Annotated in this window: 53 protein-coding genes and 1 pseudogene (2 of these 54 only partly in view); 24 read left to right on the forward strand and 30 right to left on the reverse strand. The window is 70.1% G+C overall.

Going from position 1 to position 57,671, the window contains the following annotated elements:
• The 3 genes from FM051_RS16785 to FM051_RS51775 form a co-directional block, all read left to right on the forward strand.
• Positions 1-386 carry the 3' portion of a poly-gamma-glutamate biosynthesis protein PgsC/CapC gene (locus FM051_RS16785; RefSeq protein WP_158843916.1) on the forward strand. 100 nt of this gene lie to the left of the window's left edge, so only the last 386 of its 486 coding nucleotides appear in the window; the start codon falls outside the window, past its left edge; the stop codon is at positions 384-386.
• 20 nt (positions 387-406) lie between these two features.
• The gene (locus tag FM051_RS16790; protein WP_158843918.1) at positions 407-1,435 is read left to right on the forward strand and encodes an NlpC/P60 family protein; all 1,029 of its coding nucleotides are present in this window, start codon (positions 407-409) and stop codon (positions 1,433-1,435) included.
• Between the two features lie 295 nt (positions 1,436-1,730).
• A complete protein-coding gene (locus FM051_RS51775; protein ID WP_158843920.1) occupies positions 1,731-2,951 on the forward strand; it encodes a pectate lyase in 1,221 nt (406 codons plus the stop codon).
• Between the two features lie 80 nt (positions 2,952-3,031).
• Here the strand turns inward: FM051_RS51775 and FM051_RS16800 are convergent, their stop codons facing one another.
• Entirely contained in the window at positions 3,032-3,709 is a 678-nt protein-coding gene (locus FM051_RS16800; protein WP_158843922.1) for a class I SAM-dependent methyltransferase, read from the reverse strand.
• Positions 3,706-4,854, reverse strand: coding sequence for a substrate-binding domain-containing protein (locus tag FM051_RS16805; protein ID WP_158843924.1), 1,149 nt, complete (start codon positions 4,852-4,854; stop codon positions 3,706-3,708). The genes FM051_RS16800 and FM051_RS16805 overlap by 4 nt, the downstream gene beginning before the upstream one ends.
• An 80-nt stretch (positions 4,855-4,934) precedes the next feature.
• Between FM051_RS16805 and FM051_RS16810 the strand changes: the two genes are divergently transcribed.
• Positions 4,935-5,666 (forward strand): ABC transporter ATP-binding protein, encoded by a 732-nt coding sequence (locus FM051_RS16810; protein WP_158843926.1) that lies wholly within the window; start codon positions 4,935-4,937, stop codon positions 5,664-5,666.
• Positions 5,663-6,460 carry an ABC transporter permease gene (locus FM051_RS16815; protein ID WP_202918871.1) on the forward strand — a complete coding sequence of 266 codons (798 nt, stop codon included), beginning with the start codon at positions 5,663-5,665 and terminating at the stop codon, positions 6,458-6,460. The genes FM051_RS16810 and FM051_RS16815 overlap by 4 nt, the downstream gene beginning before the upstream one ends.
• An 89-nt stretch (positions 6,461-6,549) precedes the next feature.
• On the opposite strand, the pseudogene FM051_RS51780 reads toward FM051_RS16815, so the two are convergent.
• The 7 genes and pseudogenes from FM051_RS51780 to FM051_RS16850 form a co-directional block, all read right to left on the reverse strand.
• Positions 6,550-6,750, reverse strand: a pseudogene (locus FM051_RS51780) (sigma factor); the annotation flags it as partial.
• A gap of 166 nt (positions 6,751-6,916) precedes the next feature.
• Complete coding sequence (locus FM051_RS16825; RefSeq protein WP_158843928.1) at positions 6,917-8,386, reverse strand: glycoside hydrolase family 10 protein; 1,470 nt, start codon at positions 8,384-8,386, stop codon at positions 6,917-6,919.
• A 70-nt stretch (positions 8,387-8,456) separates the two neighbouring features.
• Entirely contained in the window at positions 8,457-10,004 is a 1,548-nt protein-coding gene (locus FM051_RS16830; RefSeq protein WP_158843930.1) for a glycoside hydrolase family 43 protein, read from the reverse strand.
• Between the two features lie 12 nt (positions 10,005-10,016).
• A complete protein-coding gene (locus FM051_RS16835; protein WP_158843932.1) occupies positions 10,017-12,416 on the reverse strand; it encodes a beta-glucosidase family protein in 2,400 nt (799 codons plus the stop codon).
• A 47-nt stretch (positions 12,417-12,463) separates the two neighbouring features.
• A complete protein-coding gene (locus FM051_RS16840) occupies positions 12,464-13,345 on the reverse strand; it encodes a carbohydrate ABC transporter permease (RefSeq protein WP_158843934.1) in 882 nt (293 codons plus the stop codon).
• Positions 13,342-14,295, reverse strand: coding sequence for a carbohydrate ABC transporter permease (locus tag FM051_RS16845; RefSeq protein ID WP_158843936.1), 954 nt, complete (start codon positions 14,293-14,295; stop codon positions 13,342-13,344). The genes FM051_RS16840 and FM051_RS16845 overlap by 4 nt, the downstream gene beginning before the upstream one ends.
• A 7-nt stretch (positions 14,296-14,302) precedes the next feature.
• Positions 14,303-15,577 carry an ABC transporter substrate-binding protein gene (locus FM051_RS16850; protein ID WP_158843938.1) on the reverse strand — a complete coding sequence of 425 codons (1,275 nt, stop codon included), beginning with the start codon at positions 15,575-15,577 and terminating at the stop codon, positions 14,303-14,305.
• A gap of 211 nt (positions 15,578-15,788) precedes the next feature.
• On the opposite strand from FM051_RS16850, the gene FM051_RS16855 reads away from it, so the two are divergent.
• Positions 15,789-16,826, forward strand: coding sequence for a LacI family DNA-binding transcriptional regulator (locus tag FM051_RS16855; protein ID WP_158843939.1), 1,038 nt, complete (start codon positions 15,789-15,791; stop codon positions 16,824-16,826).
• Between the two features lie 103 nt (positions 16,827-16,929).
• On the opposite strand, the gene FM051_RS16860 is transcribed toward FM051_RS16855, so the two are convergent.
• The 6 genes from FM051_RS16860 to FM051_RS16885 all read right to left on the reverse strand — a co-directional run bounded on the left by FM051_RS16860 (position 16,930) and on the right by FM051_RS16885 (position 22,027).
• Positions 16,930-18,036, reverse strand: a complete 1,107-nt coding sequence (locus FM051_RS16860) for a CU044_5270 family protein (protein ID WP_158843940.1) — start codon at positions 18,034-18,036, stop codon at positions 16,930-16,932.
• A complete protein-coding gene (locus FM051_RS16865) occupies positions 18,029-18,622 on the reverse strand; it encodes an RNA polymerase sigma factor (RefSeq protein ID WP_158843941.1) in 594 nt (197 codons plus the stop codon). Before FM051_RS16865 ends, FM051_RS16860 begins: the two co-directional genes overlap by 8 nt.
• Positions 18,623-18,725: 103 nt before the next feature.
• On the reverse strand, positions 18,726-19,337 hold the full coding sequence (locus FM051_RS16870; protein ID WP_158843942.1) for a TetR/AcrR family transcriptional regulator: 612 nt from the start codon (positions 19,335-19,337) through the stop codon (positions 18,726-18,728).
• A gap of 50 nt (positions 19,338-19,387) precedes the next feature.
• A complete protein-coding gene (locus FM051_RS16875; RefSeq protein WP_158843943.1) occupies positions 19,388-20,011 on the reverse strand; it encodes an SUKH-4 family immunity protein in 624 nt (207 codons plus the stop codon).
• Positions 20,012-20,070: 59 nt separating this feature from the next.
• A complete protein-coding gene (locus FM051_RS16880; RefSeq protein ID WP_158843944.1) occupies positions 20,071-20,382 on the reverse strand; it encodes a YiaA/YiaB family inner membrane protein in 312 nt (103 codons plus the stop codon).
• A 124-nt stretch (positions 20,383-20,506) separates the two neighbouring features.
• The gene (locus FM051_RS16885) at positions 20,507-22,027 is read right to left on the reverse strand and encodes a right-handed parallel beta-helix repeat-containing protein (RefSeq protein ID WP_238412452.1); all 1,521 of its coding nucleotides are present in this window, start codon (positions 22,025-22,027) and stop codon (positions 20,507-20,509) included.
• A gap of 409 nt (positions 22,028-22,436) precedes the next feature.
• Here FM051_RS16885 and FM051_RS16890 point away from each other — a divergent pair, with 409 nt between their 5' ends.
• Genes FM051_RS16890 through FM051_RS16910 form a run of 5 tightly spaced genes read left to right on the forward strand, consistent with a single transcriptional unit; the run spans position 22,437 to position 30,085 of the window.
• Entirely contained in the window at positions 22,437-23,960 is a 1,524-nt protein-coding gene (locus FM051_RS16890) for a S1 family peptidase (RefSeq protein WP_158843948.1), read from the forward strand.
• Entirely contained in the window at positions 23,957-26,206 is a 2,250-nt protein-coding gene (locus FM051_RS16895; RefSeq protein WP_158843950.1) for a serine/threonine-protein kinase, read from the forward strand. Before FM051_RS16890 ends, FM051_RS16895 begins: the two co-directional genes overlap by 4 nt.
• Positions 26,203-27,633 (forward strand): VWA domain-containing protein, encoded by a 1,431-nt coding sequence (locus FM051_RS16900; RefSeq protein WP_158843952.1) that lies wholly within the window; start codon positions 26,203-26,205, stop codon positions 27,631-27,633. The genes FM051_RS16895 and FM051_RS16900 overlap by 4 nt, the downstream gene beginning before the upstream one ends.
• On the forward strand, positions 27,630-28,787 hold the full coding sequence (locus FM051_RS16905) for a hypothetical protein (protein ID WP_158843954.1): 1,158 nt from the start codon (positions 27,630-27,632) through the stop codon (positions 28,785-28,787). The genes FM051_RS16900 and FM051_RS16905 overlap by 4 nt, the downstream gene beginning before the upstream one ends.
• Positions 28,784-30,085: an ABC transporter substrate-binding protein gene (locus tag FM051_RS16910; RefSeq protein ID WP_158843956.1), complete on the forward strand. Its 1,302-nt coding sequence runs from the start codon at positions 28,784-28,786 to the stop codon at positions 30,083-30,085. The genes FM051_RS16905 and FM051_RS16910 overlap by 4 nt, the downstream gene beginning before the upstream one ends.
• A 65-nt stretch (positions 30,086-30,150) precedes the next feature.
• Here the strand turns inward: FM051_RS16910 and FM051_RS16915 are convergent, their stop codons facing one another.
• The 3 genes from FM051_RS16915 to FM051_RS16925 form a co-directional block, all read right to left on the reverse strand.
• On the reverse strand, positions 30,151-31,737 hold the full coding sequence (locus tag FM051_RS16915; protein ID WP_158843958.1) for a vWA domain-containing protein: 1,587 nt from the start codon (positions 31,735-31,737) through the stop codon (positions 30,151-30,153).
• A 118-nt stretch (positions 31,738-31,855) separates the two neighbouring features.
• Positions 31,856-32,239, reverse strand: coding sequence for a hypothetical protein (locus FM051_RS16920; RefSeq protein ID WP_238412453.1), 384 nt, complete (start codon positions 32,237-32,239; stop codon positions 31,856-31,858).
• Between the two features lie 32 nt (positions 32,240-32,271).
• Positions 32,272-32,430 (reverse strand): hypothetical protein, encoded by a 159-nt coding sequence (locus FM051_RS16925; RefSeq protein ID WP_238412442.1) that lies wholly within the window; start codon positions 32,428-32,430, stop codon positions 32,272-32,274.
• A gap of 192 nt (positions 32,431-32,622) precedes the next feature.
• On the opposite strand from FM051_RS16925, the gene FM051_RS16930 reads away from it, so the two are divergent.
• Positions 32,623-33,450, forward strand: coding sequence for a DUF5995 family protein (locus FM051_RS16930; RefSeq protein ID WP_158843962.1), 828 nt, complete (start codon positions 32,623-32,625; stop codon positions 33,448-33,450).
• 12 nt (positions 33,451-33,462) lie between these two features.
• On the opposite strand, the gene FM051_RS16935 is transcribed toward FM051_RS16930, so the two are convergent.
• Genes FM051_RS16935 through FM051_RS16945 form a run of 3 tightly spaced genes read right to left on the reverse strand, consistent with a single transcriptional unit; the run spans position 33,463 to position 36,091 of the window.
• Positions 33,463-34,584 (reverse strand): aromatic ring-hydroxylating oxygenase subunit alpha, encoded by a 1,122-nt coding sequence (locus FM051_RS16935; RefSeq protein ID WP_158843964.1) that lies wholly within the window; start codon positions 34,582-34,584, stop codon positions 33,463-33,465.
• Positions 34,581-35,750, reverse strand: coding sequence for an NAD(P)/FAD-dependent oxidoreductase (locus FM051_RS16940; protein ID WP_158843967.1), 1,170 nt, complete (start codon positions 35,748-35,750; stop codon positions 34,581-34,583). Before FM051_RS16940 ends, FM051_RS16935 begins: the two co-directional genes overlap by 4 nt.
• Entirely contained in the window at positions 35,750-36,091 is a 342-nt protein-coding gene (locus FM051_RS16945) for a bifunctional 3-phenylpropionate/cinnamic acid dioxygenase ferredoxin subunit (RefSeq protein WP_158843969.1), read from the reverse strand. The genes FM051_RS16940 and FM051_RS16945 overlap by 1 nt, the downstream gene beginning before the upstream one ends.
• A gap of 120 nt (positions 36,092-36,211) precedes the next feature.
• Here FM051_RS16945 and FM051_RS16950 point away from each other — a divergent pair, with 120 nt between their 5' ends.
• Positions 36,212-36,982, forward strand: coding sequence for an IclR family transcriptional regulator (locus tag FM051_RS16950; RefSeq protein WP_158843971.1), 771 nt, complete (start codon positions 36,212-36,214; stop codon positions 36,980-36,982).
• A gap of 21 nt (positions 36,983-37,003) precedes the next feature.
• Here FM051_RS16950 and FM051_RS16955 read toward each other — a convergent pair whose 3' ends face one another.
• The 7 genes from FM051_RS16955 to purU are packed head-to-tail and all read right to left on the reverse strand — an operon-like array spanning position 37,004 to position 43,152.
• Positions 37,004-37,600 (reverse strand): MBL fold metallo-hydrolase, encoded by a 597-nt coding sequence (locus FM051_RS16955; protein WP_158843973.1) that lies wholly within the window; start codon positions 37,598-37,600, stop codon positions 37,004-37,006.
• A 14-nt stretch (positions 37,601-37,614) separates the two neighbouring features.
• Entirely contained in the window at positions 37,615-38,700 is a 1,086-nt protein-coding gene (locus tag FM051_RS16960) for an S-(hydroxymethyl)mycothiol dehydrogenase (protein WP_158843975.1), read from the reverse strand.
• A 12-nt stretch (positions 38,701-38,712) separates the two neighbouring features.
• Complete coding sequence (locus FM051_RS16965) at positions 38,713-39,804, reverse strand: zinc ribbon domain-containing protein (RefSeq protein ID WP_202918874.1); 1,092 nt, start codon at positions 39,802-39,804, stop codon at positions 38,713-38,715.
• Positions 39,789-40,130, reverse strand: a complete 342-nt coding sequence (locus FM051_RS50535) for a hypothetical protein (protein ID WP_202918875.1) — start codon at positions 40,128-40,130, stop codon at positions 39,789-39,791. Before FM051_RS50535 ends, FM051_RS16965 begins: the two co-directional genes overlap by 16 nt.
• On the reverse strand, positions 40,127-40,738 hold the full coding sequence (locus FM051_RS16970; RefSeq protein ID WP_158843977.1) for an IS607 family transposase: 612 nt from the start codon (positions 40,736-40,738) through the stop codon (positions 40,127-40,129). The genes FM051_RS50535 and FM051_RS16970 overlap by 4 nt, the downstream gene beginning before the upstream one ends.
• Positions 40,739-40,782: 44 nt before the next feature.
• Positions 40,783-42,273 (reverse strand): aldehyde dehydrogenase family protein, encoded by a 1,491-nt coding sequence (locus tag FM051_RS16975; RefSeq protein WP_158843979.1) that lies wholly within the window; start codon positions 42,271-42,273, stop codon positions 40,783-40,785.
• A 21-nt stretch (positions 42,274-42,294) separates the two neighbouring features.
• Positions 42,295-43,152 carry a formyltetrahydrofolate deformylase gene (gene purU / locus FM051_RS16980; protein WP_158843981.1) on the reverse strand — a complete coding sequence of 286 codons (858 nt, stop codon included), beginning with the start codon at positions 43,150-43,152 and terminating at the stop codon, positions 42,295-42,297.
• Positions 43,153-43,324: 172 nt separating this feature from the next.
• On the opposite strand from purU, the gene betA reads away from it, so the two are divergent.
• From betA to FM051_RS17005, 5 genes are all read left to right on the forward strand, one after another.
• Positions 43,325-44,989 (forward strand): choline dehydrogenase, encoded by a 1,665-nt coding sequence (gene betA, locus FM051_RS16985; RefSeq protein ID WP_158843983.1) that lies wholly within the window; start codon positions 43,325-43,327, stop codon positions 44,987-44,989.
• A gap of 6 nt (positions 44,990-44,995) precedes the next feature.
• Positions 44,996-45,784: an IclR family transcriptional regulator gene (locus tag FM051_RS16990; RefSeq protein WP_158843985.1), complete on the forward strand. Its 789-nt coding sequence runs from the start codon at positions 44,996-44,998 to the stop codon at positions 45,782-45,784.
• A gap of 137 nt (positions 45,785-45,921) precedes the next feature.
• A complete protein-coding gene (locus FM051_RS16995; protein ID WP_158843987.1) occupies positions 45,922-46,989 on the forward strand; it encodes a quaternary amine ABC transporter ATP-binding protein in 1,068 nt (355 codons plus the stop codon).
• Positions 46,986-48,950 (forward strand): ABC transporter permease, encoded by a 1,965-nt coding sequence (locus tag FM051_RS17000; RefSeq protein ID WP_158843989.1) that lies wholly within the window; start codon positions 46,986-46,988, stop codon positions 48,948-48,950. Before FM051_RS16995 ends, FM051_RS17000 begins: the two co-directional genes overlap by 4 nt.
• A gap of 26 nt (positions 48,951-48,976) precedes the next feature.
• Positions 48,977-49,960 (forward strand): ABC transporter substrate-binding protein, encoded by a 984-nt coding sequence (locus FM051_RS17005; RefSeq protein ID WP_158843991.1) that lies wholly within the window; start codon positions 48,977-48,979, stop codon positions 49,958-49,960.
• A gap of 96 nt (positions 49,961-50,056) precedes the next feature.
• Here the strand turns inward: FM051_RS17005 and FM051_RS17010 are convergent, their stop codons facing one another.
• Entirely contained in the window at positions 50,057-50,791 is a 735-nt protein-coding gene (locus FM051_RS17010) for a GntR family transcriptional regulator (RefSeq protein WP_158843993.1), read from the reverse strand.
• Position 50,792: 1 nt separating this feature from the next.
• Positions 50,793-51,341 (reverse strand): GntR family transcriptional regulator, encoded by a 549-nt coding sequence (locus FM051_RS17015; protein WP_158843995.1) that lies wholly within the window; start codon positions 51,339-51,341, stop codon positions 50,793-50,795.
• Positions 51,342-51,622: 281 nt separating this feature from the next.
• Between FM051_RS17015 and FM051_RS17020 the strand changes: the two genes are divergently transcribed.
• The 6 genes from FM051_RS17020 to FM051_RS17045 all read left to right on the forward strand — a co-directional run.
• Positions 51,623-51,910 (forward strand): hypothetical protein, encoded by a 288-nt coding sequence (locus FM051_RS17020; RefSeq protein ID WP_158843997.1) that lies wholly within the window; start codon positions 51,623-51,625, stop codon positions 51,908-51,910.
• Positions 51,911-51,987: 77 nt separating this feature from the next.
• Positions 51,988-52,731, forward strand: a complete 744-nt coding sequence (locus tag FM051_RS17025) for a phosphotransferase (RefSeq protein WP_158843999.1) — start codon at positions 51,988-51,990, stop codon at positions 52,729-52,731.
• A 187-nt stretch (positions 52,732-52,918) separates the two neighbouring features.
• Entirely contained in the window at positions 52,919-55,336 is a 2,418-nt protein-coding gene (locus FM051_RS17030; protein WP_158844001.1) for a GcvT family protein, read from the forward strand.
• A 2-nt stretch (positions 55,337-55,338) separates the two neighbouring features.
• Entirely contained in the window at positions 55,339-56,550 is a 1,212-nt protein-coding gene (locus tag FM051_RS17035; protein ID WP_158844003.1) for a sarcosine oxidase subunit beta family protein, read from the forward strand.
• A gap of 22 nt (positions 56,551-56,572) precedes the next feature.
• Positions 56,573-56,824: a sarcosine oxidase subunit delta gene (locus tag FM051_RS17040; protein WP_158844005.1), complete on the forward strand. Its 252-nt coding sequence runs from the start codon at positions 56,573-56,575 to the stop codon at positions 56,822-56,824.
• On the forward strand, positions 56,821-57,671 hold the beginning of the coding sequence (locus tag FM051_RS17045) for a 2Fe-2S iron-sulfur cluster-binding protein (protein ID WP_158844007.1). It continues 1,900 nt past the right edge of the window; 851 of the gene's 2,751 nt are visible here — the first part of the coding sequence; its start codon is at positions 56,821-56,823; the stop codon falls past the right edge of the window. The genes FM051_RS17040 and FM051_RS17045 overlap by 4 nt, the downstream gene beginning before the upstream one ends.

A 57,671-nucleotide genomic window follows, 5' to 3' on the forward strand; every position in this document is an offset into this window, starting at 1 on the left:
CAGGTGGGATGATCACGCCGGGGTGGCTGGCGCTGACCCTCGTCGAGGACTACCGGCGGGCGCTGCTGGTGGTGGTCATGAGCGCGGTGACCTTCGGCGCGGTCAAGCTGCTGCAACGGGTCGTGATCCTCTACGGCAAGCGGCTGTTCGCCGCCGTGGTGCTCACCGGGGTGTTGCTCCAGACGACGTTGTTCATGCTCATCCAGAGCGACTACCCACTGCTGTTCGCCCACCAGACGCTCGGCTTCGTGGTGCCGGGCCTGATCGCCTACCAACTCGTCCGGCAGCCTCCGGTCGTCACGGTGCTCGCCACGGGTACGGTCAGCGCCGCCGGCTACGGCGTGCTGGCCAGCGGCGTGCTGGTCGGGCTGGTGCCCACGGTGTGAACGGACTCGCTGGAGGTTCGGTGAACGGGAGAAGCGGGCGTCTGGCGCTGGCGGGCGTCGTCGCGGCCGTCGCGGTCGTGGCGGGTGTCGTGTGGTGGCCGGACAGGTCCGCCGACGTCCCTCCGGTAGGACACCTGGAGACCCCGCTCGCCCAGCAGGACCACGCCGCGCCACTGTCCGAACTGGCCTTCGAACGGGTCACCGGACCCGCCCGCACCGTCGTGCGCGACCAGACGGGCGCGATCGTCGCGACGTTCACCGACGACGCCAGGACCGCCGTGATCAACGGCCCGCGCCGCTCGTTCAGCGAGCCGAAGGCAACCACCGCCGTGATCAACACCTCCGCGTGGGTGCGGTTGCTGCCCCAGCCGTGGCGGGCCGGGTCGGAGAGCGCCGACTGGTTCCGGACCTGGTTCCGGGACGCCCGGCAGGACACCAGCCCGGACGTTCTGGCGATCGCCACGGAGTACACCGTCGACGCGCCCGCCGAGACCGACGCCAAGGGCGTGCGCTTCCGCGGTGACGCGTCTTTCGGGCCGGTCAAGGCGTCCGGGGCGGGACGGCAGGAGCAGTCGGACTTCTACGACTACCTCGGTGTGCCGTGGGAGTTCGCGAACGGTTCCAGCGGGCAGCCGGAGAACAGCCGCTACGGCGCCGTGGACTGCTCGGGCTACATCCGACTCGTGTTCGGTTACCGCCTGGGAATGCCCCTGCTCGGCACCAACACCGCGGGTCCCGGCATCCCCCGGCGCGCGTACGCGATCTCGGAGTTCGGCCCCGGCGTCCAACTGGTGCCGAACGAGCGCCGCCGCGCCACCGACTACGGCGTCCTGCAACCCGGTGACCTGGTGTTCTTCGAGGTGGAGGACGACCAGGACACGCTCGACCACGTCGGCATCTACTTCGGCCTCGACAGCAACGGCCACCACCGGTTCATCTCCAGCCGGGAACGCATCAACGGACCGACGCTCGGCGACGTCGGCGGCACCTCGCTGCTGGACGACGGCGGCCACTACTCGACGGCGTGGCGGTCCGCCCGACGCCTCTGAGACCACCGCCTGGATCTCCGCGGGATTCAACCCGGGCGAAAAGGTCTTCAGCGAATCGACAGGTTTGTTCAGCCCGCTGATCCGTAGATATACAAAGCCGAACTATTACGGCCAAAACAAGCGCGCGTTCCCGAACGCCCGCAATTCACGTGCATGAACATTCTGTCGATTCCGACGGGTTCGGGCTACGGTCTTCTGGGAGCGCTCCCAGAAGCCTGCCGCCGAAGTAACCGCTGTTCACAGATGTGCACCACTGGGAGTCGTTCGGCCAACCCTGCTCGCGAGGAGGCGACGCATGAGTCTGCGCACAGGCAAGCGCAAAAGAACGTTGACCGGGCGGATCGCGGCGATCACGGCCGCGGCCTCGGTGACGACGGTGACCGCGGCATTGGTGGTGGTCGGCGGTCAGAGCGCGTACGCGGCCGTCGGGTGTCGCGTCGACTACACCGTCACCAACCAGTGGAGCGGCGGCTTCGGCGCGAACGTCACGGTCACGAACCTCGGTGACGCGCTGTCGAGCTGGACCCTGGAGTGGAACTTCACCGCGGGCCAGCGCGTCGACCAGCTCTGGAGCGGCGAGTTCAGCCAGTCCGGCAGCACCGTGACGGTCAAGAACGCCTCGTGGAACGGCTCGATCGCCACCGGCGCGTCGGTGACGCCCGGCTTCAACGGCACGTGGACCGGCTCGAACCCGGCACCGACTTCGTTCAAGCTCAACGGTGTGACGTGCACCGGCTCGCCCAGCAGCACGTCCCCCTCGACGTCGACCTCCACGTCCACGTCCACCTCCACCACGACGCGGCCGACCACGACCACCACTACCAGCAACCCTGGCGGCGGTGACGGCAGCGGGCCGTGGCCCGCGGACACCGGCAGCGTGCACCAGACCACGACCAAGGACGCCGGTACGTTCTTCGACGGTGGGATGAAGCGGTACTACGGCATCGGTGACGGTGGTCAGGGCGAGAGCCAGGACCCGATGTTCGAGGTGGCCAACGGCGGCACCATCCAGAACGTCATCATCGACGCGCCCGCCGGTGACGGCATCCACTGCCTGGGCACCTGCACGATCCGCAACGTGTGGTGGAACGACGTCGGCGAGGACGCGGCCACGTTCCTGTCCCCCAGTTCCTCGGCCACCTACCTGGTGGACGGCGGCGGCGCGAAGTCCGGCGCGGACAAGGTGTTCCAGCACAACGGCGCGGGCACCCTCACCATCCGCAACTTCCAGGTGCACAGCTCCGGCAAGCTCTACCGGGCCTGCGGCAACTGCACCAACTCCTACCAGCGGCACGTGGTGATGGACGGCATCACCGCCCGCTCCACCAAGGTGCTGGCCGGTATCAACACCAACTGGGGCGACACCGCCCGGTTCTCCCGGATCACCGTGTACGGCAGCACCACGATCTGCGAGAAGTACAAGGGCGTGCCGAAGGGCAGCGAGCCCACGAAGATCGGCGAAGGCGCGGACGGCGTGAACTGCTTGTACTCACCGTCCGACATCACCCAGCGATAGCGGCTGGAGATCCACAGCGGTGCGGGCGCGGAAGAGGGACATCCCCTTCCGCGCCCGCGCCACCGACTCCTACTGGGCGATCAGGCGGACGGGGAGTTCCAGACCACGCCGCACAGGTAGAGGTCGAGGGTGTCGTCCAGGTGGGCGCCCGGGAAGGCCTGCCGGTAGTGGGCGTGGCATTCCCCGCGCGTCGGTGGGGTGTTCCGCGCTACGTGGTCCAGCCAAGTCGGGTGCAGGCGCAGGCGGAGGACGTCCAAGGCCACGCCGGGCGACCTGTGCCGGACGGACATCATGGTGGCCACCCGGAACGCCTGCGCGCGGTGCCACAGGGGGTGGCGGTTCGGTGGGTTCACCACGTCGATCACCACCAAGCGGCCACCGGGGGCGACGAGCGACCTCACGTGCGGCAGGACGCGGGGGTAGTCGCGCAAGGCGAAGAGGGTGTTCACGGCCAGCACGAGGTCGAAGCGCCCGTCCCGGTCCGCTGTCACGTCGAAGAGGTCCCGGGCCTGGTAGGTGATGTTGGGGCGAGCGTTGTCGGCCTCCGCCAGGGCGATCTCGCGTGCGGCGCCGTCCACGGCCAGGACTTCCGCGTAACGGTCCGCCAGCAGGCCGCTGTACCGGCCCGAGCCGCAGCCGAGGTCCAGTGCCCGCCCACCGTCGCCGACGACGCCCGTCAGCCACGGTCGGTACAGGACGTCGGTGATCTCCGCGTACCGTTGGTAGCGGCGGGCCAGGATGTCGAAGTGCGTGGTCACCAGGTGATCGCCGGGTCGACGAACGCGTTGCTCACCAGGTCTTCCGGCTTCAGCCCGGTCGGGACGGCGCGGCGTTTGGCTTCCTGCAACGGCTTCAGGTCCTCGATGAGCTTCGCCACGCGGGTCGCGTCGAAGTCGCCGATCGTCGGCGTCACGCCGTCGTGGCCAAGGCCCAGTCCGCGGATCTGCTCGCCCGCGTACCGGGCCCGTTCGACGCTGTACTCCGTTCCCGCGTTGAGCTCGCGGACCATCCGCACCAACGCCTCGTCGGTCGCCGCCGGGTCCGCGGAGTAGGCGCGCGTGCTGCGTTGCAACATCGGCACGAGCTTCTTCAGGCACGGGCTCAGCCGCTCGACCTCCGCCGACGACACCGCGAGCGTCTCCGGGTAGATCGGGTAGCCGCTGTCGTGCACCAGGGCGAACCCCACCGGACGCCGCCACGCGTCGATCTCCTGCTCGTACCGGTACGGCTCGTTGGTCGCGTACCCCTGCTGCGCGATCGCGCCGTCGGCCGCGACGAACCGCGCCGGCGCGCCGTCGTAGGAGCCGTCCACCTGCGCCTGCTTCAGCTGTCCACTGTGGATCAGGTAGTCCATGTAGGACGCCCCGTTGGCGTACACCACCGTGGTGCCGGTGCGGCCGATGTCGGCGATGGAGCGCCAGTCCGGGTGGTGCTCCTCCGACCACATGATCATCTGCGGGCTCTTGTCCAGCGGCGCGAAGACCGCCGTCGTCGGGAACGTCGCCGCCTCCTGCACCGCCTCGTCGGTGGCGATGCTGCCCAGCGTGATCGACGGGTCCGCCGCCATCAGCGCCGACACCCGCTGGAACCCGGTCACCGGCCCGCCCGCGCGGACCTGGAGCCGCACGCCCGTGTCGCGCCCGTCGTCCAGCAACGGCCCTTCGACGGCCTTGCGCCGGTCGTCCACGGTGAAACCGCTGCCCAACAGCCGGTACAGACCGCCGTGCTCGGCCTGCGGGAACCAGTTCATCTGCACCACGACGGTGTCCGGGCACGTCCCGCGCAGCGACTCGGCGGCGGGCGGCAGCGACTCACCGCCCGGCCCACCCTCGGGCGTCGTGCACGCGGCCAGCAACAACACCGATAACGCGAGTAACGACGACGCGCGCCGGGCAGACGACATGAACATCATCTTGGCACAGTGGCGAACCCGCTCGTGTGCCATTCTTCGGGTGTGGAAGTCTCCCGGCGGGGAGGTTGGCCATGGGGGAGCTGCTGGCGCTGGACGACGTCGACGTGTCGTTCCCCGGCGGGGTGCACGCGGTGGACCGGGTCGGTCTGCACGTCCGTGCCGGCGAGATCGTCGCGCTGATGGGACCGTCGGGTTGCGGCAAGAGCACGGTGTTGCAGGTCGCCGCCGGGTTGCGCGCGCCGACGTCGGGCACGGTCACCCGGCACACCGACCGGATCGGCTACGTCTTCCAGGACCCCACCCTGCTGCCGTGGCGGACCACGCGGCGCAACGTCGAGCTGTTCGGCGAGTTGGACGGCCTGCCCAGGACCGAACGCCGCGCCCGCGCGGACCGGGTGCTGACGGCGGTCGGGCTGGCGGAGTTCGGCCACGTCAGGCCGGCGCGGCTGTCCGGCGGCATGCGGATGCGGGTCGCGTTGGCGCGGGCGCTGCTGGTCGAGCCGGAGCTGTTCCTGTTCGACGAGCCGTTCGCCGCGCTGGACGAGCTGACCCGGCACGAGCTGGGCGACGAGCTGCTGCGGCTGTTCGCACGGCACGGGTTCGGTGCGCTGTTCGTCACGCACTCGGCGGGCGAGGCCGTGTACCTGGCGGACCGGGTGCTGGTGATGTCCCCGCGGCCGGGCCGGATCGTGGGCGAGGTGGCCGTGCCGTTCGGCTATCCCCGTCCGCCGGAGCTGCGGTCGAGTCCCGAGTTCGCGGCGTTGGTGGGGTCGGTGTCGCAGACGTTGGTGCGGGCCTCGTGAAGGTCCGGATCGTGCGGATGGCGAAGAAGGTCCTGCCGCCTTTGGCGGTGTTGCTGGTCGTGCTCGGCGCGTGGACGTTCGTCAGCCACGTCGTGCTGTCGCCGCGCCGCCGGTTCCTGCTGCCGCCGGTGGACGAGGTGGTCCGGGTCGGGTTCGGCGATCCGGACAACCTGGCCGAGTTGCTCGCGGCGTTGTCGCTGACCAGCCGGGTGGCGGGGTTGGGGCTGCTGATCTCGGTGGTGCTGGGCGTGGGGTTGGCCGTGCTGATGGCGCAGTCGCGGTGGCTGGAGCGCGCGGTCTACCCGTACGTCGTGGTGGTGCAGACGATCCCGGTGCTGGCGCTGGTGCCGTTGTTCGGGTTCTGGTTCGGCTTCGGGTTCGCGAGCCGGGTGCTGGTGTGCGTGCTGCTGTCGCTGTTCCCGTTGGTGGCCAACACGTTGTTCGGCATCCGGTCCGTGCCCGAGGCGCAGCACCAGCTCTTCGACCTGCACCGGGCCGGGCGGTGGACGCGGCTGTGGAAGCTCCAGCTGCCTGCCGCGCTGCCCGCGATGTTCACCGGCTTGCGGATCGCGTCGGGCGGGAGCGTCATCGGGGCGGTGGTCGGCGACTTCTTCTTCCGCCAGGGCGAGCCGGGCCTGGGCGTGCTGATCGACCAGTACCGGTCCCAGCTCGCGTCGGCCCGGATGTTCGCGGCGGTGATCCTGGCGAGCGCGCTGGGCATCGCGGTGTTCGTGGTGTTCGGGGCCCTCGCCCGCTGGGTCGTCGGACGGTGGCACGAGTCGGCGGACGGCTGACGACGGCAAGACCGCACGACCGCACCGGAGACGCCGGTCGTGGTCCCGGGGAAGCCGCGGTGGGCTTCCCCGGGACCACGGATCACGGCCCGCACCAGCACTTTGCGCACGTACGCGTCGACCCGCCCATCCCGGTCCAGCCGCCCCCAGTGCACGTAGACCTTGGCCAGCGCGGTCTGCGCCAGGTCCTCGGCCTTGTGCCAATCACCGCACAACAAGAAGGCGGTCCGCCGGACGACGGCCGCCCGTGCCTCGAAGTACGCCCGGAACTCGCGGTCCCGATCGTGCACGTGACACCTCCCTCACTCGGTCACCCCCAATACGGCGTCCGCCGGCACCCCGTTGCCTGGAACTTTAGGTAACCGGTGATCACGGGAAGTGACGAGCCCGGGGTGGCCGGCCGCGAAACGCCTCTGGGGGCCGGCCGCAGCCGACCCCCAGAGGGGAGGGGAGATCTCAGCCGACGGTGCAGGTGACGTTCGCCGGCACCGGGTTGGAGCCGGTCCACGAGCCGACGAAGCCGAACGACGTGCTGCCGTTGCCGCCGAGCGAACCGTTGTAGCTCGCGTTGCGCACGCTGACGTCCCGCCCGCTGGTGGTGGCCACGCCGTTCCACACGTTGCCCAGGCTCTGGCCCGCCACGAGGGTCCACTTCACGGTCCAGCCGCTGATGGTGGACGAGGAGTTGTTCCGCACGGTCACCTCGCCCTGGAAGCCGCCGTTCCACTGCCCGGTGACCTTGTAGGTCGCGGTGCAGCCCGTGGTCCCACCGGTGGTCGTCGTAGTAGTGGTGGTGGTGGGCGTGCCGCCGAGAGCCTCGTACACGGCCCAGTAGGACGGCTTCTTGCCGAAGTTCTCGTCGTAGATCAGCGCCGCGCCCTCACCGGGGAAGACGGAGGGGATCCACGAGTAGCCGTCGGAGAAGTCCCAGACGGTGATGCCGACGCACCGGCTCACGGCGAGGCAGGCGTTCACCACGGTGCGGTAGTCGTTGGCCTGCTGGGCGTCCTTGGTCGCGTCACGCGGGACCTGCATCCGGATGTCCAGCTCCGTGATCGCGACGTCCACCCCGAGGTCGGCGAAGCGCTGGATGTTCTGCCGCATCGTGCTCGGCACCTGCCCGAGGATCAGGTGGGCCTGCATGCCGACGCCGTCGATCGGGATGCCCTGCTGCTTGAACGACTTCACCATGTCGTACACGGCATCGCTCTTCGCGCCGATGCCCTCGATGTTGTAGTCGTTGTAGTACAGCTTGACGTTCGGGTCGGCGGCACGGGCGGCCTTGAACGCCTCCGCGATGTAGCTGTCGCCGATCTTCTGCTGGAACACGGACTGCCGCCGGGCGCCGTTCTCCTCGAACGCCTCGTTCACCACGTCCCAGTGCACCAGCTTGCCCTTGTAGTGACCGGCCACGTTGGTGATGTGGTTGCGCATCACGCCGAGCAGTTCGCCGGCCGGCACGTCGTTGACCCAGCCGGCGAGCTGGTTGTGCCAGACCAGGGTGTGGCCGCGCACGGTCTGGTTGTGCGCTTGCGCGAAGGCGACGATCTGGTCGGCCTGGGTATAGTCGAACTGCCCGCGGCTGGGCTCGATGTACTGCCACTTCTGCGTGTTGCCGACGGTGATCTGGTTGAACTCGCTGCCCAGGACGTCGGTGTAGGGCACGTTGGTCAGCGTCGGGTTGTCCGTCGCCGAACCGAAGTACCGGCCCTTGGCGGCGGCGAGTTGTCCGAGCGTGGGCGCGGCGTCGGCACCGGACGAGTCGGCACCGGACGAGTCGGCACCGGACGAGTCGGCACCGGACGAGTCGGCACCGGACGAGTCGGCGTTGGACGGTGCGGCGACCGCCATGCCGACGGCCAGCGCACCCGCGACCGCGGCGACCGCCGCCGCGTACAGGCGCGGTCGGCGTGAGGTGGGGGACATTCGTTGTCTCCTTCACTTCAGGTGGTGGAACAGGGTCGGACGAACGCCTCCGAGACCGGTTCACCGGCCGTCAGGGTTCGAGTGGCGCGTCGCCGGTGATCTCCTCGTAGTCGAACCAGTCGAACGACGCGGTGCCCTCCGTGACGTACATGCCGATCACCCGTCCGGTGAAGCCCGCGGCGACCTCGGTGGACAGGTAGCGACCGTCGAGGCTCGCCAGGGCCACCGGCTCACCGGCGTCCACCGAGAACGTCAGGGTGTCCGGACCGGCCAGGCCGACCGCGGCACCGTCCGACGGCGGCAGCGGGACGCCCGTGCGGGTGGTCACGACGAGCGTCAGCGGACCGTCCGGGACGGGCTGCTCGGCCACGCACTGGCGCAGGGGGCCGATGCGGGCGATGACCCGGGCGTGCCCCTCCGCCACCTCCAGGTCGTAGTGGTGGGCTTCGTCCATCCGCACCGACAGCCCTGCTCGCACCGACAGCCCGGCCCGCGCCGGCCCCGGATCCAGCCGGACGGCCACCCGGCAGTCGAGGTGCTGCTGACGTCGGCCGACGAACGTGTGGCCGGGCCGGTCGAGGGTCGGGCCGGTCGCGTGCAGGGTGAGCCGGCCGGGACGTTCGTCCAACGACCACGAGCCGTCCGGCCGGCCGCGCGGTGAGATCCACTGCGGCGCCAGGTCCGGCGCGTCGAAGTCGTCACGCGGCGCGGGCGGTTCGACGGGGTGCCAGGCGTTCGGCGCCGGGTGGCGCGGTTCGACGGGACCGACTCGCGGCCACCCGTCCACCCACTCCACCGGCGTGAGGAAGGTTTCCCGCCCCAGCACGTGGTACCCCGGCGTGAAGCCCTTCGGCCTGGTCGCGAGCAGCACCATCCACCACGAACCGTCCGGTGTGGACACGAGGTCGGCGTGGCCGGTGCTCTGGATCGGCAGGTTGGTGCTGCGGTGCGTCAGAACGGGGTTGTCCGGAGCCGGTTCGAACGGCCCGCGCGGCGAGCGCCCCCGCGCCATGGCCACGGTGTGGCCGCGTTCCGTGCCGCCCTCGGCGATCAGGAGGTACCACCACTCGCCGATCCGGTACAGGTGCGGCGCTTCGGGGTACTGCAACCCCGTGCCCGACCAGATGGGCCACGGCCCTTCCAGCACGACGCCCGCTTCCGGGTCGATGCGCGCCACCTGGACGCCGGAGAACGCGCACCAGCAGTTGCCGTCCTCGTCCCAGGCCAGGTCGGGGTCGATGCCCGGCAGGTCGATCCACACCGGGTCCGACCACGGCCCTTCCGGGCGTTCGCTGGTGACGATGAAGTTGCCGCCGGCCGACACGTTCGTGGTGATCATCCAGAACCGGCCGTCGTGGTGGCGGATGGTCGGCGCGTACACGCCGCCCGAGGACGACGCCTTCGGCGGCAGCTGTTCGGGCCGGTCCAGCACGTTCCCGAGCTGCCGCCAGTGCACCAGGTCCCGGCTGTGCATGATCGGCACGCCGGGGAAGTACTCGAAGCTGGAGCAGACGAGGTAGTAGTCGTCACCGACCCGGCACACGCTCGGGTCGGGGTGGAACCCGCCGATCACGGGGTTGTCGTAGCACCGCGCCGGGGCGTCGGGTTCTGTCCGCACGGGCAACCGCTCCTATTGGCCGAGGTCGTGGACGACGTGGGTGCTGGTCAGCCGACGCGCGCCGGCGAGGACCAGCGGCGCGCCGGTGAGCCGGACGTCGGTGCGCAACGAGAGCGCGCCGACCGACGCGCCGGTCGCGAACGTGATCAACCCTGGTTCCACCACGCGGTGTCCGTCGACGCCGGTGAACGACAGCACGTCGGCCGGCACGTCGAACGCCACCACGCGCGCCTCCCACGGCGCCAGCCCGACCCGGGCGAAACCGACGAGCTGCGTGACCGGCCGGACGACCGAGGCGACCGGGTCGGAGGCGTAGAGCTGCACGACCTCGTCCACCGTGCGGGAGCCGGTGTTGCGGACGGTGACGCGCACTTCCACCGAACCGTCCACAGTAGACTCTTCGACGTCCGCGGACAGCGACTCGTACCGCACGGCCGAGTAGGACAGCCCGTGCCCGAACGGGTACAGCGCGGTCGGGTCCAGCGCCGAGATGCCGTCGGTCTTCGCGCCGAGCGGCGGCTGGAGGTACGTCGACGGGTTGATGGACCGCGAACGCGGCACCTGCACGGGCAGCCGCCCGGACGGGTTGACCCGGCCGCTGAGCACACCGGCGACGGCCGTCGCGCCTTCCACACCGGGGAAGAACGCCTGGACCACGGCGGCGGCACGGTCCGCGTACTCACCGAGGGCGTACGGGCGTCCCGACACGACGACCAGCACGGTCGGCGTCCCGGTGGCCAGGACCGCGTCGACCAGCTGTCCTTGGACACCGGGCAGCCGCAGGTCGGCCGCGTCGCACCCCTCACCGGAGGTGCCCTCGCCGAACAGCCCCGCCCGGTCTCCGACGAACAGCAGCGCGAAGTCCGATTCCGCCGCGATCCGAGCGGCCTCGGCGATGCCCGAGTCGTCGTCACCGGAAACCTCGGCGCCTGGGGCGTACCGGACGTCGGTCCCGGTGAACTCCGCCTCGATCTCCTGCCGGATCGTCGCGATCGGCAGACCCATACCGCTGTCGGGGAACCGGTGCAGCACGTGGTTGGGGAACGCGTAGCAGCCCAGCAGGGTCCGGGCGTCGTCGGCGCACGGCCCGATGACCGCGAGCCGCCCGACACCGGCCTGGCCCAGCGGCAACACGCCGTCGGGGTTGGCCAGCAGCACGACCGACCGTTCGGCCACCGCACGGGCGAGCCGCCGGTTGTCGGCGTTGTCCAGGTCGACGTCGGACGCGGAGTCCGGGACGAGCGGGTCGCCGTCGAGCAGCCCCAGCTCGATCTTCTGCCGCAACACCCGCCGCACCGAGTCGTCCACCACCGCCTCGTCCACCGCGCCGGAACGGACGTGCTCCACCAGCCGCCCGCCGTAGCCGCGCGTCTCCGGCAGCTCCACGTCGATGCCCGCACGGATCGCGATCGCGCCCGCCGTGCCCTCGTCGTCCGCGATCCGGTGCATGGAGGCCAGGAACGGCACCGACCAGTAGTCCGAGACCACCGTCCCGGTGAAGCCCCAGTGGTCGCGCAGCAGTTCCCGCAGCAGTGCCGCGCTGGCGGCGACCGGCACGCCGTCGACGTCGGTGTAGGAGTTCATCACCGAACGCGCGCCGCCCTTGCGCAGGGCGGTTTCGAACGGCGGCAGGATCACGTCGGCCATCTCGCGCGGGCCGATGCTGACCGGCGCGTGGTTGCGCGCGGCACGGGACGCGGCGTAGCCCGCGAAGTGCTTGAGCGTGGCGATGATCCCGGCGCTCTCCAGGCCGCGCACGTACGCCGCGCCCAACTGGCCGACCAGGTACGGGTCCTCCCCCAACGTCTCCTCGACCCGGCCCCACCGGTAGTCCCGCACCACGTCGAGCACCGGGGACAGGCCCTGGTGCACCCCGACGGCCCGCAGGTCGCGCCCGATCGCACCGGCCATCTCCCGCACCAGGTCGACGTCGAACGTCGCGGCCCACGCCAACGGCGTCGGGTACGCGGTCGCGCCGAACGTCGCGAAACCCGTGAGGCACTCCTCGTGCGCGATCGCCGGGATGCCCAGCCGGTTGCCCTCGACCACCCGCTGCTGCCAGGAGCGCAGCCGCTCCACGCCCTCGGCCACGCTGATCGGTGCGGTGCCGAACACGCGGGTGAGGTGCCCGACCCCACCGCGCAACTGCTCGTCCAGGTCGGCGGTGGTCGACACCGTGAAGACGTCCGGCAACGGCGCCGACTGCGCCGCCGAACCCCCGCCGTCCGAACCGCCGCTGTCGGCGCTGGTCGTGTCGATCCACACGGACCCGAGCTGCGCGACCTTCTCCTCCAGCGTCATCGCGTGCAACAGGGCTTCCACCCGGTCGTGGAGCGGCAGGCCCTGGTCGCGCCAAGGGGTGTCCCCCGGCGCGTCCGTGTCGTCCGGGGACCGGTCGGTGACTGAGGTCATGTTCTTCCTTGCTGTCGCTGATGGCTGTCGCGGATGAGTCGGGCGCGTCAGCCCTTGAAGGCGCCGTCCAAGATGCCCGCGACCATGCGCCGCCCGACGACGGCGAACAGCGCGACGAGCGGGATGGTAGCCAGGAACGAGCCGGACATGGCCAGGCCGAGGTCGATGTCGTAGCTGTTCTGGAGGGCTTTGATGGCGATCTGGGCGGTGTAGCGCTCCGGCGACTTGAGCACGATGAACGGCCACAGGAAGTCGTTCCACGCGGTCACGAACCCGAACAGGCCCAGCACGAACGCCGCCGGGCGCACGATCGGGAACACGATCCGCCAGAACACCTGCCACGTGCCGGCGCCGTCGATCCGCGCCGCCTGGAGGAGTTCGTCGGTGATCGTGGCGGAGATGTGCTGGCGCATCCAGAAGATGCCGAAGGCACTCGCGAGGCCGGGCACGACCAGCGCCTGGAGCGTGTCGACCCAGCCCAGCTCCGAGATGATCATGTACTGCGGGATGATGGCCAGCTGCGTCGGCACCGTCATGGTGAGCACGACCACCAGGAACAGCGCGTTGCGGCCGGGGAAGCGCAGTTTGGCGAACGCGAAACCGGCGAGCGAGCACAGCAGCGCGTGGCCGACGCCGATGGACGTGGCCACGAACAGGCTGTTGGCCATCGCCTGGAGGAACGGCACGGTGCTGAGCACCAGCCCCGCCAGGTGGAAGAAGTTGCCGCCGGGCACGATCTCCGGCGGCAGCTGCGTCGCCGTGGCCGTGTCGGTGGTGGCGACCACGAACATCCAGTACAGCGGGAAGAGGGACGCGATCGCGGCGGAGACGAGCAGGACGTAGCTCCACCACCGGACGCGGTCGATGCGCCGACGTCGTGGCGGCGCCCCGGATGATCGTGCCCGGGATCGTGCGCTGGTGGTCGTCATCGTTCCGCCCGGATGCGCGTCGACAGCAGGTAGTTGATCAGCGCGACCACGACCACCAGCACGAACAGCGCCACCCCGATCGCCGAGCCGTAGCCGAACTGGAACTGGCCGAAGCCCTGCTCGTAGAGGAACAGCGTCAGGGTCTGGCACTGGCGGATCGGCCCGCACGTGAGCGGTGCGCTGCGCGAGAGCAGCAGCGGTTCGGTGAAGATCTGGAGGCCGCCGATGGTCGACGTGACGACCGTGAAGATGATGACGGGCCGCAGCGACGGGATGGTGATGTGCCGGAACTGCTTCCAGCCGCTCGCCCCGTCGATCGCCGCCGCTTCGAAGACGTCACGCGGTATCGCCTGCAGTGAAGCCAGGTAGAGCAGGGTGGTGTAGCCGAACCAGCGCCACAGCACCATCGTCGCGATGAGGACGTGGCTGCCCCACGTGGACTGGGTGAAGTCGACCGCCTCCACCCCCACCAGCCCGAGCAACCAGTTCAGCAGCCCGTAGTCCCGGTCGAACAGCTGCGCGAACACGATCGTCGTCGCGGCCACCGACGTGATGTACGGGACGAGCACGGACATGCGGAAGAACAACGCGAACCGCAGCCTGGCGTGGTTGAGCACGTGCGCCAGCAGCAGTGCCAGCGCGAGCTGCGGCACGGTGGACAGGAACCAGATGCTCACCGTGTTGCCGGCCGCGTTCCAGAACCGCGGGTCCTCCAGCATGCGGGTGAAGTTGTCCATCCCGATGAACGTGTGGTCGCCGATCGGGTTCCAGTCGAACAGCGCCACGTAGAACGTGAACAGCAGCGGGAACAGCCCGAACACCGCGAAGATCACGAAGAACGGCGCGATGTAGGCGTACGGCGCCAGGCGCTCGCCGATGCGGCGGAAGGGCCGTCCGGCGGGTGGTGGCGCGGGCGGGGCGGTGCGCGCGGGGGCGAGTGTCGTGGTCACCGCGTCGTCACTTGCCGATGGCGGTCTTGATGTTCTTCAGCGCCTCGTCCCACGCCTTGGCCGGATCGCCGCCGCCCTGCTCGACGTTGGTGATGGCGTTGAGGAACTCCTGGCCGATGGTGGAGCTGTCCGGCCCGATGACGAACGGCTTGAGCCCGAGCAGCGAGGCGGTGTAGATCTTTCCGGTCGGCGCGTCGGAGAAGAACGGGTCCTTGTGGCCGGCCAGCGCGGGGTCCTCGTAGACCGACGGCGTGGTGGGCAGCGAGCCGGAATCCACGAAGTGCTCCAGCTGGCCCTGCGGGGACTGCGTCTCCTTGATGTAGTCCCAGGCGGCCTTGGCGTTCTTGGCCCGCTTGGGGATGGCGAGGTAGCTGCCGCCCCAGTTGCCCGACTCGCCGGGGATCACCGCGATGTCCCACTTGCCCTTGGTGTCGGGCGCGTTGCTGCGGATCTGGTTGAGCATCCACGACGGCGCGGCGATGGCAGCGAACTGGCCCTGCGCCATGCCCGCGCTCCAGCCGTTGGAGAACGACGACTGCTTCGCCGTGATACCGGCGTCGACGGCCTTCAGCGCCTGGTCGAACGCGGTCTTCACCTGGGGGCTGCTGCCGTAGACCACGCCGCCCTTGTCGTCGTAGTACTTCTGCGGGCCCTGGTTGACCGACTGGTGGAACACGCTCGTCGCCGCGTTGTCCACGAACGCCTTGCCGGTCGCCGCCTTGTACTTCTTGCCGGTCTCGATGAACTCGTCCCACGTCGGCCACAGCGCGCCGACGGCCTCGCGGTCGGTCGGCAGGCCGGCGGCGGCGAAGAGGTCCGTGCGGTAGGCGACGGCCATGCCGCCGACGTCGGTCGGGATGCCCAGGATCTCGCCGCCCGCGGCGGTGCTCTGGCTCATCACCCAGTCCAGGTAGTCGCCCTTGATCCCGTCCGCGCCCAGGGTGCGCAGGTCGACGAAGTTCTGCGACTGCTGCACGAACTTCGGCAGGTCGTCGCCCTGGATGAGGACCAGGTCCGGGACCTTCCCGCCGGCCAGCGCGGTCGTCAACGACTGCGCCGTCTCGACCGAGCTGCCCACCTCGGTCAGCTTGACCTCGATGTCGGGGTGCTTCGCCTTGTAGTCGTCGACCGACGCCTTCTGGTTGATCCCGGTGAACGACCAGAACTCGAACGACTTGCCGTCGCCGGCACTGACGGCGTCGCCGCCGGAGCCGGGGGAACAGCCGGTGGCCAGGACGAGGGCCGCGGCGAGGGCGACCGGCACGGCGGTGCGGAGTTTCACGGCGGGTCTCCAAAGGGGGATCAGGGACACGTGAGCGCGATCTCCGGCCGGATGGTCGCTGATACGTTCGGCGCTGAAAGTTTCGAAGCAAGTTCCGATTCTTACCGCCGCGACAGTAAGCGGGGTCACATCCCCCGGTCAAGACACCCGAAGGCAACGCGTCCGAAACCTTCGGGAGAAACGGCGAAGCACGGCGTTAGACTTTCGGGCCATGACCTACCCGCGGGAACCGGCGTCCGGCCCGGCCGACGGCGAAGGCGCCACGATCGCCCAGATCGCCGAGCTGGCCGGGGTGTCCGTCGCGACGGTGTCCAAGGTCGTCAACGGGCGCTCGGAGGTCGCCGTCGAGACCCGCGCCATGGTGGAAACCGTCATCCGCGAGCACGGCTACCGGAGGCAGAAGAAGATCAACCGCGCCGCGCTCGTCGAACTCGTGTTCCACGAGTTGGAGGGCGCGTACGCGATGGAGGTCATCAAGGGCGTGGAGCGGGTGGCAAGCGAGCACAACCTCGCCCTCGTGCTCACCGAGCTGCACGGTCGGCACACGCCCGGCCGGACCTGGATCGAAGGCGTGCTCGCCCGCCGTCCCACCGGCGTGATCACGGTGTTCTCCGGGCCGACGCCCGAGCAGTGCGACCAGCTCAAGAGCCGCGGCATCCCGTTCGTGCTGGTGGACCCCACCGGCGATCCGGGGCACGAGTTCCCGTCGGTGGGCACCAGCAACTGGAGCGGCGGCCTGTCCGCCACCCGGCACCTGCTCGACCTGGGTCACCGCCGGATCGCGGCGATCACCGGACCGCCGCACGCCCTGTCCAGCCGGGCCCGGCTCGACGGTTACCGCGCGGCGTTGGACACGGCGGGCGTGCCGGTCGACCCGGAGCTGGTCCGCGAGGGCGACTTCAACATCGCCGACGGCCTGGCGCACACCCGTGACCTGCTGCGACTGGCCGATCCGCCGACCGCCGTGTTCGCGTTCAACGACGCCACGGCGCTCGGCGCCTACCAGGCCGCGCACGAGGCGGGGCTGCGCATCCCGGACGACCTGAGCGTGGTCGGCTTCGACGACGTGCCGCCCGCCCAGTGGGCCATCCCCGCGCTGACCACGGTCCGGCAGCCGTTGAGGGACATGGCCGCCGCCGCGACCGACATCGTGCTGGCCATCGCGAACGGCGACACACCGGACCGGCACCGCCTGGTCCTGGCCACGGAACTGGTCGTCCGCTCCAGCACCGCCCGCCCACGCGCCTGAAGCCCACCTCACCGAAACAAGACAACGATCAGTCCGAAACGTACGAGGGGCCCGTGCGCCCCCGAAGCGCACGGGCCCCTCTCCAAGCCGCCTGACTCCCCGATCAGCCGGCGGGCTTGACCCCGATGGCGTCCACGACGCCCGTGGTCACCGAGGTGAACTGCATGACGGTCCCGGCCTTGAAGCCGTCCACGTCGTCGGTCATGACCTGGCGTTCGCCGATGAACTGGCCGGTCGCCGGGTCGACGATGACGTCCTGGCGCCGGTCGCCGTCGTCGACGCCCAGCGCGATGCCGATCCGGCCGCCCAGGTTGGCCTGCCCGTCGGTCACCTGGAGACCGGGGACCTTCGCCAGCGCCTTGTAGATGTTCGCCCGCACGTCCTTGGTGATCAGGCCGCTGCGCAACGCGTCGGCGGCGTAGACCAGCAGCTCGATGCCACCCCGGTCGTTGTCCGGCGCGTCGGCCTGCAGCCGTTCGAACAGGGCGTCCGGGTCGGTCGGCAGGCCCGCCTGCCACGCTGCGGTCGGGATCTGCCAGCTGCCCTCGTTCTGGCACTTCACGTCCGAGTAGAAGTCGCCGCACTTCGCGCGCCACTCCCCCTCCGGCCAACCGCCCTCGGTCTCCGCGCCGGCCGCTTTCGCCTCCTCCTCCGTGCCGATCACCCACTGCCGGTTGCCGGTGACGTCGCGGCGCAACATCCACTCGTCCTGCTCGTTCGCCGGGGCCCACGTCTCCATCAGGTTCTCCGCGAGCAGGGCGAACTTCTCGTCACCCATGTCGTGGGTCGCCATCCACCAGGCGTGCGTGGCGATGTAGCGGTACTGGCCGGGGCCGACCGGCTCGTCCACCGCGCCGATCGCCTGCGCCGCCGCCCGGTCCAGCGTCGCCACCGCCTCCGCGGTCGCGGGCGCCTTGCCCCGGAACGGGAGGGTCTGCGCGATCAGCGCGCCCGCCACCAGCACGCCGACGGCCGCCGCCGCGGCCACCCAACGCCGCGCGGACCGGCGCGGTCGAGGTTCCACGGCCGTGGCGACCTCGGGTTCCTGTGTAGTGGTCACTTGCGTCTCCCCCTGCTCGGTGGTGATCATCAGCGCCGCCCTGGCCCGTGCGAGCACCTGCTCGTCCGTGCGGACGTCGGCGTTCACGGCCTCCAACGCGGCGTCCAGCTCGTCCTCGGTCCAGACGCGGCGGATGTTGTCGTCACTCATCGCCGCTCCTCGTGTGTTCGGTGTTCGACGCGTGCGCCCGCAACCGCCGCCGCACGCGGTGCAGCCGGGAGCGGACCGTGCCGACCGGGATGCCGAGTGCTTCGGCCACCTCGTTCGAGTCCAGTCCGGCCCAGCTGGTCAGCAGCAGGACGTCCCGGTCACCCGCCTCCAGGTCGACCAGGGCGCCGGCCAGCAGCCGGGCCCGTGCCGAGGCGTCGACCTGGTCGGCCACCCGGTTCTCGTGGTCCTCGTACCCGGCGGTCGACCCGGCCGCCCGCGCCGCCGCGTGCAGCCCGCGCACCTCCTGCCGCACGTGTCTGCGCAGCAGGTTGGTGGCGATGCCGTAGAGCCAGGACCGCGCCGTGCCGCGGCCGGGGTCGTACCCCGAACGGGTCTGGTAGGCGACCAGGAAGGTCTCGCCGACGAGGTCGTCGGCCAGGTGGCCGACCCGGCGCGCCAGGTACCGGTGCAGCGGCCGGGAGTGCCGGTCGAACAGCTGCCCGAAGATCCGCGACAGGTGCGGTCCGGACAGGTCCGGCCGGTCGTCGGTGTCCGACGCCCCGTCGCCGCCCGTGTGATCGGTCATCGTCCTCACACCTGGTGTTGCCCGCAGCGGTCCGCCGCGTTCACGCCAGGATCGTCAGGCCCGTCAGGCCCGTCAGGCCCGTCAGGCCCGTCAGGCCGGGGCGTCAGTCGAACAGGACACCGTGCAAGGTCGAGGTGAGGTGGCGCGTCAACTTGTCGGCCGACATCGCGGCGAGCGGGCCGTCGGCCAGCACGTACCGGCTGAACGTGACGCCGATCAGGTACGCGCCGAGGAGGTCGACGCGCTCGGCGACGTCCGGGCTGTCGAGCACCGTCCGGTACGCGCCAAGGCTTTCCTCGCGCATCGCCCGCAGCAGCGCCTTGGCCGCGTCCTGGTCCGTGGCGGCGCTGCGCAACAACGCGACGAACGGGTCGGCGCTGTCCGCCGACTCCATCCGTTCGACGTAGGCGCGAGCGACCCGTGCGGCGAGCCCTTCGACGTCACCCTTGACGCTGTCGGCGAGATCGCGCGTACCGGGCACGGCAGCGAGGAACAGCTGCTCCTTGGACGAGAAGTGCAACATCACGAGCCCGTGCGTCACCTCGGCCCGCCGCGCGATCTCCCGGATCGTCGCCTTGGCATACCCGCGCTCCGCGAACACCGACCGCGCCGCACCGATGATGGCCACCCGCCGCCCCTCGGGATCACGCACCCGCTTCCGCTTCTCCTGCGCCTCAGGTGCGGGCGAGCCGGACTGCGACGGCTTGGGCGACATGCCCCTACTGTACAGCTGGACAGTAACGAGGTCGGCGCGCCGGTCGGGCTCTACCAGACGTCGATGATCACTCCGTGCCAGAACCCGGAATCGGCACGGACGGCGGGATCGATGGCCTGGAACCGTCGCAGAACATGACGGCACAGGTCCAGATACTCAGCGTAGGGCTCGTCGGCCGGCCGCCCCGCTCGGTAAGCAAGCACCTCGGCCTCTCCCGCACGCCTCTGCTCCTCCGCCAGCAGCGGCAGGATCCAGTGCCACCGCCAGGCGCAGTCGACCAGGGCGGCGATCGTCGAGTTGACCAGCGAAGGCTGGATGCCGGAGGGGTGCAGGTGCGCCAGGTCGGGGTGGACATCCGTGTACCTCGGTAGCGCGAGGACGTCGCCCACACCCTCGACCGCGACGAGCCTCGCCGTGCCGTACGAGCCGAGCACGTAGAACGAAGACCCATCCGCCCCGGTCTCAGCCTGTTCGGAAGTCTGGTACCCGCCGACGACACCGAGGAGACCGTCGTCTCGCGCCGGCGGGAGCCCATAGCGGCTCAGCGCCGACTTCCCCGGGTCGGGCAGCCTCCAGGCCGCCGCCCGCGATACCGGCAGGACCGGTACACCGCCCGACCGGGCCAGATCACGCAGGGCCAGATCACGCAGGCTCGCGTCGAGGATCCGATCCACCGCACCCCGCGTTCCGACCGCCTCCACACCGCCGAAAATACGCGACGCGGAGGCAGCGGTCAGATCGACTCCACCCGGTACGGGTCGTGCTCGGCGAGCAGCTTCTCCAGCCTCGCCTGATCCACCCGGCTCACCACGTACGTCTCCTCCTGCCGGTCGCGGATGCACTTGGCCAGGGTGAACGCCGAGGTGACGGTGAACAGCAGGCCGAGCGCCAGGAACGCACGCACCCAACCGGTCACCGGCAGGTAGGCGACGCCGAGCCCGACGGCGCCCAGCGACACGGCGAACGACACCACCGCCTGCGCGAAGAACGCGGTGGTGGTCGGCGAGTGCTGCCTCGCCGTTGAGGACATGGCGGTTGACGTCATGGACGAAGAGTCCCGCCGACGTGGACGGATGTCATGAGTACAGCTACTCAATCGCACTGACCCCGCCGGGGGCCTGACGGCGGGACCGGGGTGGTCACCCGGTCCCGCCGCGTGACGCGATCGGTCAGAAGCGCGCTCCGACGTCCGCGCCGTTGCTCGGGCGCAGGAAGGTGGAGGACGGGATCGAGCCGTCGGCGGTGCGCGGGCCCGTGATCGTGCCCGCGTCCGTGCTCACGAACGACCACGTGCCGCCGAGGTTCCACGAGTTGCCGCTGCCGGTGGAGTTCGAGCCCAGCGAGACGGCGGTGCCGTTGGCCACCGCCAGGTTCTTCGTCAACGTGCTGGACGAGCGGTTGAAGTTGAAGCCGGTGCCGGGGTTGTCCCACGCGGTGCTGCGCTCGATCTTGTGCTGGCCGGGGTTGTTGTTGTCGATGAAGCCGCCGACCGCGTTGTCCCACGTCATGCTGTTGCGCACGGTGTGGTTGGCGGACACGCCGTTGCCGCCCAGCTTGAACCCGTTGCCGTCACCGGTGAAGTCGGGCAGGTTCCAGCGGTTGAACCCGTTGCCCCAGGCGAGGCTGTTCTCCAGGAGGATCGGCGAGGAGAACATCCAGTAGTCGAGCCCGTCGTCGGAGTTGTTCCACAGCCGCGCGCCACGCACCACGTTGCCGCTGCCGCTGCCTTCCTTGATGGCGAGGCCGTCGGCGCTCTCGCCGTTCTTGCGCGGGTCGCGGTTGCCGTAGGCGTCCAGGTTGATGATCTGGTTGTTGCTCGAAGCGCCCTGGATGTGCAGACCGGACTCGTAGTTGTCCCTGGTGACGAGCCGCTCGAAGACGCTGTTGTTGGTGTCCAGACCGAAGATCCCGTACGGGCCGTGGATGATCTCCAGGCCGATCAGCCGCCAGTAGTCGCCCTCGATGTGCACGGCGCCGCGCTCGGGGCGCGGGATGCTGGAGCCGACGGCGCCCGGCGTGTAAGGCATGTTCTCGCCGTCGATGATCACGCGCTCGTTGTTGTAGTTGCGCATGGTGATCGGCTGGCTCGACGTGCCGTTCTTGAGCAGCTGGATGTTGGTGCTGGGCGCGTACGTGCCGGCGCGGAGGTAGATGGTGTAGCCCGGCTGGGCCAGGTCGACCGCGCGCTGGACGGTGCGCAGCGGTGCGGCCGGCGTGCCGGCGTTGCTGTCGTTGCCGTTGGGCGCCACGTACAGCGCGTTGGCCGGCGCCGGTGTGCTGTCCTGGGTGAAGTCCAGGTAGTCGACGTTGGGCAGGCCGGTGGCGGTGGTCGGGCTGAACCGGATCGTGCTCGTGCCCGCCGGCACCGAGATCGACACGGTCTTCGACGCCCACGTCGACCACGCGCCCGTCGCCTCGAACGAGACCGACTGCACGGTGGAGCCGTTGACGACGACGTCGGCGGGCCGGGCGGTGGTGCCGCCGTTGGCGAACCGGACCGCGACCGTCGCGGAGCCCGCCGTCGCGTTGACGGTGAACTGCGCGGAGGCTCCGACGGCGTTGTCCGCGTTGCAGAACCCCGTTCCCGAGTAGCCGGACCAGTTGGTGTCGATGGTGCCCGTGCAGACGGCGGGCGAGGTCTCGGCCTCGTGGTGCGTCGTCGCGGCGGTCGCCGTGGGCCCCGGTAACACCAAGGCCGCGACTGCGACCAAGGCGGTGGCTGCGACAAGGGGTTTCACTCTCATCGTGTTTCTCCCGTGGTGTGACGCGGAGCGGACATCGGTGTCGGCAGGTAGAGCACGCCTCCTGGCGAGAACAAATGAGCGAAATCGCAACCAGCGCGCCGTTCACGTCTCTGAACTGCGTAAACGTGGCTTGGGAGCGTTCCCGGGCACGCTAACGCACCCCTTTGGAAACGCGCAATGTTTCCGTCGCAAATCCTTCGGATTCACAATTATGAACAAACGAAAAGGCGGTGCCGGTCCGCTCGTCGGCGCACCGCGACGGGCCGCCGCGGGAGCGGAACGCGCCTTTGGGCCATTCGAGCGGTTGATCCGTGACTTGCCTCGGGCGGGTAACCCCGCGCCGTATGGTCGCGCCGTGGCGGCTGGACAGCGACGTTCGTCCGACGACGAACAGTGGCGGGTGCGCCTCGTCGACACCGAGGGCCGCACCCATGGTGCCGGGGTTCAACTGGGGCAGCGGCACGTGCTGACGTGTGCCCACGTCGTGTCCGACATCGGCGACGACGTCGTGGTGCGAGCCGGTTCCACCACCGCGCGGGCCGTCGGACGCCACAGCGTGCCGACGCTGCCGGACGGTCGCGGTGACGTGGCGCTGCTCGAACTGGATCGCGAGTTACCCGGTGACGGGGCCGTGTTGAGCCGGGCGGCGGTGAGCTGGGACCGCGCCGTGCACGTGTTCGGGTTCCCCGAGGGGGTCGGGGACGGTGTCTACGCGCGCACGGTGCTCGCGGGCCGGGCCGGTCCCGGGTCGGAGTGGATCCAGATGAACGCCCGGTCCGGCGTCGAGCAACGGGTGCGTCGCGGGTTCAGCGGCAGCGGGGTCGTCGACGAGCAGACCGGCGCCGTGCTCGGCATCGTGGTCAGCGAGTACAAGGACAAGACGCAGGCGCAGGCGAGCCTGTCGTGGATGATCCCGGTGGAGACGATCCTCTCGCACCTGCCCGAGGTGGATCGGTGGGTGACCGGGGAATCCGCCGCCGACGAGGTGTTCAGCGGCCGGGCCGAGGCCGAGGTCTCGCGGGTCGGTGTGGCAAAAGCGCTGGCGGACTGGCTGGCCCGGGGTGACCGCGGTGATGTCGTGATCACGGTGGTGGGCGCGGACCGGCGGGAGCTGTACCGGCTGGTGGCGTTGTCCGACCGGGAGTCGCGGTTGGTCGCCCCCGACGCGCCGGAGGGCACGGTGCCGGCCGTCGGCAGCATCGACCTGGCGGTGGACGCCTCGGGCCGGACCGCGGACGAGGTGGCGCGGCGGATCGTGCGCCGGGTGGGGATCGCCGTGGACGAGCGGGTCGGGTCGAGCGCGCTGGTCCGGGCGGGCATCCCGCCGATGACGGTCGCGGTGGACGGCGTGGACGAGGCCGTCGACCCCGACGAGTTGCTGAACGGCGTGCTGCGACCGCTCGCGGAGCACGGGACCCGGCTCATCCTCGGGTTCCGGCACGAGTCGTCGCCCAGCCTGGCCGCGGCCTGGACGTGGGAGGTCGACCAGCGCCTGGACGACCTGACCCGGGTGGTCGTGCGGCGCGGCGGCGACCGGGCGGCAAGGCTGCGGCAGCGGGTGACCGAGCTGCGGATCATCGCCAGTCGCCTGGGCCCGGCGGAAGTGCGACCGCGGCTGGAGGAGTTCACCCGCGAGGTGGCCGCCATCGAGGCGGACGCCGATCCCGGCGACGTGCCGCGCGAACTCCACGAACAGGAGAAGCTGCTCGGTGTCTACCTGGCGAAGGCGGTGAAGCGCCGGATCGCCGAGCGCGCCGACCTCGTGGCCCTCCACCGCACGGCCACCGGGTTGCTGCGGCAATCGCCACCCGATCTGGACGCCGTGAAGGACACGGTCCTGGCGTACGCGCTCGCGGTGCGGCGGGAGGAGCGGGCATGACCCCGTGCAACCGGCCCGGCTGCGGCGGAACCGTGGAGGAGACGGGCTTCTGCGACACGTGCGACCGGCGGCCGTTGAGCGGTGAGGCCGCGGTGGACCCCGGCAGCAGCCGGCAGGGTGCGGGCGACGCGTTGTCGTTGCCCGTCTTCGAGTTCCCCGATCCGTCGAGCCGCATCCGCACCGACGCGGAGGTGTCGGAGAGCAGCCGCGTGTGCGGCAGGTGCGGTGCCCCGATCGGCCGCAGCTACAAGGGGAGCCCGGGGCTCGCCGAGGGGGTCTGCCGCCGGTGCGGTCACCCGTACTCGTTCCTGCCGACGCTGCACGAGGGCACCGTGGTGGCCGACCAGTACGAGGTGTTGGGGTGCTTCGCCCGCGGCGGCCTCGGCTGGGTCTACCTCGCGCGCGACACGCACCTGGACGGCAACCTCGTGGTGCTCAAGGGTTTGATCGACGCGCGCGACACCCGACTGGCCGTGGCCGAACGCCGTGCGTTGACCACCATGGACCACAAGAACATCGTGCGGATCTTCAACTTCGTGTCGCACCGCGATGCCCGGACCGGCGAGTCGCGCGACTACATCGTGATGGAGTACGTCGACGGCCTGGAGCTCAGCGAGGTCCAGAAGCGGTCCGCGCTCGGGCGCGAGCCGTTGCGGGTGGAGCACATCCTCACCTGCGTCAGGTACGTCCTGGAGGCGTTCGAGTACCTGCACGGCCGCGGGTTCCTCTACTGCGACATGAAGCCGGCCAACGTGATCGTCCGGCCCGGCAACCGGGGCGAGCACGAGAGCCGGGTGAAGCTGATCGACCTCGGCGCGGTGCGCAGGATCGGCGACCACGTCTCGCCGAAGATCGGCACGGAGGGGTACGAGGCGCCCGAAGCGGACACCGCACGCGGGCTGACCGTGCGGTCCGACCTGCACACCGTCGGTGTGATGCTGGATCGGCTGTTCCACGCCAGCGTCGACTGGGGCGAGGTGTACCGCCCCGCGAACGACCCGAGTCCCCTCGCGATCGGGCTGGAGTCGTTCGAACGGCTCTGGAAGCGCGCGGCCCACACGAATCCCGACCGGCGGTTCGGGTCGGCCCGGGAGATGCTCGACCAGCTCGACGGCGTGCTCCGGGAGTTCGCCTCGCTGCGCGACGGGGTCGCCCGACCCGAGCCGTCCACCACGTTCACGCCCACGGCGGCGCTGCTCGACGACGGGCTCGGCTCGGTGCCGCCGCTGGCCCGCTGGACCCGGCCCGAGGAGTACCGCGGCACCGGCGAGTCGCTGCCGGACGGCCGCCCCACCCCCGGCGCGGTCGCGGTCGGGCTGCCCGTGCCGCGGGTCGATCCCGACGACGCCGCCGCCGACGTCGTGACGGCCGCCGGCGCGTCCGAGCCGCGTCGGCTGCTCGACAAGCTGTCGACGGCCGGGCTCGACACCCCCGAGGTCCTGTTCGCCCGCTGCCGGGCGCACCTGGAGTTGGCGGAACTCGACCACGCGGCGGACGACCTGCGCGCGGCCGGGGACCTGGTGACCGACGACTGGCGGATCGCCTGGCACAGGGGGCTGCTCGCGCTGGCCCGGGGCGACGTCGGCGCGGCCCGGTCGGAGTTCGACGCCGTGTACGACGCCCTGCCGGGTGAGGACGCGCCGAAGCTCGCGCTCGGGTTCTGCGCCGAGCACGGCGGTGATCCGTTCCGCGCGGAGAGGCTCTACGAGGCGGTGTGGCGGCGCGACCGGTCGCAGGGCAGCGCCGTCTTCGGGTTGGCCCGCATCCGGCTCGCCCGACGTGATCGGGCCGGCGCCGTGGCGTTGCTGGACGAGGTGCCGAAGGTGTCGCGGCACTACGACGCCGCCGCGGTCGCGGCCGTGGTCGTGCTCTCCGGCAGGCTGGGATCAGCCGACGAGGGCGAACGGGGTGAACCCGACCCGGCCGACCTGCGCAAGGCCGCGGAACGGTTGTCCGGGCTCTACCTGGACGGCGGCGCTCCGACCGGACCCGCCCGTGACCGGATGACCGCGATCCTGCGCGAAGCCGCGTTCGAGTCGGTCGACAACCCGGTCGTGCTGCCCGCGGGCGCGCTGTTCGGCGACGGGCCCGGCAAGAAGCCCGGCAAGAAGGAGCCCAGCGAGAAGCAGCTGAGCGGGAAGCTCGCGCAGTCGTACCGGGCGTTGGCCGGGCAGGCCGACGACGCCGACGACCTCGGTCTCCTGATCGACCTGGCCAACAAGACTCGTCCGAGGACGTGGGTATGACCTCAGGAACGCAGCCCCGGATCACCCTGGCGGTGGAGCAGAACGAGTACCTGTCACCGGGCGACGCGGAGATGCACGCCGTGCTGACCGTCACGGCGGAAGGGCTCGGCGGCCTCGTGGGACCGGGTGCGGCCGACGCCGCCGAGGTGATCGCCATCGACTGCTCCAGTTCCATGCTCTACCCGCCGACGAAGATCGCCTCGGCGCGGGAGGCGGCCTCCGCCGCGATCGACGCGTTGCGCGACGGCGTGTTCTTCGCCGTGATCGCGGGCACCGACACCGCGCGCGAGGTGTACCCGAAGGGCGGGCGGCTCGTCGCGGCCACGGCCGAGTCCAGGGCGGTGGCGAAGCAGGCGGTGCGCCGGCTGAGACCCGACGGCGGCACCGCCATCGGCACGTGGCTGCGCCTGGCGGACCGGCTGCTGGCCGCCCACCCGTCCGCGATCCGGCACGTCATGCTGCTCACCGACGGGCGCAACGAGCACGAGACCAGGCAGCAGCTGGACGCCGTGCTCGCGGCCTGCGAGGGGCGCTTCACCTGCGACGCGCGCGGTGTCGGGGCGGACTGGTCGCCCGAGGAGCTGCTGCGCATCGTGTCCGTGCTGCACGGGTCCGCCGACGCCGTCCGGGCCGGCGAGGAGCTGGTGGCCGACTTCACCGCGATGATGCGCACGGCGATGGACAAGGTGGTGCCGGACGTCCGGATCCGGATCCGGACCGGGCGGTCCGCCCGGCTGCGGTTCGTCAAGCAGGTGCTGCCCACGCAGGCGGACCTGACCGAGCTCGGCACCAGGGTCGACCCGCGCACGACGGTGTTCTCGACCGGCGCGTGGGGCGAGGAGAGCCGGGACTTCCACGTGTGCCTGGACGTGACCAGGGGTGACGCGCCGCTGAACGAGGAGGTCCAGGCCGCCCGGGTCGACCTCGAAGTCGACCACCCCGGCACGGCTCGGGGCGAGCCGGGCGTGATCCAGGTGCGGTGGACCAACGAGTTCAAGCTCTCCAGCGTGATCCACCCGCTGGTCGCCCACTACAGCAAGCAGACCGACCTCGGGACGGCGATGATGGCCGGCTACGAGGCCTACGACGCCGGGAACGTGCGGCGCGCCGAGGAGCAGTGGGGACAGGCCGTGGCGCTCGCGTCCGCGACGGGCAACGCGGAGGTCCTGCGGCGGCTCGGCAGGCTGGTGGACGTCGTCGGCGAGCCGGCAGCCGGCGTGGTTCGGGTCAAGTCGTCGCTCTCGCCGCACGACCTCCTCAGCGGCGCGATGGGCTCGGTGAAGTCCAGCCGCGCCCCGCGGGTCGAGGTGGAGGAGGTCGCGGAGCCCGAAGGGCCGGACGTCGTCTGCCCGAACTGCGAGCTGGTGTGGCCGCCCGGATCGGTGTTCTGCGAGGGGTGCCGCCAACGCATCGAGGCGTCCCCGTGACCGCTCTGCGCCCCTCCCCCCTCCCCGGGCCGCTGCACCGCGTCCGCCGCCGGCTGCGGGCGCGGTGGAAGACCCGGACGGCACTGCGGTCGCTGCTCGCGGGCCTTCTCGCGACGACCGCGGTGGTGGCGGCGTTCTCGTGGGCCGCCTTCGACAGCGTCCACGACACCATCGACACGGTGGACACCCGGACGTCCCGCGCGCTGTTGGCGGCGTCGGCCGCGAAGTCGGCACTCGTGGAGGCCGACCAGTTGGCGATCAACAGCTTCGTCACCGGTGAGGCGAGGCTCTCGGGACCGGGCGACCGCTACCAGAACCGGATCGCGGCGGCGAGCCAGAGCCTCGCCCAGGTCGCGGAGGACAACGTCGCCGGCGACGCCGGCAGCGAGCAGATCCAGGTCGTGGAAGGACTGCTGGTCGCCTACACCGGGTGGATCGGGCAGGCGGACGCGCACCACCGGCAGGACAGCGGCCTGGCCACGATCGACCTCTGGTACGCCTCCCGACTGCTGCACGCGGAGAACAGCGGCGTGCTGGCGCAGCTCGACCAGCTCGTGCGGGTGCAGCGGGACGCGCTGGACAGCCAGCTGGCGGAAAGCTCGACGTCACCGTGGCGGACCGCGTCGCTCGCCGTGCCGGTGGTCCTGCTGTTCGGCCTCCTGGTCGGCGCGCAGGTGTTCCACGCCAAGCGGTTCCGCCGCGTGTTCAACCCGGCCCTCCTGCTGGCCACGGTGGTCCTGGCGGCCGTGTGCGTGATCACCGGGCACGGTTTGGTCGCACAGCACCGGGTCGAGGGCGCGGACGGTGACCTGCGTGCCCTCGTCGGCACTTGGGAGAACCGGACGTCCGCCACGGCGGCCGTCGGCCAACAGGCGCTCAGCGACCTGGTGACCGGCGAGTGCCGGGGCGCGGACGGCGGGTGCGGCTACACCGTCACCGAGTTCATCTCCGAACTCCGCGCGGCCGACGCCGGGACCCGGCCCACCGACCTGGAGCTGACCCGGCAGGTCGAGCAGGTCAACGACAAGATCGCCGCGGCGAACGGCGCCGCGGACCTGGAACTCCTGATCCCGGCCGGCGCCCTGCTGATCGCGGTGCTGGTGTGGCTCGGGTTCCTGCCCCGTCTCGAGGAGTACAGGCACAGGCGACGATGACCAGGACAACGGCACTACTGCTCACCGCGTTGCTCGCGGCGGCCGGCCTGTCCGGGTGCGCGGGCGCCGGTTCCCTGCCCACCGTCACGGTCCTCGGCTCCTGGACCGGCGAGGAGGAGAAGAGTTTCGAGGCCGTGCTGGCGGAGTTCGAGGCGGAGGAGAACATCGACGTCGAGTACAGCGGGACCCGCGCGCTCAGCCAGGTGTTGCGATCCGAGGTGCAGCAAGGGACACCGCCCGACCTGGCGGTGCTGCCGAGTCCCGGCGAGCTGGCCAACTACGCGCGCGACGACTACCTGCAGGCGCTCGACGACGTGCTCGGTCCGCAGACCGACGAGTACAGCGGTCAGTGGGTGGACCTGGAACGGGCGGCCACCGATCGCCGTTACGGCGTCGCGGTGAAGGCCGACCTCAAGGGCACCGTCTGGTTCAACCCGAAACGCCTGCCGGGACCGAAGCCCGCCACCGAGGAGGAGCTGTCGGCGTTCCTCCGCGATATCGCCGGCAGGGGCGCGACGCCGTGGTGCATGGGGATGGGCTCCACCCCCGACTCGGGTTGGCCGGGGACCGACTGGGTGGAGAACATCCTGTTGCAGCAGGCCGGACCCGACGTGTACGGGCAGTGGGCGGGCGGCCGGCTGGAGTGGACGTCGGAGCCGGTCAAGCGGGCTTGGCTGACGTGGGGACAGCTCGCCGGGCCGACCGCGGTGCGCGGCGGGCCGAAGTCCGTGCTGCTCACCGATTTCGGGGACGCCGGCCGAGGCCTCTTCGACCAGCCGGTCGGCTGCCTGCTGGACCACCAGGGCACCTTCGCCATGAGCACGTACAAGGGCTACGACATGCCGCTCGTCGCCGGGGAGGACTTCGACTTCTTCCCGTTCCCCTCGTCCACGGTCGGCGACCGGGCGTGGGAGGTCTCGGCCGACCTGGCGGCGATGTTCAACCGCACGCCCGAGTCGGAGAAGCTGATCAGGTTCCTCGCCTCCGCGCGGGGCCAGGAGATCTGGCCGGGCAAAGGCGGGGCGTTCTCGGTGAACCGCAAGGTGCCGACGGCGGTGTACGCCGACGACGTGAGCAGGAAGATCGCCACCACGCTGACCTCGTCGGGCACGTTCTGCTTCGACGCGTCGGACCTGATGCCGGGGGTGATGCGCACCGCGTTCTACCGGGCGGCGCTCGAGTACGTCAACGACCCGACCCGCTTGGACACCGCGCTGGCACAACTCGAAACCGTGCGGAAGAACATCGAGGGGGACGAGTGGTTGAACTTCCCCTGCGGTGGACGGGCCACCGGGTAGCCCGGTGCACGGTGGACGTGCACCGGGCGGCACGGCTTCAGGGGTGCCTTGGCTTCAGGGGTGCCTTACCGGTTGTGGGGGACCACGATGTCGACGGAGCCGTAGCCGGTGTTGCCCGCCTTGTCGGTCGCCTGGTAGGTGACCGTGTAGATGCGACCGCCGCCGGAGCCGCTGCGTTCGGCCCTGACGTGGATCTGGCCGTCCGGGGTCACCTCGATGTCGTCGGCGGTGGTGCCGTCGCCTTGGCCGTCATCGGGTTCGGTGCTGGTGACGCCGACCAGGCTGACGACCGGGGCGGGGTCGGTGTCGTCGGTCGCGGTGACCGTGGTGTCGACCCGGACCATGCGGTGGTTCGGCGGCCAGATGCTGGTGGGCGTCGCGGTCACGGTGACGGTGGGCGCCACGACGTCGCCGGGGCTCACGGCCTCTTCGAAGATCTGCCGCAGGATCTCGGCGTAGTCGGCGGCCGTCCCGCCGGGGCGGAAGAAGAACAGTCCACCGGTTTCCTTGGCTAGTTGCTCGAAGACGACGCGAGCGGACGGTGTGGCCGCCGCCGTGCCGAGACCGGCGGCGGCCGCGGCGCAGTCACCGGACAGCATCACGTGGACGGGCACGCCCAGGCTCCGCGCCCGCGCGACGGCGGAGCTGATGTCGCCGCTGTGCGGTGACGCGTCGGTCACCAGGACGATCTCGCCCGCGCTGTCCTCGTCGGCGGCCAGCCTGTCCAGTGCCATGTTCACCGCGCCGAGGGAGTCCTCGGGGCAGTCGCCGCCGCCACCGGGGAACAGGCCGTTGACCGCGGAGATGGCGGCGGCGGTGTCCTCGGTGTTGGCCAGCCGCAGCGTGGGGCCGTCCTTGAAGCTGATCAGCTCGTAGGAGACACCGCGCTGCACCTGGTCGTAGTCGGTGTTGCGGGAGCCGATGAAGTCGGCCAACGCCGTCTTCACGCCGGCGAGCTCGTTGCTCATCGAGCCGGTGTCGTCGACGGCCAGGTCGACCCGCAACGGCGGCCAGGTGGCGACGACGTTCTGGACCTTGACCTCGCCACCGCACGAACCGGTGTGCGTGGTCTCCATGGCCGTGCGGTTGATCGGGTTGCGGGCGCCGCCCGCGGCCTTGAGGATCCGGAAGTCCACTTGGGCGCCGGTGGTCAGGAAGTCGTCCGCGAAGATGAACCCGTTGCGGATACCGCCGACGGGGTCACGGGACACCGTGGACGCCATGAACCCGCTGACGGCGGCGGTCTGCGCGCCGAACGGGCAGGTGACGACGGTCTTGCCCTGGCCGATGATGTCGTTGCCCGCGGCCCGGATGGTGGAGACGACGCTGCCCAGGCCGAAGAAGACGCCCGCGGTGCCGACCTCATCGGCGCTGCGGGGATCTTCGACCGTGATCTCCTTGGTGGTCCGGTCGATGCCGTACACCTTGGCGGGGTCGAGCTGGTTGAGGTACCGCAAACCGAGACCGCGTAAGAGGTCTCCCAGCAACGGGTCCTGCGCCACGGCCGCCTGGCTGTACTCGGCCGACAGTTCCGCGAACCCGGCGGTCGCGGACGTTGTCGGGACTGTCTCGGCGGCCGCGTGCGGCGCCCAGGAACACAGTCCCGCGACCAACGCCGCGACCGGTACGAGTCTTCGTCTCTTGGTTGTCATGGCCCCTCTTTCGGTTGGGTGGCACGCGCTCTCGACGTGTCGCGGCCGGCACGACCGTCGTTAACCCGCCGACCGGACATCACCCGTCCGGCCTCCCCACGCCGGTGGCCGACCACTGTCAGTGGAGTGCCGCCCGCACGACGAGTTCGAACGTGGGGCGGGGATCGGTGTCGTCGTGCAGGGCGATGCGCTGCACGACGTGCCCCTCGAAGCAGGCTCCGATCGCGGTGGCGGCGGCCTGTGGATCGCGTGCGCCGAGTCGTGCGAGGGCGACCGTGCCCACGGCCTCCATGGACGCACGTGGGCGTGCCAGCAACTCCCGGAGGGCCGGCGTGTGGCCGGCCTCCATGAAGAGGGTCAGCCGAGCGGTCGTCGAGGCCCGTCCGGGGCCGGTCATGTGCTCGAACGCCTGGCACAGCGCGTCGACGAACTCGTCCGGCGAGGTGGGCGCGAAGGCGACGCCGACCTGCGCCAGGTCGATTTCCGCGAGGCGGGCGACCACGCCGGACAACGGGCGGCTCTCGTTCCCTCGCGTCAGGCGCGCAACGGGTTGAGGTCCCCGAGCAGCAGGTCGAGCAGCGGGGCGAACAGGTCGGCGAACAGTTCCCGGAGCGCCGGCACGAAGATGAGCAGCGCGATCAACAGCGCCACGTACGGTGCCACGCTGCGCTTGCCCTTGCGCTTCGACGCCATGCACGCCCCCGGAGTGCCGCAGGATTGCCCGACAGCCATGGTCGCACGGATCGGCCGTGAACCTCGGGACGAAGCAGGCCGGCTACTCCGACCGAGGGCAACTCCCGCCGGGACGTATCCGCGAGCCCCTGCCGGACTCCTTGAGCACGGGTCCCGGCAGGGCCCCCGGCCGCACCCACCACGGGAGTTCCCTTGACCGACTTCGCGAGCATCGCCGCACAGCGGCCCGCCACCATCGAGGAGGCGATCCCCTGCATGCAGGTCGCCCTCCGCTACTTCCACGAGCGCAACGACTACCGGGCCGTGTTCCTGCGGGCGTACTACATCATCACGCTGAACGTGCACTCGGCGATCCACCGGTACGGCGACTACAAGAACCCGATCTTCTTCGACGCCGACTGGGTGAGAGCCCAGGCCGGTCACTTCGCGTCGCTGTACTTCCAGTCGATGACCACGCACGAGCGGGACCCCGAGTCGGAGCGGGCGTGGAAACTCGCCCACCGGATGGCGGAGGAGAAGACCTCCACCGTGCTGCAGGACCTCCTCCTCGGGCTGAACGCGCACATCAACTACGACCTCGCCTACGGCACGTTCCTCAACCTCCGGCAGCACGGGGACGACGCCGCACACCTGCTGCTCCCCCGCCGCAAGTTCGACCACGACCAGGTGAACAACATCCTGGTCCGCTCGATCCCGCAGATCGCCGAAACCCTCACCCGCGACTACGGCGGCGGGATCGGCCTGCTGCGCAAGACCCTGAACGGCCTGGACGTCGTGCTGACCGGCACCGGCCTGAAGCACTACCGGGAGCGGGTGTGGTGGTCGGCGGTCTCCTACCTGACCACCGCGGACGAGGAAGAGCTCAACCTGGTCCACCAGAAGCTCAACTGGGAGTCCGCCCAGCTGGCCAAGCTGATCGCCGACACGAGCGTGTGGAGCCTGCCGGTGCGCCGACTGGGCCGTGCCATCCGCAAGGAGGACTACAGCGGCATCATCCTGGAAAGCGCGGCGACCGTGTGACACCCGAAAGGCTTACGCAAGCTTGTCGGTCACCCACGAGTGGAACGCGGCGATGTGGTGCTCACTCGGCACCAGCACGCCGCCGCGCCGGTAGACGCGGGACGACATGGCGGGCTGGCAGCGTTCACAGGCGTCGAAGTCCTGCTGGTTGACGCGGTGGAAGAGCTCGACCGAGCGGGAGACGTCCTTACCCGTCGCGACGACCTCCTTGCTGTACAGCCAATCGCACTCCACGATCGTGCGATCGGCCGCGACCGGGTACATGCGGTGGAAGATGACGTGGTCGGGCACGAGGTTGATGAACACCTGCGGGTTGACGGTGACCGCGTAGTAACGCCGGTCCTGCTCCTCCGACAGGTGTTCCAGCTTGCCGAAGCCCTCGCTGCCGTCCACGGTGAAGCCCTGCACCTCGGAGGCGAACTCGGCGCCGTGCCCGACGTAGTACTGCGCCGCGTACCCGTCGGCGAACTCGGGCAGCACCTCGGTCAGCTCCGGGTGGATCGTGGCGCAGTGGTAGCACTCCATGAAGTTCTCGACGATCAGCTTCCAGTTCGCCTTGACGTCGTAGACGATCCGCCGCCCGACCTCCAGCGAGTCGACCTCCCACCGGTCGATCAGCTCCGCGTCGCCGAGCCTGGCCGTGGCGGCGCCGACCACGGTGTCCTCGAAGGACGGCGGGTCGTCCGCCAGGCACACCCAGGCGTAGCCCAGCCACTCCCGCAGGTGCACGCCGACCAGCCCGTACTCGACCCGGTCGATGTCGGGCATCTTGGTCAGGTTGGGCGCGGCGACGAGCTTGCCGTCCAGGCCGTAGGTCCAGGCGTGGTAAGGGCATTGCAGTGACCGCTTGGTCTCCCCCGACTCCTCCACGCACAGCTTCGCGCCGCGGTGGCGGCAGACGTTCAGGAACGCTCTCAGCACGCCGTCCCGGCCGCGCACCAGCAACACGCTCTCCCGGCCCACCTGCACGGTCTTGAACTTGCCCGGCGTGTCGATCTCGCCGGCACGCGCCGCGGCGAACCAGTGCGTCTCGAAGATCCGCGACTGCTCCAGCTCGAAGATCGCCGGATCGGTGTAGTAGTGGCCCGACAACGTGGCCAGGAGGCTGGGTGGCAGGTTCGTGCCGAGCGTCATCGGACTACCTCCGCTTCGGGGACGGCCAGCTCGCGGCGCAGGCGGCCGAAGAGCTTGGCGCGGTTGACGGCGAGCACGGCGACGGAACGCCCGTCCCGCCGGTAGACGGCGGCGAACGACCGCTCCGCCGGGTCGCCCTCGGCGATCTCGACGGCGTCGCCGGGACGGCGGTGGCCCGCGAACTGCAGCCGCACGCCGTACTGGTCGGACCAGAAGTAAGGGGCCGCCGACCGCACGTCGGCCCGCCGGCCGAGCAGGGTCGCGGCGGCGATCTCCGGCTGCTGCACGGCGTTCGTCCAGTGCTCCAGCCGCAGGGCCGAGCCCGCGAACCGGTTGTACGACAACGCGCAGTCGCCCACGGCCACGATCCCGGGGACCCCGGTCGCGCACCGGGCGTCGGTGAGCACGCCGCCGTCCACCTCGACCCCGGAGCCCGCGAGCCAGTCCACGTTCGGCACCGCGCCGACGCCGACGACCACGGTCGCGGCGGGCAGTTCCCGGTCGTCGGCCAGCCGGACCGCGCGCACCCGGCCCGCTCCGACGAACCCGGCCACGCCCACACCGGTGACGAGGCGGGTGCCGTTATCGGTGTGCAGGGCGGCGACGAGCGCGCCCATCTCGGGACCGAGCGGACCGGCCAACGGCGTGGGCAGCGCCTCGACCACGGTCACGTCCAGCCCCAGGGCGCGGGCCGTCGAGGCGACCTCGGCGCCGATGAACCCGGCGCCGATCACCACCAGCGGTCCGCCCTCGGCGAGTTCGGCGCGCAACGCGAGGGCGTCGTCCAACGACCGCAACGTGTGCACGCCCGCGAGTCCCGAGCCGGGCAGGGTGCGGGCCCGTGCGCCGGTGGCCAGCACGACGCCGTCGGAGACCAGCTCCTCGCCGGAGTCCAGCCGGACCGCGCGGCGCGAGGCGTCGAGCGCGATCGCCTTGTGCCCCAACCACCAGTCGACGTCGAGCTCGTCGTCGTCCGGAGTGGACAGTGCGAGGTCCTCGACCGAGGCCTTGCCCGCCAGGAATTCCTTCGACAGCGGCGGCCGGTCGTAGGGCCGGTGCGGTTCGTCGCCGACGACCACGATCCGGCCGTCGTAGGACTGCGACCGCAGCGCGCGTGCGGCGGACAGACCCGCGAGCGACGCGCCCACCACCGTGATGGCCCGCATCAGGCCACCTCGCCGTGTCCGACAACCGGGGAATCAGCCGGCACGGACACGCGCACGTACACGTAATCGTTCTCCACCACCACCTCGTGCGTCCGCACGGGTCTCTTCGCCGGCGGTCCGGTGGGTCTGCCGGTGCGCAGGTCGAAGCACGTGGCGTGCAGGGGGCACTCGACCAGGCAACCCTCCAGCCAGCCGTCGGCCAGGGAGGCGTCCTGATGGGTGCAGGTGTCGTCGATGGCGTAGAGCACGCCGTCGGCGTTGAACACCGCGATCGGCACTTCGGCCTCGACGCGGACCGCTTCGCCGACCGGCAGGTCGGGCACGGCGCAAACCGGGATCATGAACGCCTCCGTTGTGCTATCCACAACTGGTCGTGCTATACGCAACAGATTGAGGCTCATACCGCGACCCGTCAAGGGTCCCACCAGGGGAAAATCGTGACCGCTGGGTAAAGTTGCGCCATGGGGAACGAACAGCCCGCCGTCCAGGTCCAGTCGGTCGACCGCGCGCTGGCGATCCTGGACCTGCTGGCCCGACGCGGCGAGGCGGGCGTCACCGAGATCGCCGCCGAGCTCGACGTGCACAAGTCGACCGCGTTCCGGCTGGTCGGCGCGCTGGAGAACCGCCGGCTGGTCGAGCAGGTCAGCGACCGCGGCAAGTACCGGCTGGGCTTCGGCATCATCCGGCTGGCGGGCGCGACCACGGCGACCCTGGACCTGCCCCGCGAGGGTCAGGCCGTGTGCGAACGGCTGGCGACCGAACTGGACGAGACGGTCAACCTGGCCATCATGGACTCCGGCGCGGCCACGAACATCACCCAGGCCTACGGATCCGCCGCCGTGACCACCCGCAACTGGATCGGCCAGCGCACCCCGCTGCACGCCACGTCCAGCGGCAAGGTGCTCCTGGCGTGGGCCGAAGAGCCGGTGCTGAACGCCGCACTGGACACCCTGGAGCGCTTCACCCCGAACACCATCACCAGCCGCTCCAAGCTCTTGGCCGAACTCGACACCGTCCGAGAGCAGGGCTGGGCCTCGACCAACGAGGAACTGGAGATCGGCCTCAACGCGGTCGCCGCCCCGATTCGCGGCGCGGGCGGCACGGTCGTGGCGGCGGTCAGCGTCTCCGGCCCCGCCTACCGCCTGACCGTCGACTCCTTCGCGTCCGTCACCGAGAAGCTGCTCGCGGGCGCGTACGAGATCAGCACCAGGATCGGCTACTTCGGCAACTAGGACCGTGAGCCGGGCGCAGAGCTAGGCGATGTTCCCGGCCTCCGCGCCGATCGTGGTCGAGTCGCCGTGACCCGTGTGGACTTCCGTTTCCGGCGGCAGGGTCAGCAGGCGTTCCGAAATGGACTTGATGATCGTCGGGTGGTCGCTGAACGACCTCCCGGTCGCACCCGGTCCGCCCTGGAACAGCGTGTCGCCGGTGAACACCGCGCCCAGCGACGGCGCGTAGAGGCACACCGCGCCGGGTGAGTGGCCCGGCGTGTGCAGCACGTGCAGGTCCACTCCCCCGACACTCAGCACCTGTCCGTCGCTCAACGGCTCGAACGACCACGACGAGTGGACGCGACGCCACAGCACCTCGTCGTCCGGGTGCAGCAGCACGGGCGCGCCGGTGGCCTTGGCCAGTTCCCGCGCCGCGCCGATGTGGTCGTCGTGCGCATGGGTGCACACGATCGCGGAGACGCTCCGGTCACCGATCGCCCGCACGATCGCCAACGCGTCGTGCGCCGCGTCGATCACCACGACCTCGTGCTCGTCGCCGACGAGCCACACGTTGTTGTCCACGTCCCACGTCCCGCCGTCGAGGCTGAACGTCCCGGACGTCACGACCCGCTCGATCACAGCACCACCACCGATCACAGCACTACCACCGACCGCAGCACGTCGCCGTGGTGCATCCGCTCGAACGCCTTCTCCACGTCCTCAAGCGCGATGGTCTCGGACACGAACGCGTCCAGGTCCAGCCGCCCCTGCCGGTAGAGGTCGACGAGCATCGGGAAGTCCCGCGACGGCAGGCAGTCTCCGTACCAGGACGACTTGAGCGAGCCACCGCGCGAGAACATGTCGATCAGCGGCATCTCCAGCTTCATGTCCGGGGTGGGCACGCCGACCAGCACCACGGTGCCCGCCAGGTCACGGGCGTAGAAAGCGGTCTTCCACGTCTCCGGCCGCCCGACCGCGTCGATCACGACGTCCGCGCCGAAGCCCCCGGTCAGCTCCCGGATGGCCTCGACCGCGTCCACACCGGTCGAGTTGACCGTGTGCGTGGCGCCGAAGTCCTTGGCCCACGCCAGCTTCCGGTCGTCCACGTCGACCGCGATGATCTTGGCCGCACCCGCCAACCGGGCGCCGGCGATGGCCGCGTCGCCCACGCCGCCGCAGCCGATGACGGCCACCGAGTCGCCTCTGGTCACGCCGCCGGTGTTGAGCGCCGCGCCCAGCCCGGCCATGACGCCGCACCCGAGCAGCCCAACGGCCGCCGGTGACGCCGACGGGTCGACCTTGGTGCACTGCCCCGCCGCCACCAGCGTCTTCTCCGCGAACGCACCGATGCCCAGCGCGGGCGACAGCGGCGTGCCGTCGGCCAGCGTCATGGGCTGGGTCGCGTTGTGGGTGGCGAAGCAGTACCAGGGCCGGCCGCGCAGGCACGCCCGGCACGTGCCGCACACCGCACGCCAGTTGAGCACCACGAAGTCGCCGGGCACGAGGTCCGTGACGCCCTCGCCGACCGATTCCACCGTCCCGGCCGCCTCGTGGCCGAGCAGGAACGGGAACTCGTCGTTGATCCCGCCCTGTCTGTAGTGCAGGTCGGTGTGGCAGACGCCGCAGGTCTTGACGCGGACCAGCGCCTCACCGGGCCCCGGGTCGGGCACGATGATCGTCTCCACCGAGACGGGCGCCCCCTTGGACCGGGCGACGACCGCACGTACCTCGTGACTCATGACGGCTGCTTCCTATTCCTTGATCAGAGTTGATCGGATTCGGATGTTTTGCTCTCCGCACCGGCAGTGACCTGCGGTGTTGGAGTCCTGGTCCGGCAGTCTGGACCGTTGGCGATCTCGTTCCTGGATGATCTGCTTCACCCGCGTGTGCGGGGTGTGCAGGCCGATGTCGGGGTCGGCGGCTCGCTCCAGGATGTTGATCGCAGCGGCGTGGTCGGCGTGCCACACGGCCCCGCACCGGGTGCAGTGAAGCCGGTCCCCGGCCCGTTTCCCGAAGGAGTCGGTGCCGGGGATGACTTGTGACGTGTAGGCAGCGTTGACCAGCCGCAACGCAGAACCTCTGCGTTCCGACACGTTCGCCAGCGCCTCGGCGGTGACCCCCTTGGTCCAGGCCGCCAGGCGCCGGTTGGTGTTCCTACCGAGCCGTTTCCGGCCGGTGAAGGTTCTTGTCAGGTCCTCGGCCACGACGAGCGCGGCCTTGTCGACCACCGCGTGCGCGGCCTTGAAGGTGATGTCCCGGACTCGGCGCTGCCACGCGGCCGAGCGACGCCGACGTTTGATCACGCCGAGGTTGTTGTCCCGGATACGCCGGGCTTTCGCGTGGTCGCCGCGTTCGATGGCTTTCCCCGCGATGCTACGGAGCTTCGCGCGACGAGCGTTCTTCGTCTTCCGGTGGTCCGATTCGCCGGTGAGCAGTTCGCCCAGTTCGGTGCCGTGGTGGTGGCCGTCGGAGTCGGTGAGGACTTCGCTGTAGCCCTTGTCCACGCCAATCTCACGGTCACCGCAGGGTCGCTTCGACGACGTCAAGGTGGTCGCGTCGATCGTGTAGTGCACCTCGACCCGGTCGGCGCGCAAGATCAGTCGTAGCGTCCCGGTGGGGGCGACGGTGGTGTTCAGCGGGATCGTGACCAGCCGGCGGCGCTCCAGTCCGGGTACGGCCAGCCACACGTTGCCGCGCTCCGCGAGGGTGAAGGTGCGGTACTGGTCGGAGCGCACCACGATCTGGTTGTGGGTACGGTTGCGGCCACGTCTGGTGTGCTGGCGCATCAACCGGCACAGGTACGGATCACCGGTCCACATGTCCCGCTTCAACGCGGTGAACATCCGCCTCCGCTCCGCCGCGTCCCCGGTTCGCCGGTGGACGGCCTTGCGGACCTGGCCTTGGCGGCCTCGCGATTCGCGGTGATGTCCGCGACCGCGTCCCGCACCGTTTCCTTCCACGCGTTCGCCAACACCGTGAAGGCACCGGCGGTGCCGTCGGCCATCCACCGGTCGCGGATGACCCGGTCCGTGACACCGACGCCGTTGACGGAGCCGTACTCGCGCCACACCTTGGACCGGATGACGCCGAGCCGCCGGGCCTGCTCCGCGAGCTGCTCGAACTTGCCCGCGTTGAGGTCCGCGGAGTAGGCGACACGGGTGACCTTCACCGGCCACCGCCGCCCAGGGCGTCCCTCAGGGCCTTCTCGTAGCGGCGCAGACCGTGCAGGCGGTGGGAGAACGTGTGCACGATCGACAGCAGGTCCTGCACCAGCTCTTCCAGCGGCGACAGCGACTCCTGGTTCGCGACCAGGATCGTGCAGCCGTTCTTCTCGGCCACGTGCTCCAGGTAGTCGAACCCGAACCGGGCCAACCGGTCCGTGTGGGCGACGACCAGCGTGGCTATCTCGCCCCGCTCGATCGCATCCATCACCGCGAGCAGCTTCTCGCGCTTGAGGTCCATACCGCCGCCGACTTCGGTGATCCACCGGTCGACAGCAAGACCACGGCCGAGGCAGAACCGCTCCATCGCCTGGACCTGCGAGTCCAGGTCGCTTTTCTGTCCGCGAGTGGAAACCCGGCAGTACACAACTGTCTGACGACCTGCTTCCTCGAATCCGGGTTGCAGAACTCGCCGCACGTCGGCGTCGGTGAAGTACCGCTGACCAGACGCCGTCCGCTTGGCGGTGATACGACCTTCCCGCTCCCACCTGCGAATAGTGGAAGCGGAACGACCGACACGTAGCGCGAACTCGCTGATCCGGTACATGCTGACCACTATAGCCAACATTAGATAGGAGTGAGTAAGAAACGCGCACTAGATCACCTCTCCTCGGGCGGACCGGTTCTGGTGAACCAGTGCTCCGGACGGGGGGCGGTGTTCTCGTAGACGTGCTTGGCCTCCTGGTACTCCGCGAGGCCGGTGGGACCGAGTTCGCGGCCGATGCCGGAGCGCTTGAAACCGCCCCACTCGGCCTGCGGGAGGTACGGCCCGAAGTCGTTGATCCACACGGTACCGTGCCGCAGCCTGCGGGCGACCCGGCGCGCGCGGTCGCGGTCGCCCGACCACACGGCGCCGGCCAGGCCGTAGTCGGTGTCGTTGCCCAGCTCGACGGCCTCGTCCTCGGTGGTGAACCGCTCGACGGTGAGGATCGGGCCGAAGGTCTCCTCCTGCACGATGCTCATCGACCGGTCGCAGTCGTCGAAGATCGTGGGCAGGTAGAAGAACCCCGCCCGCAACCGCGGGTCGTCCGGCCGCTTGCCGCCGGTGAGCAGCGTCGCGCCGTCCGCCAGGCCCTGCGCCACGTGCCGCTCGACCTTGGCGAGGTGCTCGGCGGAGACCAGCGGGCCGCTGCGGCTGTCCGGGTCCAGGCCGTTGCCCAACCGGATGCGCTCCGCGCGGCGGACGAGTTCGGCGACGAAATCGTCGTGCAACCGCTCGTGGACGATGAGCCGGGTGCCGGCCGAGCACACCTGTCCCGCGTGCAGGAACACGCCGGTCAGCGCGTGGTCGACGGCCGCCTCGAAGTCGGCGTCGGGGAACACGACGTTGGGGTTCTTGCCGCCCAGTTCCAGCGCGATCTTCTTCACCGTGTCCGCCGCCGAACGCATGATCGCCTGGCCGGTCCGCAGCCCTCCGGTGAACGACACCAGGTCCACTTCCGGCGCGGCGGTGAGCGCCGGACCGACCTCGGGACCGGCGCCGAGGATCAGGTTCACCACCCCGTCTGGCACGCCCGCCCGCTCGATCAGCTCGACCAGCTTCACCGTGGTCAGCGGCGTGACCTCGCTCGGCTTCACCACGATCGTGTTGCCGGCGGCCAGCGCGGGCGCGATCTTCCACGACGCCTGGAGCAGCGGGTAGTTCCACGGGGCGATCAGCACGCACACGCCGACCGGCTCGTGCACGACCTCGCTCACGATGTCGGGATTCCCGACCTCGACGCGTCGGGTGTGGTCGACTTCGGCCAGGTCGGCGTAGTAGCGGAACACCGACACCACGTCGTCCACGTCGATCTCGCTCTCGACCAGCGTCTTGCCGGTGTCGAGCGTCTCCCAGCGGGCGATGTCGGCCTTGTTACGCACCAGTAGGTCGGCGACGCGGCGCAGCAGCTCGGCGCGCTGCCGCGGGGTCCAGCGCGGCCACTCGCCGGTGTCGAACGCCCGGCGCGCCGCCCGCACGGCCTCGCGCGCGTCCTCGGCGGTCGCCTCGTCGACCTTCGCGATCACCGCCTGGTCGAACGGGTTGACGACCTCGCGCTGACGTCCCCCGGCGCCGCTCGTCCAGCGGCCGGCGACGAACAGGTTCGGCATTGGCTGACCCCTTCTGGCGGACTAGCGGAAGACGACGGTCCGGTGCCCGTCCAGCAGCACCCGACGCTCCACGTGCCATTGGACCGCACGCGACAGCGCCATGCACTCCGCGTCGCGGCCGACCACGGCCAACTCGTCGGGGCCGAGCGAGTGGTCGACCCGGATGACCTCCTGCTCGATGATCGGCCCCTCGTCCAGGTCGGGTGTCACGTAGTGGGCGGTCGCGCCGACCACCTTCACGCCCCGGTCGAACGCCTGCGCGTAGGGCTTGGCGCCCTTGAAGCTGGGCAGGAACGAGTGGTGGATGTTGATCACCCGGCCGTCCAGCTTCTGGCACAGCTCGTCCGAGAGCACCTGCATGTACCGGGCCAGCACGACCAGTTCCACGTCGTGTTCGGCGACCAGCTCCAGCAGCCGCGCCTCGGCGGCGGGCTTGGTGTCCTTGGTCACCGGGACGTGCTCGAACGGGATGCCGTAGGAACGGGCCAGCGGCTCGAAGTCGGGGTGGTTGGACACGATCAGCGGGATGTCGATCCTCAGCTGGCCGGTCCGCCACCGGTAGAGCAGGTCGTTGAGGCAGTGGCCGGACTTCGACACCATCAGCAGCACCTTGGGCCGCGCCTCGGCGTCGTCCATCCGCCAGTCCATGTCGTAGGCGGCGGCGACCTTCGCGAACGACTGCCGCAGCCGGTCGAACGTGACCGGCTCCCGGCGGACGGCGAAGTGCACGCGCATGTAGAAGCGCTCGCTCAGGCGGGAGTCGAACTGCCGGCTGTCCACGATGTCGCAGCCGTGCTCGACCAGGAACCCCGAGACACCGTGCACGATGCCGGGCCGCTCGGGGCAGGTCAGTGTGAGCACGAAGTCGGTGTTCGCCATACGACCTCCGCTGTTGCACTATCCGGCACACTGGTCGCGATGTGCAACAGCATGACCCGACGGTCGTCACAGCGTCAACCCTTGAGGTGAGCCAGGCCCGCAGCTAGCCTTCACATGGTTCGCATGACGAGACGTGTTGATCCCTGCGCAACAACCGCTCGGGAGGACCGCTTTGGACCAGCGATACGACTACATCATCGTCGGAGGCGGATCGGCGGGCAGCTCGCTGGCCAACCGGCTGTCCGCGGACCCGTCGACCTCGGTGCTCGTGCTCGAAGCGGGCCGCCCCGACTGGACCTGGGACCTGTTCATCCACATGCCCGCCGCCCTGACGATGGTCATCGGGAACCGCTTCTACGACTGGAAGTACGTCTCCGAACCCGAGCCCTTCATGAACAACCGCCGCATCACGCAGGGCCGCGGCAAGGTGCTGGGCGGCTCCAGCTCGATCAACGGGATGATCTTCCAGCGCGGCAACCCGATGGACTACGAGCGCTGGGCCGCCGACCCCGGTATGTCCACTTGGGACTACGCGCACTGCCTGCCCTACTTCAAGCGGATGGAGAACTGCCTGGCCGGCGGTGACGAGTGGCGCGGCGACAGCGGTCCCCTCACGCTCGAACGCGGCCCGGCGACCAACCCGCTGTTCCAGGCGTTCTTCGAAGCCGTCCAGCAGGCCGGTCACCCGCTCACCGACGACGTCAACGGCTACCGGCAGGAGGGCTTCGCCCGGTTCGACCGCAACATCCGCAACGGTCGGCGGTGGTCGGCCGCACGCGCCTACCTGCACCCGGTCAAGAGCCGCCCCAACCTGACCGTGCAGTGCTTCTCCCTGGTGCACCGCGTGCTGTTCGAGGGCAAGCGCGCGGTCGGCGTCGAGTACAGCCGGCCGGGCAGGGGAACCCGCGAGGTCCACGCGGGAGAAGTCATCCTCAGCGGCGGCGCGATCAACACGCCCCAGCTGCTCCAGCTGTCCGGTATCGGCAACCCCGACGAGCTGCGCCCGCTGGGCATCGACGTCGTCGACGAGCTGCCGGGCGTCGGCGAGAACCTGCAGGACCACCTGGAGGTCTACGTCCAGCACGCCTGCACGAAGCCCATCTCGTTCAACCCCTCCCTGAAGCTGCGCAACCGGCCCGCGATCGGGCTCCAGTGGCTGCTGAACAAGAGCGGCCCGGCGGCGACCAACCACTTCGAGGCCGGCGGGTTCGTCCGGGGCAACGACCAGGTCGCCTACCCGAACCTGATGTTCCACTTCCTGCCCATCGCGGTCCGGTACGACGGCACGCCGGTCGGCGCGGAGCACGGCTACCAGGTCCACATCGGACCGATGTACTCCGACGCCCGCGGCACCGTGAAGATCAAGTCAGCCGACCCGGAGCAGCACCCCGCCCTGCGGTTCAACTACCTGTCCACCGAGCAGGACCGGCGCGAGTGGGTGGAGGCGGTCAACGTGGCGCGGGACATCCTGGCCCAGCCCGCGTTCGCCGAGTTCAGCGGCGGCGAGCTGTCGCCGGGGCCGGGCGTCCGGACCGATCAGGAGATCCTGGACTGGGTGGCCCGCGACGGCGAGACGGCCTACCACCCGTCGTGCACCGCGAAGATGGGCGTGGACGAGATGGCCGTGGTCGACCCGACGTCGATGCGGGTGCACGGCGTCGAGGGCCTGCGGGTGGTGGACGCCTCGGTGCTGCCCTACGTCACCAACGGCAACATCTACGCGCCCGTGATGATGGTCGCGGAGAAGGCGGCCGACCTGATCCTGGGGAACACACCGCTCCAACCTGCGAAGACACCGTTCTACCGGCACACCCAGGGTTCGGATAGTGCAAAGTAGTGCGTTATGAGCAACAGCGAGTCCAGCGCGAGCACGATCCAGTCGGTCGACCGCGCGCTGACGGTGCTCTCCCTGCTCGCCCGGCACGGCGAACTCGGCGTCACCGAGATCGCGGCCATGCTCGCCGTGCACAAGTCCACCGCGTTCCGCCTCGTCGCCACGCTCGAACTGCACGAGCTGGTGGAGCAGAACACCGAGCGGGGCAAGTACCGGCTGGGCATGGGTGTGCTCCAGCTCGCCGGGGCCACCACGGCGCGCCTGGACATCGTCCAGCGGGGCAGACCGGTGATCCTGCGGCTGGCCGAGGAGCTGGGCGAGACGGTGAACATCACCGTCCTGTCCGGGCACGAGGCGCTCTACCTCGACCAGGTCGCCGCCACCGCCGCGCTGAGACCGCACAACTGGGTCGGCCAGCGCATCCCGCTGCACGCCACGTCCAACGGCAAGGTGCTGTTGGCGCACGTGTCGCAGGAGCGGTTCGCCGAGCTGACCGCCGAGCCGCTGCGCCGCTTCACCGACCGCACCAACACCGACGTCGCCGCCCTGGAGGCCGAGGTCCGAGCCGCCGCACGGGACGGGTACGCGGTCGCGGTGGACGAGTTGGAGATCGGCCTGACCGCCATCGCCGCGCCGATCGCGGGACCGGACGGCGAGGTGGTCGGGTCGGTCAGCGCGTCCGGGCCGACGTTCCGCATCCCGGCCGAGCGCATCCCCGCCGTCGTGGCGAAGGTGGTCGAGGCGGCCGGGCAGATCTCGCGCCGGCTGGGCTGGCACGGCCTTCCAACCCGGTCCTGACCTCATCCAGCCCATTCCTAACCGGCTCGAAACACCCGCACCCTTGACGCTCGACCCTTGTGCGGTCGATTCTGTTCCATCAAAAGAAGCGCAGTGCACGATACGCAACACGGAAGCACACCCGGAAGAGGTGAACCGTGGCCGCACCGCCCGAACTGGCCGAGCCCACGACGACCGTGAAGACCGAACCCGTGATCTCCGTGCGCCGACTGTGGAAGGTCTTCGGCCCCAAGGCCGAACGGGTGCCCGGATCGCCCGAGCTGTCCGCCCTGTCGCGGCGCGAGCTGATGGACAAGACCGGGTGCACCGCCGCCGTGCGCGGGATCGATTTCGACATCGCGCCCGGCGAGGTGTTCGTCGTGATGGGACTGTCCGGCTCCGGCAAGTCCACCCTGGTCCGCTGTCTGACCCGGCTCATCGAACCCACCGCGGGCGAAATGGTGTTCGAGGGCGAGGACATCCTCGCCGCCGACCCGCGCCGGCTGCGCGAGCTGCGCCGCAGCAAGTTCTCCATGGTGTTCCAGCACTTCGGCCTGCTGCCGCACCGCCGGGTGATCGACAACGTCTGCTACGGCCTGGAGATCCGGGGCGTGCGCAAGGCCGACCGGCTCGAGCGCGCGCAGGAGGTCATCGACCTGGTCGGGCTCGGCGGCTGCGAACGCTCCTACCCCGACCAGCTCTCCGGCGGTATGCAGCAACGGGTCGGGCTGGCCCGCGCGCTCGCCGGCGACCCGGACGTGCTGCTGTTCGACGAGCCGTTCTCCGCGCTGGACCCGCTGATCCGGCGCGACATGCAGAACGAGGTGATCCGGCTGCACCGCGAGGTCGGGAAGACGATGGTCTTCATCACGCACGACCTGTCCGAGGCGTTGAAGCTGGGCGACCGCATCCTGATCATGCGCGACGGCAAGGCCGTCCAGTCGGGCACCGGCGAGGAGTTGGTCGGCGCGCCCGCCGACGACTACGTGCGCGACTTCGTCCGGGACGTGCCGCGGGCCGACGTGCTCACGCTCAAGTGGATCATGCGGCCGGCGCGGCCGGACGACGTGCTGGACGGTCCGGAGTTCGGGCCGCACGTGGTGGTGCGCGAGGCGGTGCGGGCGGTGCTCGCGGCCGACCGGCCGGTCAAGGTCGTGCGGGACGGCGAACTGCTCGGCGTCGTGGGCCACGAGGAGATCCTCGCCTCGGTGGCGGGTGAGGGATGACGGCACTCGCACTCCCCCGCGTCCTGGCGCGGCGCCCGAGCCGCGGTGTGCTGCTGATCGCCGCGCTGGCGGCGTTCCTGGTGCTGTGGGTGGTGCTGCGCGGGCTGCACACGCTGTCGCTCGGCGCGTCCCAGCTCACCCCGTTGCACCACGCCGTCAACGACTTCAACGACGCGCTCGGCGCCGGCCGCAACACCAACCCGCTGTTCCTGTACTTCTTCAACGAGATCCGGCTGGTCGTCGACGAGTTCGTGACGTTCGTCCAGGCCGTGATCGCGCAACCGGCGTTCGGGCGGCCGGTGCCGCTGATCGGCTGGCTCGGCGTGGTCGCGATCGTCGGTTACGTCTCGTACGCCGTGGCCAACTGGCGGGTGGCGCTGCCGGCCGCCGCGGGCTTCGCGTTCCTCGGCCTGCAGGGGCTGTGGCAGGAGAGCATGGACACGCTGGCGCTGACCCTGTCGGCGGTGGTGATCGCGCTGCTGTTCAGCCTGCCGCTGGGGATCTGGGCCGGGCTGTCCGACCGGTTCAACCGGTTGATCACGCCGGTGCTGGACTTCATGCAGACGATGCCGACGTTCGTCTACCTGGCGCCGCTGACCCTGATCTTCCTCATCGGCCCCGCCTCCGCCACGATCGCCACGATCGTCTACGCCGCTCCCCCGGCGATCCGGTTCACCGCGCACGGCATCCGCTCCGCCCCGCACGACACCGTCGAGGCCAGCGAATCCCTCGGCGCGACGAGGAGGCAGACCCTCGTCAAGGTGCTGCTGCCCGCCGCCAAGCGCACCATCGTGCTGGGCATCAACCAGACGATCATGGCGGCGCTGTCGATGGTCACCATCGCCGCGCTGATCGACGCGCCGGGCCTGGGCAAGACGGTGGTGAAGGCGTTGCAGACGCTGGACGTCGGCACGGCGTTCAACGCGGGTCTGGCGATCGTCGTGATGGCCATCGTCCTGGACCGGGTCACCACCGCGGCCGGCGCCCGCGCGGAACGGGCGCGCCTGGACACCCGGCCCACCTCCACGCTGGTGCGCCGGGTCGTCCTGATCGTCGGCGGCGCGCTGACGTTGGTGGCGGTCTGGTTCTCGACCACCTACCTGTGGGCGGCGGAGTTCCCGCCGGACGTGTCGGTCGGCCCGGCGATCGCGCAGGCCGCGACGACGGTGACGGACTGGGTGCAGACGAACCTGTCGCCGGTCACCGGCGGCATCAAGGACGTCGTCACGCTCGTGCTGATCGACCCGTTGCAGATGCTGCTGACCGAATCGCCGTGGTGGCTGTTGGCGGCGCTGGTCGTGGCGGTGTCGGCGCTGATCGGCTCGGCGCGCGCGGCCCTGGTCTCGGCGGCGTGCCTGTTGCTGCTGGTGGGAACGGGGTTGTGGGCGGACGCGATGGCGACCCTGGCGTCCACCATCGTCGCCACGGCGATCGTGATGGCGCTCGGGGTCGTGGTCGGCGTGTGGATGGGCCGCAACCAGATGGTGGACCGGGTGCTGCGGCCGGGCCTGGACGCGGGCCAGACGATGCCCGCGTTCGTCTACCTGGTGCCGTTCCTGGCGTTGTTCGGCGCGAGCCGGTTCACCGCGATCGTCGCGGCGGTCGTGTTCGCCGCGCCGGTGGCGATCAAGGTCGTGGCCGACGGCATCCGGTCGGTCTCGCCGACCACGGTCGAGGCGGCGACGGCGGCCGGGTCGAGCACGTGGCAGCTCATCACCAAGGTGCAGCTGCCGATGGCCCGGCACGCCCTGACCCTGGCCACCAACCAGGGGCTGATCTACGTGTTGTCGATGGTCGTGGTCGGCGGTCTCGTCGGCGCCGGCGCCCTCGGCTACGACGTGGTGGCGGGCTTCTCCCAGGCACAGCTGTACGGCAAGGGCCTCGCGGCCGGGGTCGCGATCGTCCTGCTCGGCGTGATGCTCGACCGTCTCACCCAGGCGGCGGCGCGGCGCTCCCAGTGATTTTTTTCGAACGGGTTGGAGGCCAAGTGACACGGGACAAGTGGGTTCGCGCCGTCCGCCAAAAAGTGTGGATCAGCGCGGTCGCGGCGGCGCTGGCGCTGTCGGGGTGCGGTGGGGCCAAGATCGGCGAGACGTCGTCCCAGGGCGGTTCGGGGAACTGCGGCGAGTTCAAGATCGCCATCAACCCCTGGGTGGGTTACGAGGCCAACGCGGCGGTGTTGGCGTACGTGGCGGAGAAGGAACTGGGCTGCAAGGTCACCAAGAAGGACCTCAAGGAAGAGGTGGCCTGGCAGGGCTTCGGCACCGGCGAGGTCGACGCGGTGGTGGAGAACTGGGGTCACGACGACCTGAAGAAGAAGTACATCGACGAGCAGAAGACCGCGGTGTCGGCCGGGTCGACCGGGGTGCAGGGGCAGATCGGCTGGTACGTGCCGCCGTGGCTGGCCAAGGAGCACCCGGACATCACCGACTGGAACAACCTGAACAAGTACGCCGACCTGTTCAAGACCTCGGAGTCCGGTGACAAGGGCCAGCTGCTCGACGGCGACCCGTCGTTCGTCACCAACGACGAGTCCCTGGTCAAGAACCTCAACCTGAACTACAAGGTGGTCTACGGCGGCAGCGAGACCGCGCTGATCCAGGCGTTCCGGCAGGCGGAGCAGAACAAGACGCCGGTCATCGGCTACTTCTACTCGCCGCAGTGGCTGTTCGCCGAGATCGAACTGGTCAAGGTGAAGCTGCCGCCCTACACGGCGGGGTGTGACGCCGATCCGGAGAAGATCGCCTGCGACTACCCGGACTACGACCTGGACAAGATCGTGGCCAAGAAGTTCGCCGACGCGAACGGGCCGGCGTTCCAGCTGGTGAAGAACTTCCAGTGGACCAACGACGACCAGAACCTCGTGGCGAAGTACATCGCCGAGGAGAAGATGTCGCCGGACGCGGCGGCGAAGAAGTGGGTCGACGCCAACGCCGACAAGGTGAAGGCGTGGCTGCCGGCCACGTCCTGAGTGGACCCTCGTAGAGAGGGACGCAGTGAGGGGTCTTCCGCACTCGCGGAAGACCCCTCGCGTCATGCTCGTCGAAGAACTGCCGCAATCAACCCGTCAACTCGACTCGTCCGTCGCAAGTATTGATTGACGGTAGAGCAGTTCATACAAGTGACCGCCCTTGATGAGAACTGAAACCTCGACAGGTCGATTACCCTCGGAGTAGACGACTCGAAACTGACGGATCACCGGCACTTCGTCCGGAAGGTCCAACATTTCCAGCTCTTCAGTTGTCGGCTGGCGCACTGACAATCGATCAGCGAACTCCCGCTGAGGATGTCCGAGACCGGCCAGCACGTTCGGAGCCCCGCCGCGAATCTTTCCCCGTCCCGCGAGCGGCGTATCGGTCGCCAGCTCGGCCGGGTAGTACGACCAGGAGATTTCCACTGGTTCGTCATCGTGCAACAACAATCGATGACGGAGGATCACCTTCTGACCTTCTCGTACGTTGAGCGCTTCGGCCACGTCGACCGGCGGCGTCACCTCTGCAACATCGAGAAGTCGGTAAGAGTATCCACGTGGAGCCGGAGCAAAGTAGTTGGCGACCTCAACGATAAAGGGATGCCGCTCACGCACGTACACACCCTTGCCAGGGTGACTGCGCAGAAATCCTTCATCCTTGAGCACAGCCAGCGCCTTTTGAATCGTCGGATTGGACGCCGCGTAGCGCTGAACGAGCTGAGCCGTAGACGGCAACTGGGCATCAGGGGCCAGCTCACCGCTCATGATCTGAGCCCGGATGGACGCCGCCACCTGTTGGTGCAGCGGGCGACCATCACGGCGCTTGGCCATCTCATTCCCCGATCGTGAGTCGATACCGCAGGTGTCGGCCTGCGGCAAGCATGGTCATAACGCTGACCTCGACAGGCCGACCGTCGGTCGTAGTAGCGACCCTGAAAAGGACGATCACCGGTTCGGGTCCGACAAGACCGAGAAGACGCTGTTCGTCATCAGTGGCGAGCTGCGCCGACACATCCTCATCGACATAGCGCAACTCATAGCCGAGATCGGCCAGCAGAGTCGGCGCACCACCTGGGATCTTCCGGGCCTCTGCGAGACGGGTCCCGCGGGCAACCGCCGTCGGGTAGTAGGAGTCCGTCAGCTCAACAGGCCGTCCGTCAAGGAGCATCACGCGCCGACGTACCACGACCGACTCACCAGCGGACACCCCGAGGGCTTCCGCCACAGCCGGCGGTGGCTCGACCTCTGCGACTTCGCGTAGCCGCTGCGAACCCGCACGGCCGTAGGACGCGGCCTCTTGGGTCCACGCGTCCCGGTCACCCCGTACCCGCGGCTTCACGTAGTCCGTCGAGACGCTCACCCACGTGTCATTGCTGGTCACGAAGCCTCCTCAGCGCTTCAGGCGTTGCGCGGACGCCGTCACCCGTCTAGCCGAACTCTACCCGTAAGGCTTTACGGTTCACCGCCCACCAACCTTGCAACTGTTCGCGAAGTGCTATACGGTTTGCAACCACAGCGACGAGCGCGTCCAGACGAACGTCCGACCGCAGCGGCGAGTTGCCGGAGCCGGCCGCGGCCGAAGGCCCGCCTCACTCTGCTCCCGGAGGTGAAGAGCATGGAAATGGTCGACGTGATCACCAGTACGAGCCTGGACCTCCCGCGATGACCGCCACCGTGGACATGGACTCGAACCTGCTCGAAGAGTGGCTCGACTACATCGCCAGGGATGGCTGGGCCTTCGCCTACTGGCCTGACCGGGAAGCCCCTCTCGCGATGATCGCCTACCGGGAGTGGCGCGGGCTCGGCCTGACCGACGTCGTCGCGCTGATCGACCAGGAGCTCGCATTCGGCTACCGCGCGCTCGTGCGGTCCGGAGAAGACTTCCTCAAGCGCCCTGCGCCGCCGGAGACCTACATCGTCGTGATTGGGACGGCTTGCCAGTCGGCGTGAGGCGAGCCGTTGAGCACAGGACCGGGGCGGCGCTGGCGGCGGAGTCGCCTGTCGGAGGTCGGAATTCCGAGTTGGCGGTGACGCTGTCAACCGGGTCCGGTCGGGTGTTCTGCAAGGGGATCACGACGGGTTCGCCGTTGGCGCGGATGCATCGCAGCGAGATCACCGTGAGCCCGTTCCTGCCCGAACGGCTCGCTCCGCGCCTGCTGTGGCATGTCGAGGCGGACGGTTGGCTGCTGCTCGCGTTCGAGCACGTCTCCGGGCAGCACGCCGACCTGTCCCCTGATTCACCGGACTTGCCTGCCGTCGCGGACGCGGTGGAGGAGATCAGCCGCGTCTCCGCGCCCCCGGCTTCCATCGCACAGCGCTCGATGCCCGAGCAGTGGGCACGGGCGCTGAAGACGGAGATCGAGTCTCCGCCGCCCCCTGATGCCGCCCCGTGGTCCGCTGCGAACGCCGACCTACTCGTCACGTGGGCCGCCCGCTCGCCCGCGCACATGGGCGGTTCGCACTTGATCCACTCGGATCTCAACCCGGCGAACTTCCTCGTGTCGGACCGGGCACGCGTGATCGACTGGGCTTGGTGGCGGACCGGTGCGGCATGGGTTGATCCGGCCTTCCTGGTCATCCGACTCGTGGCCGACGGCCATGGTCCCGAACAAGCGGAGAAGTGGGCCCGGCAGTTCGACGGCTTCGCCGACGCGCCACCGGACGCGATCACCGCGTTCGCCGCATCCGTGCTCCGCTTGTGGGAGCGCAGGTTCGCGGGCACCCCCGCCACGAACGCGGCTCGCCGTTGGGCCCGGTACCGGGTGGCGTAAGTCTGCGCCGGTTCCCGCCCGCGGCAAGCCCTCTCCAGGTCGGGGAGGGCTTGCCGCGTTGTGCGCCCGGCACGGGGTGATCACGATCCTCAGGCGGACAGGGTCTTGACACAGCTCACCCCGGAAGCAACGCTTCTGTTGCGTAGCCTGCATGCTGTTGCGAATAGCGCACCCCTTGGAGGATGGCATGGTCGGACCCCGGGTCGTGGTGGTCGGAGCGGGCGTCGTCGGGGCGGCGTTGGTCGACGAGCTGTCCGCCCGCGGCTGGGACGACATCACCGTCGTGGACCAGGGGCCGCTGCCCGCGCCCGGCGGGTCGTCGTCGCACGCGCCCGGCCTGGTGTTCCAGACCAACCCCAGCAAGGCCATGGCCGAGATGGCGCGCTACACCGTCGACAAGCTCAACACCCTGTCCGTCGACGGCGAGCCGTGCTTCCTCCAGGTCGGCGGTCTGGAGGTGGCCACCACGCCCGAACGCCTGACCGACCTGCACCGCCGACACGGCTGGGCGACCTCCTGGGGCATCGACGCGGCCGTCGTGGACGCGGACCGGTGCCTGGAGCTGATCCCCATGCTCGACCGCGACCAGGTCCTGGGCGGCCTGCACGTGCCGACCGACGGCCTGGCCAAGGCGGTCCGGGCGGTGGACGCGCAGATCGGCCGGGCGCGGTCGCGCGGCGTCAAGGTGCTCGACCGGACCGAGGTTCTGGACGTCCTCGTCGAAGGCGACCGGGTCACCGCCGTGGTCACCGACCGGGGCGAGCTGCCCGCCGACGTCGTGGTGTGCTGCGCCGGGATCTGGGGTCCCAGGATCGCCCGGATGGTCGGCATGACGCTGCCGCTGGTCCCGCTGGCCCACCAGCTCGCGTGGACGGGGCAGGTCGCACCGCTGGCCGGCCAGACGACCGAGGCGCGGCGGCCGATCCTGCGGCACCAGGAAGCCGACCTGTACTACCGGGAGCGGTACGACGCGATCGGCATCGGCTACTACGGGCACCGCCCGATGCCGGTGTCCGTGGACGACATCCTCGGCGTGGACGCGGCGGACGTGATGCCGTCCGTGATGCCGTTCACCGAGGAGGACTTCGCCGAGGCGTGGCGGCAGACCCACGCGCTGCTGCCCGCCACCCGTGAGGCGAAGATCGAGGAGGGCATCAACGGCCTGTTCTCCTTCACCACCGACGACATGCCGCTGCTCGGTCCTTCCCGCGAGGTGAAGGGGTTCTGGGTCGCCGAGGCCGTCTGGGTGACCCACTCCGCCGGTGTCGGCCGTGCGATGGCCGAGTGGCTGGTCGACGGCCACTGCTCGTCGTTCGACCTGCACGAGTGCGACGTGAACCGGTTCGAGGCGCACCAGGTCGCGCCGAAGTTCGTCGTGGAGCGTGGGTGTCAGAACTTCGTCGAGGTCTACGACATCAAGCACCCGTTGCAGCCCATGGAGGAGCCGCGGCCGTTGCGCGCCAGTCCGTTCCACGTCCGGCAGCAGGAGCTGGGCGCGGTGTTCCTGGAGGCGAACGGCTGGGAGCGCCCGCACTGGTACGAGGCGAACGCGGGTCTGGTCGAGGGCCGGGACATCCCCGAGCCGGACGAGTGGGCGGCGCGGTACTGGTCCCCGATCGTCGCCGCCGAGGCGCAGGTGACGCGCGAGGCCGTGGCGATGTTCGACATGACCGCGCTCAAGCGGCTGGAGGTCACCGGCCCTGGCGCGGCGGCGTTCCTGCAACGCCTCGTCACCGGTGACGTGGACAAGTCCGTCGGGTCGGTCACCTACTGCCTGCTGCTCGACCACGACGGCGGCATCCGCAGCGACGTGACGGTGGCGCGGCTGGCGCGGGACGTCTTCCAGGTCGGCGCGAACGGCGCGCTGGACCTCGACTGGCTGCACCGCCACCTGCCCGCCGACGGCACCGTGCAGGTCCGCGACATCACCGCGGGCACGTGCTGCGTCGGCGTGTGGGGGCCGCGCGCCCGCGATCTGGTGCAGCCGTTGACGGACCTGGACCTGACCGCGTTGAAGTACTTCCGGGGCGCACGCGGGTTCGTCGGCAACGTCCCGGTGACCGCCCTGCGGCTGTCCTACGTGGGCGAGCTGGGCTGGGAGCTCTACACGACCGCCGACATGGGCCTGAAGCTGTGGGACACGCTGTGGGCGGCGGGCGGGGAACACGGCGTGATCGCGGCCGGGCGCGGGGCGTTCAACAGCCTGCGGCTGGAGAAGGGCTACCGGTCGTTCGGCACGGACATGACCTACGAGCACGACCCGTACGAGGCGGGGCTCGGGTTCGCGGTGAAACAGGCCAAGCCGGAGTTCGTCGGCCGGGAGGCCCTCGCGGCCCGCGAACCAACCAGGAAGCTGACGTGCCTCACGCTGGACGGGCACGTGCTCGGCAAGGAGCCCGTGTACGACGGCGACACGCCCGTCGGGTACGTCACCAGCGCGGCCTACGGCTACACCGTCGGCACCGGCATCGCCTACGCGTGGCTGCCCGCCGACCTGGCCGAGCCCGGCCGCACGCTCCACATCGGCTACTTCGACCGGCGCATCCCGGCCACGGTCGCCGAGGAGCCCTTGTTCGACCCCAAGATGACGCGGCTGCGAGGGTGACGATGACACTCCCCGAACACCCCGAACACCTGTGGCGCGACCCGGACCCCAAGCCGTCCTACGACGTGATCATCGTCGGCGCGGGCGGTCACGGCCTGGCCACCGCGTACTACCTGGCGCGCAACCACGGCATCACCAACGTGGCCGTGCTGGAGAAGGGGTGGCTGGCGGGCGGCAACATGGCCCGCAACACCACGATCATCCGGTCCAACTACCTGTGGGACGAGAGCGCGGCGATCTACGAGCACGCGCTGAAGCTGTGGGAGACCCTGCCCGAGGACCTGGACTACGACATCCTGTTCAGCCAGCGCGGCGTGCTCAACCTCGCGCACACGCTCCAGGATGTCCGCGACTCCGTCCGGCGGGTCAACGCCAACAAGCTCAACGGTGTCGACGGCGAGTGGCTGACGCCGGAGGAGGTCGCGAAGGTCTGCCCGATCCTCGACACCTCCCCCGACACCCGCTACCCCGTGCTCGGCGGCACCTGGCAGCCGCGCGCGGGCATCGCCAAGCACGACCACGTGGCCTGGGCGTTCGCCCGGCGCGCGGACGCGTACGGGATCGACCTGATCCAGCACTGCGAGGTGACCGGGTTCCTGCGGGACGGCGACCGGGTCGTGGGCGTGGAGACCAGTCGCGGTCCGATCCGGGCGGGCCGGGTCGGGCTGGCCGCGGCCGGGCACTCCAGCGTGCTGGCCGACACGGTGGGGCTGCGGCTGCCGGTGCAGAGCCACCCGTTGCAGGCGTTGGTGTCCGAGCTGCTCGAACCGATCCACCCGACCGTGGTGATGTCCAACCACGTGCACGTGTACGTGAGCCAGGCGCACAAGGGCGAACTGGTCATGGGCGCGGGCATCGACACCTACAACTCCTACGGGCAGCGGGGCTCGGTGCACGTGATCGAGGACCAGATGGCCGCCGCGCTGGAGCTGTTCCCGATCTTCGGGGGCGCCCACGTGATCCGGACGTGGGGCGGGATCGTGGACACCACGCCGGACGCGTCGCCGATCGTCGGACTCACCCCGCTGGAGAACCTGTTCGTCAACTGCGGCTGGGGCACCGGCGGTTTCAAGGCGACACCGGGCGTCGGCTGGGTGTTCGCGCACACCATCGCGACCGGCGAGCCGCACCCGTTGAACGAGCCGTTCAACCTGGAGCGCTTCACCACCGGAGCGCTCATCGACGAGCACGGCGCCGCCGCCGTCGCGCACTGAGCCGCACAGAAGGAGCCTGGCGATGCTGCTGATCAGATGCCCCTGGTGCGGTGAGCGCGAGGAGACGGAGTTCCACTACGGCGGTCAGGCGCACGTCGCCTACCCGCCGGACCCGGAGGCCATGACCGACGCGGAGTGGGCGGAGTACCTGTTCTTCCGGGACAACCCCAAGGGCGTGTTCGCCGAGCGGTGGGTGCACTCGGCGGGCTGCCGCCGCTGGTTCAACACCCTGCGCGACACCGTCACCAGCGAGTTCGTCGAGGAGGCGCGATGAGACTGCCCAGTGGTGGACGGGTCGACCGGTCCGCGCCGGTGCGGTTCACCCTCGATGACGTCGAGTACACCGGGTTCGCGGGTGACACGCTGGCGTCGGCGATGATCGCCAACGGTGTGCTGACCGTGGCGCCCTCGCTGTACCTGCGGAGACCGCGCGGGATCGTGACCGCCGGCATCGAGGAGCCCAACGCCCTGGTGCAGGTCGACGGCGAGCCGTCGTTGACGGCGACGACGGTCGAGCTGGTCGACGGCCTGTCCGCGTCGACGTTGAGCGGGATCGGGCGGCTGGAGCCGGGGCCGGCAGCGGTGCACGACGAGAAAGCCGTGCACGACAAAAAATATGCGCACACCGACGTCCTGGTGGTCGGCGGCGGACCGGCCGGGCTGGCGGCGGCGCTGGCCGCGTCCTCGGGTGGGGCGCGGGTGATGCTGGTGGACGACCAGCCGGAGCTGGGCGGCAGCCTGCTGTCCGATGCCTCGCCGTCGCCGTGGGTGGCCTCCGCCGCAGCGGAGCTGGCTGCACGGCCCGAGGTCCGGGTGCTGTCGCGGGCGACGGCCTTCGGCTACTACGACAGCAACTACGTGCTGGTGGCGCAGAAGCGGCGGCTGTGGCACGTGCGGGCGCGGCGGGTCGTGCTGGCCACCGGGGCGCACGAGCGGCCGATCGTGTTCGGCGACAACGACCTGCCCGGCATCATGTCGGCCTCCGCCGTGCGGACCTACGTCAACCGGTACGCCGTGCTGCCGGGACGTGAGGTGGTCGTGCTGACCGCCGACGACAGCGCCTACGCGACGGCGTTCGACCTGACGGCGGCGGGCGCGAACGTGGTCGCGATCCTCGACAC

The sequence above is a fragment of the Saccharothrix deserti genome, assembly GCF_009769385.1.
Lineage (GTDB): Bacteria > Actinomycetota > Actinomycetes > Mycobacteriales > Pseudonocardiaceae > Actinosynnema > Actinosynnema deserti.

Excerpts from the sequence above, each read along its gene's own strand:
- FM051_RS17010 (WP_158843993.1), bottom strand. The coding sequence starts at position 50,791 with ATGGCCAAGCGCCGTGATGGTCGCCCGCTGCACCAACAGGTGGCGGCG.
- FM051_RS16900 (WP_158843952.1), top strand. The coding sequence starts at position 26,203 with ATGACCTCAGGAACGCAGCCCCGGATCACCCTGGCGGTGGAGCAGAAC.
- FM051_RS16855 (WP_158843939.1), top strand. The coding sequence starts at position 15,789 with ATGACCTACCCGCGGGAACCGGCGTCCGGCCCGGCCGACGGCGAAGGC.
- FM051_RS16835 (WP_158843932.1), bottom strand. The coding sequence starts at position 12,416 with ATGACCTCAGTCACCGACCGGTCCCCGGACGACACGGACGCGCCGGGG.
- FM051_RS16965 (WP_202918874.1), bottom strand. The coding sequence starts at position 39,804 with ATGTTCACCGCGTTGAAGCGGGACATGTGGACCGGTGATCCGTACCTG.
- FM051_RS17030 (WP_158844001.1), top strand. The coding sequence starts at position 52,919 with ATGGTCGGACCCCGGGTCGTGGTGGTCGGAGCGGGCGTCGTCGGGGCG.
- FM051_RS16880 (WP_158843944.1), bottom strand. The coding sequence starts at position 20,382 with ATGACGTCAACCGCCATGTCCTCAACGGCGAGGCAGCACTCGCCGACC.
- FM051_RS17020 (WP_158843997.1), top strand. The coding sequence starts at position 51,623 with ATGACCGCCACCGTGGACATGGACTCGAACCTGCTCGAAGAGTGGCTC.
- FM051_RS16825 (WP_158843928.1), bottom strand. The coding sequence starts at position 8,386 with ATGTCCCCCACCTCACGCCGACCGCGCCTGTACGCGGCGGCGGTCGCC.
- FM051_RS16940 (WP_158843967.1), bottom strand. The coding sequence starts at position 35,750 with ATGCGGGCCATCACGGTGGTGGGCGCGTCGCTCGCGGGTCTGTCCGCC.
- FM051_RS16975 (WP_158843979.1), bottom strand. The coding sequence starts at position 42,273 with ATGCCGAACCTGTTCGTCGCCGGCCGCTGGACGAGCGGCGCCGGGGGA.
- FM051_RS16960 (WP_158843975.1), bottom strand. The coding sequence starts at position 38,700 with ATGAGTCACGAGGTACGTGCGGTCGTCGCCCGGTCCAAGGGGGCGCCC.
- FM051_RS16935 (WP_158843964.1), bottom strand. The coding sequence starts at position 34,584 with ATGACGCTCGGCACGAACCTGCCACCCAGCCTCCTGGCCACGTTGTCG.
- FM051_RS51775 (WP_158843920.1), top strand. The coding sequence starts at position 1,731 with ATGAGTCTGCGCACAGGCAAGCGCAAAAGAACGTTGACCGGGCGGATC.
- FM051_RS16945 (WP_158843969.1), bottom strand. The coding sequence starts at position 36,091 with ATGATCCCGGTTTGCGCCGTGCCCGACCTGCCGGTCGGCGAAGCGGTC.
- FM051_RS16860 (WP_158843940.1), bottom strand. The coding sequence starts at position 18,036 with ATGAGTGACGACAACATCCGCCGCGTCTGGACCGAGGACGAGCTGGAC.
- FM051_RS17040 (WP_158844005.1), top strand. The coding sequence starts at position 56,573 with ATGCTGCTGATCAGATGCCCCTGGTGCGGTGAGCGCGAGGAGACGGAG.
- FM051_RS16840 (WP_158843934.1), bottom strand. The coding sequence starts at position 13,345 with ATGACGACCACCAGCGCACGATCCCGGGCACGATCATCCGGGGCGCCG.
- FM051_RS17000 (WP_158843989.1), top strand. The coding sequence starts at position 46,986 with ATGACGGCACTCGCACTCCCCCGCGTCCTGGCGCGGCGCCCGAGCCGC.
- FM051_RS16870 (WP_158843942.1), bottom strand. The coding sequence starts at position 19,337 with ATGTCGCCCAAGCCGTCGCAGTCCGGCTCGCCCGCACCTGAGGCGCAG.
- FM051_RS16810 (WP_158843926.1), top strand. The coding sequence starts at position 4,935 with ATGGGGGAGCTGCTGGCGCTGGACGACGTCGACGTGTCGTTCCCCGGC.
- purU (WP_158843981.1), bottom strand. The coding sequence starts at position 43,152 with ATGGCGAACACCGACTTCGTGCTCACACTGACCTGCCCCGAGCGGCCC.
- FM051_RS16910 (WP_158843956.1), top strand. The coding sequence starts at position 28,784 with ATGACCAGGACAACGGCACTACTGCTCACCGCGTTGCTCGCGGCGGCC.
- FM051_RS16805 (WP_158843924.1), bottom strand. The coding sequence starts at position 4,854 with ATGTCGTCTGCCCGGCGCGCGTCGTCGTTACTCGCGTTATCGGTGTTG.
- FM051_RS16915 (WP_158843958.1), bottom strand. The coding sequence starts at position 31,737 with ATGACAACCAAGAGACGAAGACTCGTACCGGTCGCGGCGTTGGTCGCG.
- FM051_RS16895 (WP_158843950.1), top strand. The coding sequence starts at position 23,957 with ATGACCCCGTGCAACCGGCCCGGCTGCGGCGGAACCGTGGAGGAGACG.
- FM051_RS16990 (WP_158843985.1), top strand. The coding sequence starts at position 44,996 with ATGAGCAACAGCGAGTCCAGCGCGAGCACGATCCAGTCGGTCGACCGC.
- FM051_RS17035 (WP_158844003.1), top strand. The coding sequence starts at position 55,339 with ATGACACTCCCCGAACACCCCGAACACCTGTGGCGCGACCCGGACCCC.
- FM051_RS16950 (WP_158843971.1), top strand. The coding sequence starts at position 36,212 with ATGGGGAACGAACAGCCCGCCGTCCAGGTCCAGTCGGTCGACCGCGCG.
- FM051_RS16925 (WP_238412442.1), bottom strand. The coding sequence starts at position 32,430 with ATGGCGTCGAAGCGCAAGGGCAAGCGCAGCGTGGCACCGTACGTGGCG.
- FM051_RS16865 (WP_158843941.1), bottom strand. The coding sequence starts at position 18,622 with ATGACCGATCACACGGGCGGCGACGGGGCGTCGGACACCGACGACCGG.